The sequence below is a fragment of the Acinetobacter indicus CIP 110367 genome (assembly GCF_000488255.1).
GTDB lineage: Bacteria > Pseudomonadota > Gammaproteobacteria > Pseudomonadales > Moraxellaceae > Acinetobacter > Acinetobacter indicus.
The window spans coordinates 173,014-230,684 of record NZ_KI530756.1; the positions used below are offsets into that span (position 1 = coordinate 173,014).

The following is a 57,671-nucleotide window of genomic DNA, read 5'->3' on the forward strand; positions in this document are numbered from 1 at the left end:
ATGATTGCCGGGATCATTGACCATGAATCCGGCACCCGTGATTTACGCAAACTGAGTGGCTTATGGCAGCTGTTACCGTTTACCGGTACGCTGACCATGATTACGGCTGCGTCGATGGCAGGTGTACCACTGTTCAACGGCTTCCTGTCCAAAGAAATGTTCTTTACCGAACTGCTGGCCAATTTAAGCGGACCGGTGGTGGTGATCTCGGCAATTGTGGCGACACTGGCCGGTATTTTTGCCGTGGCCTATTCGGTGCGCTTAGTGCATGGCGTGTTCTTCGACGGCCCGATTGGCAAAGACGTACCCAATAAAGATGCGCATGAACCGCCAATGGGCATGCGCGCACCAGCCCTGATTCTAGCGATTTTATGTATTGCGGTCGGCCTGTTCCCTGCCCTGCTGGTTGAGCATCTGGTCAATAGCACCACCCGTGCCAGTACCCAGCTGATGAATTTTGAAGGCACCCATCTGGCCATCTGGCACGGCTTGAACCTGCCATTGCTAATGAGTGTGATTGCGCTGGTGGGCGGTCTGGTGATGTATTTTGCCCTGGCCAAAGGCGGCCGTATCCGCGAGATTGATCTCGATCCGGCATTGGGTCGCTTACAGGGACGGGTGTTATTTGACCTGTTCTTAAAAGGCCTATTGCTGAACTCGCGCCGCTTTAAACGCCTCACCGAAAACGGCTCCCTACAAAGTTATCTGTTCTGGATTCTGGTGTTTACCATTGCATTAGTTTCTGTGCCGCTGCTGAATCAGGGGATTGGTACCGGTACGCGTGAGCTGACTCAGGCACCTGCGATTGCCATTGTCTTGTGGCTATTATTATTCAGTGCCTGCTGGATGATGCTGTGGTTCCATCATGAACGGATTAAAGCCGTATTAATCAGTGGTGCTGTCGGTCTGGTGGTAACCATGATCTTTGTAACCCTGTCGGCTCCGGATCTGGCCCAAACCCAGATTACCGTCGATGTGGTGACCACCGTCTTGTTACTGATGAGCCTGTCACTGCTGCCACAATTAACCCCGTATGAATCGAGCAGCACCCGTCGCTGGCGCGATGCCGGGATTGCAATTCTGGCCGGTGCTGGCATCAGCTGGCTGGCCTGGTTAATCATGACCCGTGATCACAACTCGATTTCATGGTTCTTTAACCAGCAGTCAATTCCACTGGGCGGCGGCACCAACGTGGTCAACGTGATTCTGGTCGACTTCCGTGGCTTCGATACCTTCGGTGAAATTACCGTACTCGGTATTGCTGCCATTGGTGCCCTCTGCCTGATGGATGGTATGCGTGCCCACGGCACCACCATGACGCAGGGTCTGACCTATCGTTTTAATCCATCTCCACTGATGCTGCGCATGACTGCTTCCTGGATTTTACCGGTGGCCTTAGTGGTCAGCCTGTATATTTTCCTGCGCGGGCACAACCTGCCAGGCGGCGGCTTTATTGCCGGACTGGTCACGTCAATGGCATTGATCATTCAGTACATTGCCATTGGTCAGGACCAAACCGAGCAAATGTTGAAAGCCAAATCCGGACGTTTATATGAAATCTGGATTGGTTCCGGTCTGACCATTGCCGGCCTGACCGGGATTGCAGCCTGGTTCTGGGGTCGTCCATTCCTGACCAGCGCGCATATTTATGTCAATCCGCCGGTGATTGGTGAACTGCATTTGGCTTCAGCGGCACTGTTTGATGTCGGAGTTTACGTTACCGTTGTCGGGGCAACCATGTTGCTGATTTCCGTGCTGGGCGACTCGCGTCACTCCAGTATGTCTGGTCCAATTCCTCGGGGGTAAGCATGATTAGTATCGAATTTTTAGTCGCAACCTCTGTAGGTTTACTGGTCGCCACCGGCGTGTACCTGATCTTAAGGGCACGTACCTTTCCGGTGGTACTGGGCCTGGCCATGATTGGTTATGCAGTCAATATTTTCCTGTTCGCCATGGGCCGGATTCAGCTGAATGCACCGGCCATTTTAACCACGGCGGTGCAATCCACTGACCCTTTACCGCAAGCGCTGGTGCTGACTGCTATTGTAATTGGCTTTGCTACCACCGCCTTTGTGGTGCAACTGGCCTTACGCAGCCGTTATGAATCGGGAACCGACCATGTGGATGCCAAAGATGATCCTGCTTTACTTGACCCACGTGAGGATGAGCCATAATGCATGACTTTATCCAATTATGGGCGCAACACACTCCTATTCTCAGCATCCTGCTGCCGGCTTTTACCGGTTTTATTCTGGTGCTGCTGGGCAACCCGGGTTCGGGTTCGCTGTCGTATGACTGGCGCCAGCCGTGGCGTCGTGGCATCAGCCTGATTTCGACTATTCTCGGACTGGGCTTGGCGATCAGCTATCTGATGCTGGCCAAAACCGGCCAGATTACTGTCTACAACCTGTCAGAATGGTCGGCTCCATTCGGGATTGTACTGGTGCTGGATCAGCTGTCTGCACTAATGCTGGTACTGACCTACGGTCTGGCCTTGCCAGTGCTATGGTTCGCCTGCCAGCAATGGGATGAACGTGGTCGCTATTTTCATGCCATGTTCCATTTCCTGATGATGGGCTTGTGCGGGGCTTTCCTCACCGGCGATTTATTTAACCTGTTCGTATTTTTTGAAGTGCTGCTGCTGGCTTCATATGTACTCTTGCTGCACAGTCAGGGCAAACCGCGCTTTCAGCTTGGGGTGCATTATGTCACCATCAACCTGCTGGCTTCAGCACTGTTCCTGATTGGTCTGGGTATGATTTACGGCAGTGTCGGCAGCCTCAACATGGCCGATGTGGCCCGTTTAATACCGACGCTGGCAGAAGATCAGCATCGTCTGGCGGTGGTCGGCGGCTTGATCCTGTTTATTGTGTTCGGGATTAAAGCGGCGATGCTGCCGGTCGGCTTCTGGTTACCGAAAACCTATGCCGTAGCAGCTACCCCTGTGGCGGCGATTTTTACCATTATGACCAAGGTCGGGATTTATGCGATTTTAAGGGTCAATGGGACGGTCTTTGATGATGAACTGAGCCAGAAAATTCTCAGCAACTGGTTATTGCCAATTGGCCTGATTACCTCGCTGTATGGCGTCATCGGCGCAATTGGGGCAGAACGCTTACGCCGTTTTGTCGGTTTTATGATGCTGTCGTCGATTGGCACCATCCTGATTGCGATTGCCCTGTTTAGCACCCAGGCCTGGACGGCAGCGCTGTATTACTTGGTACACAGTACCTTAATTGCCGCGGCCTTCTATCTGTTCTGCGGCTGGGTCACGGCGCAGCGCGGTGAATTTAAGGATCACTTTAATATCGCCCCGCAAATGAAACAGCATAAAGTGATGTCTATTATCTATCTGCTGATTGCACTGATGATTGCCGGCCTGCCGCCTTTTAGTGGCTTCCTCGGTAAAGTGTTCTTGTTACAGGCCACCGCTGATGCGCCTTATCAGGGCATTATTATTGCGGTGGTGCTGCTAGTTGGTTTACTCAGTATTCTGGCCCTGACCCGGGTTGGCTTTATCCTGTTCTGGCGCGCATCGCGTCCGGAAGATGATCCGGACAATGACGCCTATCACAGCTACCAGGCCCTCCCAGCCAAGGCCCCGAAAGGCAATGACAAGGCCATTTACCTGTTATTGGCGGCACTGGTGGCTTATGTGGTTTTTGCCAATCCAATCCAGCGTTATGCCTTTAGCACGGCCCAGCAAATGCAGAACAACCGTCTGTATGAAATGGCGGTGTTAAAGCAGGATGAAACCGGCCAGGTGATTAGCGTCCAGCCTTATGATCCAAACTATTTGCCAGAAACCAAATACAGTGGTGAAAAACCGGACCCGAATGCCAAGCTGATTCCGTATGTAATCAGTCCAAATACACTGGAAGGTGAGCATATTTCGGACTATAAACAACGTCAGATCAATCAGCAGATTGAGCAGGACGCCGCCAGCGACGACCTGCCACAACTTAAACCTATGGAGCCATAACTATGCAAAAGACATCGTTTTGGGATATCTGGCTGCCACATCCCTTTGTTTCGGTGATTGTGGCCATTAGCTGGTTGTTACTGGCACATAGTGTTTCTGCCGGCAATCTGCTGATGGCATTGATCCTGAGTATCCTGATTCCACTGATGGTCAAACCGTTTATTGCCCGCACCCCGAATATCCACTGGGTGCCGGCCTTTAAACTGTTCTGGGTGGTGGTCTGGGATATTATCCTGTCCAATATCCGCGTCGCCAAACAGGTGCTGGGACCCACCGATGCGCTGCATCCGAAATGGTTCCGTGTACCGCTGGAGACCGAGCATGAACAGGTCAACACCTTGCTGGCGATGATCATTACCACCACGCCAGGGACGGTCACGGCCGGTATTGACCAGGACCGCGGCGATATTCTGGTGCATGCCTTAAGTACCGATGATGAAGAAGCTGAAATTGCTCTGATCAAGAGCCGTTATGAACAGCCGCTGATTGAAATCTTTAACGTCAAGACAGGAGCGGCCTCATGATGATATTGCCTTATGCGCTCGGCATCTGCCTGATTGCCATTGCCGGCTCGATGTTTATGTGCCTGATTCGCCTGATTATGGGACCGTCAATTGTCGATCGTCTGCTGGCGCTGGATACCCTGTTTTTAAATGCGACCTGTCTGATTGTGGTACTGGGCATTTACTGGACCAGCACTTCACTGTTTGAAGGTGCGTTACTGGTGGCAATGCTGGGCTTTGTTTCAACCGCTGCCCTGGCCCGTTACTTCACCTCTGGCCACGTGATTGATTAGGAGAACAGCATGCAACTGATGATGGAAATCCTGGTCTCAATTTTCCTGTTAATCGGCACCTTCTTTATGCTGGTTGGCGGGATTGGCATGATTCGTCTGCCGGACCTGTTTATGCGCCTGCATGCCCCGACCAAGTCCAGTACCTTAGGTCTGGGCAGCTTCCTGATTGCTGCCATTATTTATTCAGCTTATCTGGGTCGCTTCGGTTTTGCCGAAGTGCTGATTACCCTGTTTGCCTTTATTACCGCGCCGGTATCGGCCAACCTGATGGCACAGGCAGCCCTGCATTTACGTCTGCGCTCGATGAGTGGTGAAGTCCCAGAAACCCTGGAACGTCCGCTACCATGGCAGCGTAGCCGTCGCCGCGCCTTTACAGATCGTGAACCGCTGGGCAGAATCAAACCCTCTAAAGACGAATAAGTCTTCGCGTCATCTTCTAAAAAACCTGACCCGGATTGTTCCTGGTCAGGTTTTTTTATGTGCTGTCTCAACCCACTGCCCTTGCCTGATTGCAATCTTAAAGGGCTTGTTTCTGCTGGAAGATAAGCAAGTTAAGCAATTACGGATGACATAAAAAAAGCCACCCGAAGGTGGCTTTTTTGCATAGACCTGCTGGCCTACTTATTCTTCATCTTTTTTTGCATCGGCAGCTGGTAAATCTTTTACTGCTTCTGCAATCAGACCAAACATATAGTTACCGTAGGCATTGGTTTTGTCGTAATGGAAACGCAAACGCGGCGTAATCCGGGTCTTGATCCGACGGCTCAGCTCATGGCGCAGGAAACCGGAGGCTTTGTTAAGCACATCCAGGGTTTCCTTGTTTGCCGCTTCACTTTGCTCATCGCCAAGTTCACGACCCATTACGGTCACATACACTTCGGCATAGCCTAAATCTGGGCTGACTTTCACCGCCGAGATGGTCACCAGACCACCCAGACGTGGATCTTTCAGCTCCTGGCGGATCAGGTCGGACAACTCGCGTTGTACCGTATCTGCCATTCGCTTAAGACGCTGACTACCCGCCATTAAAGACTCCGTTTAATTAGTTGGACATCGTACACTTCAATCTTGTCTTGTACTTTGATGTCTTTATAGCCTTTGACTGCAAGACCACATTCCATACCAGCACGGACTTCTTCCACCACGTCTTTATAACGACGCAGAGATTCAAGTTCGCCCTGGAACACCACCACATCATCACGTAATACGCGAATCGGCTTGTTACGGTGTAAAGTACCTTCCAGTACCATACAGCCTGCTGCTGCACCGAACTTGCTTGAGTGGAATACTTCACGGACTTCCGCCACACCCAGAATCGTTTCACGGTGTTCTGGTGCCAGCTTGCCGCTCATCGCATCTTTCACGTCATCAATCAATTGATAGATGATCGAGTAGTAACGGATGTCGATACCGTCAGCATCGGCTTTTTGACGTGCAGTATTGTCGGCACGAACGTTAAAGCCCAGCAGTACCGCTTCTGAAGATTCAGCCAGCGTTACGTCAGATTCAGTGATCGCACCGACACCTGAACCAATCACACGGACTTTCACTTCATCCGTTGAAAGCTCGGCCAGTGCCACGTGTAATGCTTCCAGCGTACCACGTACGTCAGTTTTCAGTACCACATTCACAATCGGCACATCTTTCTTGCCCATAGACGCCATGATGTTCTCAAGACGCATTGCAGACTGACGCTCAAGACGTTTCTGACGTTCACGATCCATACGCGCATCAGCAACTTCACGCGCTTTCTTCTCGTCATTGACCACCAGTACTTCATCACCCGCCATTGGCGCTTCTGGCAGACCCAGAATTTCCACTGGAATTGATGGACCAGCAGACTTGATGCGTTTACCGTTTTCATCGGTCATGGCACGTACACGGCCATAAGATGAACCGGCAAGTACCAAGTCACCCACTTTCAGGGTACCGTTTTGAACCAGAATCGAGGTCACTGCACCACGGCCTTTATCAACACGTGCTTCAATCACCACACCTTGTGCTGCACCTTCTTCCGAGGCTTTCAATTCCATCATTTCTGCTTGAATTGAAATCAGGTCAAGTAATTCGTCAATGCCGGCACCGGTATGCGCGGAAACTTTCGCGACTGGAACATCACCGCCCCATTCTTCAGGCACGATTTCCTTGGTGGTTAATTCGTTCAGTACGCGGTCTGGATCAGCTGAATCTTTGTCCATCTTGTTGATGGCAACAATGATTGGCGTACCCGCTGCACGCGCATGGTCAATCGCTTCTGCAGTTTGTGGCATCACGCCATCATCTGCTGCAACCACCAACACCACGATATCAGTCGCTTTGGCACCACGTGAACGCATCGCGGTAAACGCGGCGTGACCCGGAGTATCTAGGAAGGTGATGATACCTTTGTCTGTTGTCACATGGTAAGCACCGATATGCTGGGTAATACCACCGGCTTCGCCTTGTGCCACTTTAGCACGGCGGATACGGTCAAGAAGCGAGGTTTTACCATGGTCAACGTGACCCATGATGGTAACAACAGGTGGACGCGTAGTTTGCTCACCACGTGCTTCTTCAGCCGCTTCCAGCAGGTTGTCTTCTGCCGCAGTTTCAGACACCAGCACCGGATTGTGGCCCATTTCTTCAACCACAAGCACCGCAGTATCCTGATCAATGGCCTGGTTTTGTGTGACCAGCTCACCCATCTTCATCAGGGTCTTGATTACTTCACGTACTTTAATTGCCATTTTCGCAGCCAAGTCAGCCACAATAATGGTTTCACCAATTTCTACATCATAAACCTGTTTTTTCACCGGTTTTTCAAAGCCATGCTTGTTGGCCTGACTGGTTTTTAAACCACGTTTATGCGAGTTGTCACGGAATGACTGTTCTTCACCACGACGGCCGCCTTTCTTCTGGCCACGGGTATCTTTGGTTCCGCCACCACGTTTGATTTCACGGTCTTCTTTGGCAAATGAATCTTCATACGCCTGACCCACCAGACCTGCGGCCAATGGTGAATCATCAATTACGCGAATGGTCGGTGCAGCATCATCAGATGAATACTTCGATGCCATTTTACGCATTTGCTCAAGGGTACGTTGCTGCGCTTCTTCAGCTGCCTTACGACGTGCAGCTTCTTCAGTCGCTTTCAACTGTGCTGCCTGTTCTTCACGGGCGCGTTTTTGCTCAGGCGTTTCAACCACTTTAACCTGGGCTTTCACCACTGGCTTGTTGGTTGATTTACGCTTCACCACCACAGCGGCTTTAGAAGTTTCCTGTTTGGCGGTTTCCTGTTTCGCAGCAGCACGCATTGCTTCTAAGGCCTGTTTGGCTTTAGATTCGCCTTTGCTGGCAGCTTCTGGCGCAGCTTTTGGCTTCGCCGGTTCACGGGCTTGCTGTTCAGCTGCTTTGGCTTCTGCTTCAGCCTGTGCTTTGGCCAAAGCTTCTGCTTTGATTTGCTCAGGGTCTGGCTTGACAAATGTATGCTTCTTGCGCACTTCTACATTAATTGTTTTCGCCTTACCTGACGTACTTGCCACTTTAGCAGTACTGGTAGTTTTACGTTTCAACGTGATTTGTCCTGCATTACCCGCATCTTGACCATGTACTTTTTTCAAGTGGGTCACGAGGGTATCTTGTTGTTCAGTGGAAATAATGTCGTCAGCTTTACGTTGCGGTAAACCTGCATCACGAACCTGCTCCAGGAGTTTCTCAACTGGACGTCCTACGCTGAGCGCTAACTCTTTAATCGTCTTGTCCGTCATACATTACCTCCTAGTTAAACCATGATTCGCGTGCTTTCATAATGAGTTGACCTGCTTTGTCAGCACCTAGACCTTCAATATCTGCGATATCGTCGGTGGCCTGGTCTGCCAAGTCATCAACGGTCACTACACCACGAGCAGCAAGCGCATAGGCGATCTCTTGTGTCATCCCTTCCATTGCCAGAAGTTCGTCACTCGGATCCTGAATATTTTCTTGCTGTTTTAACGCATCTGCCAAAGCCACTTCTTTGGCACGACTTTGCAATAATTCAACCAGCTCGGCATCAAGCTCAATTTCATCAAATGTTTCTGCTGGTACATAGGCAATCTCTTCCAGTGAAGTGAAGCCCATTTCAACCAGTGCCATCGCCAGGTCCTCTGCAATGTCCAAACGCGATACAAACATATCCAGATATTGCTGCGCTTCATTTTGCTGACGCGCGTAATATTCTTCTTCCAGCATCATGTCCAGTTTATAACCGGTCAGTTCAGATGCCAGACGTACGTTTTGACCTTGTGAACCAATGGCACGGGCCAATTGATCGCTGGTGGCAAAAATAATGTCAGCAGTACGTGCATCTTCATCAATCACGATACTCGATACATCAGCCGGCTCTAAAGCGCTGGCAATGTACTGTGCCGGATCATCTGACCACACCACCACATCAATACGTTCACCATTAAGTTCCTGCTGGACTGCCTGGATACGCGTACCACGCATACCAATACATGCACCAACCGGATCAATACGATGATCGTTGGTTTTCACTGCAATCTTAGCACGAACGCCTGGTTGACGCGCAGCCGCCTTGATTTCAATGATTTCTTCAGAAATTTCAGGAATTTCTTTTTTCATTAACGCCATCAGCATTTCAGGTTTCGCACGTGACAATAGTAATTGCGCACCACGACCTTCACGGTTGACGTTAAATAAAATGGCATTCACGCGCTGTTTTGGACGCAGAATTTCCTTTGGAATCATTTCTTCACGTGCCAGATACGCTTCGGCATTGTCACCTAAATCAATGATAAAGCCATCTTTGGTCTGCTTTTTCACTTCACCGTAAATCAGCTCGCCCACTTTGGCTTCATAAGCATCGGCAACGAGTGCACGTTCTGCTTCACGAATTTTCTGAACAATTACCTGTTTGGCAATTTGCGCCGCAATACGACCGAAATCAATTGATTCCACTTCAAGTTCGCGAATGTCACCAATTGACCACTGCGCCGGATCGACATCAGAAATCGCATCCTGACATGCTGGCATTTCATGATCTTCATCCGCCACCACTTCCCATTGACGGAAAGTACGGTAGTCACCTGTTTTACGGTCGATTTCTACACGTAAACGTGCTTCTTCCGCATTTGTGCCTTCGTAAAATTTCTTTTTCGTCGCAGCAACAAGAGCCTGCTCTAGCGCCTCAAAGATTGCTTCACGACTTACACCTTTTTCGTTACTAACCGTTTCAACGACGGTAAGAATTTCGCGTGCCATAAGTCACCTATTTTAGATTCTTATTTATTGAATTAATCTTGATAAACCAGATTGGCCTTATCGATATTGTGGCTGTCAATTTCCAGCACTTGCTGTTTTTCAACTTCAACCTGAATGGTTTCATTTTCAAGGTCAACTGCCACCAGTTTCGCCTGGAATTTACGACGGTTTTCTACCGCGCTAATCAAACGCAAGGCAATGGTCTGGCCAATATAGGCAGGAAGCTGTTCCAGCTGGAAAAACGGACGATCCCAACCTGGTGAAGACACTTCGAGTGCATATTCACCTGAGATCGGATCATGAACGTCCAAAATGGCGCCCACTTGCTGAGTCACGCGCACACAATCCTGTACGCCTACACCACGACCCTGCTCGAGTTCACCGTCTTCATTCAGGACCGGTGCGGCATTTTCATCAACCGCTTTGTCGATATAAATACGCAATAGTGAGCGTTTACCTTGTGGCAGGAATTCAATTCCCCACAAATCTACATCACAGGCTGCAACTGCGGGTGCAATCAAGTCCTGGAGTGCCTGGGTTTTATTTGATAGCTTCATTTACTCTCGTCATATGGGTGCGATTCAATGGCCTGATCTGACCACTACAGTCTCATTCAAGCTATAGTAGTAGTGAAACATGACACTTGAGTTTATGCCGTATCCGGCTCATATCGACACTACACGATAGCCAATAAAAAAGGGCGTAAATCGCCCCTATTATTACACAGAAAAACCAATGTCCACTGTGCAAAAAGGCCCACCTTGTTGTGAGCCTCTTAAGAAACTTGGTAGCGGGAGCTGGATTTGAACCAACGACCTTCGGGTTATGAGCCCGACGAGCTACCAGACTGCTCCATCCCGCATCAACGTGCAAAAATTATATACAAAATATGCGCAATTTTCAATGAAAATCGTATGTCCTGTATATGGCGTTATTTATCGCTGAAGAATGAGTAACAAGCGTCAGATTCAACCAACATGAAATATATTACTCAACCATTAAAAATGGTAGCGGGAGCTGGATTTGAACCAACGACCTTCGGGTTATGAGCCCGACGAGCTACCAGACTGCTCCATCCCGCATCAGCGTACAAATAACTCTTCTCAGCTCAAGAAACTTAAGCCGCCTTTTAAAGTTTGCATCTTTAAAAAGGATTGATTGGTAGCGGGAGCTGGATTTGAACCAACGACCTTCGGGTTATGAGCCCGACGAGCTACCAGACTGCTCCATCCCGCATCAACAGAAGTTTTGCTGCATACACCAAACTTATGTTCTGGATTATAAGTTTGGTGCGGAAGGGGGGACTTGAACCCCCACGCCCGAAAGCACTACCACCTCAAGGTAGCGTGTCTACCAATTCCACCACCACCGCAGCTGTGACGCATTCTAGTCGCATCACCGCGAAAAATAAAGGCCTAATTGCAATTATTCGCCAGTTTGAGGTGTAGTTGGTGAAGAATCAGGCAATGTTGCCGGCACGGTTGTGGTCGCCGGAATTGATTTTAAACTGTAGGCATCGGTGGTTTGCTGTTTGGCAAATACCGCCAGGGTCAGACTGGTGATAAAGAACAAAGCCGTTAAAATTCCAGTCAAACGGGTCATAAAATTACCCGAACCAGAGGCACCAAATACGGTCGCCGCACCGCCGCCACCAAAAGAAGCACCAGCATCTGCCCCTTTGCCGTGCTGAACCAGAATCAGCACAATCATCAAGACGGCTAAAATAATATGTACTACCAGCACAAAAGTTTGCATGCTGAACTCCTAATTATTGTGTATTGGCAAAGGCCTGCGCAATTTGATGGAACGATGCTGCATTTAAAGAAGCACCGCCGACCAGCGCGCCATTAATATCTGGGCAGGCTGCTAACTCTACTGCATTTTCCGGCTTAACACTACCACCGTACAGAATAGCCATTTGCGGACCATAGCTGGTCAGCTGGGTCAGACCTTCACGAATTTTGGCATGCATGGCCTGCGCATCTTCAGGCGAAGCGGTTTTACCAGTACCAATGGCCCAGATTGGCTCATAGGCAATTACAATATTCTGCCACTGCTCTGCCTCGACCACTGCCGCAATGTCACAAATCTGCTGTAACACCACCTGCTCGGCCTGGCCACTTTCACGCTGCTGCAGGCTTTCACCGACACAGTAAATTACGGTCAGACCGGCTGCCAGTGCATTTTGAATTTTTGCATTTAGAATTTGCACATTTTCAGCAAAAATTTCACGGCGTTCTGAATGACCGACCAGTACAAAGCCAATCTGGCTGTCTTTTAATAGCTCGGCACTCACCTCACCAGTATAAGCACCTAAACCAGCAATACGTGAAACATCTTGTGCCACGGTATACACCGGACGTACCGCAGTTTTCAGCTGTTCCTGAACACTGCCCAATGCGATTGCAACTGGCGCAACCCCTAAATGACACTGTGCGGCATCAATGGCCTGCTGTTCTAATAATGTTTTAAATTCTGAAACCAGCTGTTGCGCTTCTGCTTGCACTGGGTTCATTTTCCAATTGCCAATCACCCAAGGCGTAATCGCCGAACCCGACATACAATACCTATTCAAATACCTATGTTTCAATCGCGCACATTCTACACGTAAATCGATTCAGGACAGAACAATTTGTTGCGGCATTTTTAGATTTGCAGTCTAAATAGGCCCATCTGAACATCGGCTTAACAAAAATCTTTGCCGATTAATTGCGACTGGTTCATGCTTTTAGGGGATACTTAGGTGGTGACATCATTTTCAGATATGGTATTTTTATGCAACAAAAGTATAATTTTGTGATACCAATTATAAACAAACTTTTTTGATTTTTTTTAAGGACGTTGGGGAATGTCAGTACAACAAGCAATGCCTAGATTTACAGGTTTTATTCGGCGACTGGTCGAAGAAGGGCTTGTGACGGCTGAAAATATGCAGCAAGCCATTGTCGCGGCGAAAAAAGCCGAGACCGATATTGTGCCGTATTTAATTCAGCAGTTGCAGATTTCACCGCTGACCATTGCTGAAAAAATTTCCTATGAATTTGGTGAACCGATTTTTGACTTGGCGGTGTACGATTCGCGTCTGATTGTACGTGAAGGTCTAGATGAAAAACTGTTCACCAAATACCGAATTCTGCCCATTTTCCGACGTCACAATCAGCTTTATATTGCTACCAGTAACCCAACCAATATCGAAGCCATTGATGCGATCCGCTTTAACAGCAAGCTGAATATTGAAGTGGTGATTGTTGAGCATGACAAGCTGGAACGGCTGATTGAACAGAACTTTACCGAAGACAGCACCTTTGACTTTGATGAAGACTTTGATCTAGAAGTTGGCGACAATGCTCCCGAAACACAAGAAGATAACGATGAGCCACAAGGCGATGAAGCCCCAATCGTCAAATATATTAACAAGTTACTGGTCGATGCAATCCGTATGGGCGCCTCGGATTTACACTTCGAGCCTTATGAAAAAAGCTACCGGGTCCGTTACCGGATTGACGGCGTACTGCGCCAGATTGCCAATCCTCCGTTACAGCTGGCCACACGGCTCGCCTCACGTTTAAAAGTCATGTCACAAATGGACATCTCGGAAAAACGTATTCCGCAGGATGGCCGGATCAAGCTCAAGCTGTCAAAAAACAAAGCCATCGACTTCCGTGTCAACTCACTGCCCACCCTGTTCGGGGAAAAAATTGTACTGCGTATTCTCGATCCATCTAGTGCCATGCTGGGAATTGATGCACTCGGTTATGAACCGGAGCAAAAAGAGCTGTTTATGGAGGCGCTGGACAAACCACAAGGCATGTTGCTGATCACCGGCCCGACCGGTTCCGGTAAAACCGTATCTTTATATACCGGCTTAAACATTCTCAACCGCGAAGACACCAATATTTCTACCGCCGAAGATCCGGTGGAAATTAACCTGGAAGGCATCAATCAGGTCAACGTCAACCCGAAAGTGGGTCTGACCTTTGCCGCAGCACTAAAATCATTCCTGCGCCAGGATCCGGATATTGTCATGGTCGGTGAGATCCGTGATCTGGAAACTGCAGAGATTGCCATTAAAGCCGCACAAACCGGTCACATGGTCATGTCGACGCTGCACACCAACAGTGCACCCGAAACCCTGACCCGTTTACGCAACATGGGCGTCCCCTCATTTAACATCGCCACCTCGGTGAACCTGGTGATTGCCCAGCGTCTGGCACGTCGTCTCTGCCAGAAATGCAAGGCCCCGGTGGAGATTCCACGCCAGAGCCTCTTGGAACTCGGTTTTACCGAAGAAGATTTAAACCAGCCAGAGTTCCAGCTGTATCAGCCGGTTGGCTGCCCGGAATGTCGTGAAGGTTATAAAGGCCGTGTCGGGGTCTATGAAGTAATGAAAGTCACCCCGGAAATCTCACGCATTATTATGGAAGATGGTAATGCCTTGCAAATTGCAGCAGCCTCGGCAAAATCCGGGTTTAACAATTTACGCCGTTCAGGATTAATCAAGGTCATGCAGGGGGTCACTTCTTTACAGGAAGTGAATCGTGTGACCAGCGAATAGATGAAGCATTTAAAATAAGGATAAACACGCATGGCTGTCAAAAAAGCACAGATGATGCCCACCTTTATTTATGAAGGGATTGACCGCAAAGGGGCAAAACTTAAAGGGGAACTGCCAGCACGTAATATGGCGCTGGCCAAGGTCACGTTGCGCAAGCAAGGGATCACCATCAAAACCATCCGCCAGAAGAAGAAAAATATTCTTGAAGGCTTGATGAAGAAAAAAGTCTCGACCCTGGACATCACGATTTTTACCCGCCAGCTGGCGACCATGATGAAAGCCGGTGTACCGCTGGTGCAAAGCTTTGAAATTGTGGCTGAAGGTCTGGAAAACCCGGCCATGCGTGAAGTGGTATTGGGGATTAAAGGCGAAGTCGAAGGGGGCAATACCTTTGCTGGTGCACTGCGTAAATATCCGCAACATTTCGATAATCTGTTTTGCTCGCTGGTTGAATCGGGTGAACAGTCGGGTGCTCTAGAAACTATGCTGGACCGGGTAGCGATCTATAAAGAAAAGAGCGAATTACTCAAACAAAAAATCAAGAAAGCCATGAAATACCCGGCAACGGTGATTGTGGTGGCGGTGATTGTCACCATTATCCTGATGGTCAAAGTGGTACCGGTGTTTGAAGAACTCTTCACCTCTTTTGGTGCCGACTTACCAGCCTTCACCAAAATGGTGGTGAATATGTCGCAGTGGACCCAGAAATACTGGTTTGTGTTGATTATTGTGGTCGGCTTTGCGATTGCAGCTTTTCTGGAAGCCAAGAAACGCAGCAAGAAATTCCGTGACCTGCTGGACAAAGCCGCCCTGAGAGCACCAATTTTTGGTGATCTGGTGTATAAGGCGATTATCGCGCGTTATAGTCGTACCCTGGCCACCACCTTTGCTGCCGGTGTTCCCTTAATTGATGCACTGGAATCCACTGCCGGCGCCACCAACAACGTGGTTTATGAAGAAGCAGTAATGAAAATCCGTGAAGATGTCGCCACCGGTCAGCAGTTGCAGTTTGCCATGCGGGTCACGGATAAATTCCCATCCATGGCCGTGCAGATGGTTGCGATTGGTGAAGAATCCGGTGCGCTGGATGCGATGCTGGATAAAGTCGCTACTCACTACGAAAACGAAGTCGATAACGCCGTCGATGGCTTAACCTCGATGATGGAACCACTGATTATGGCCGTTCTCGGGATTCTGGTCGGCGGTCTGGTGGTCGCGATGTATCTCCCAATCTTCCAAATGGGCTCTGTGGTTTAATGCAAGAATTCATTCATTATCTGATTCAACACCCAACTGCGCTGTATTTCGTAGTTGGGATTTTTAGTTTATGTATTGGCAGTTTTCTGAATGTGGTGATTTACCGCACGCCAAAAATGATGGAACAGGAATGGCGCAATGACTGTCAAATGCTGCTGCATCCTGAACAGGCCATCATTGATGAAAGCAAAATCAGCCTCAGTCAGCCAGCCTCGACCTGTCCGAAATGCCACAGCCCGATTCGCTGGTATCAGAATATTCCAGTAATCAGCTGGCTGCTTCTACGTGGCAAATGTGGCCAATGCCAAAACCCGATCAGTATTCGTTATCCTTTTATTGAACTGCTGACCGCAGTGTGTGCCTTAACCGTAGTCGCGGTTTTTGGCCCGACCCTGCAAATGCTGTTTGGCCTGGTGTTGACCTATGTGTTAATTGCCCTGACCTTTATTGATTTTGACACCCAGCTGCTGCCTGACCGCTATACCCTCCCCCTGGCTGCACTCGGCTTGGGGGTGAACAGCTATGCCCTGTACACCTCCGCTAGCTCTGCCATTTGGGGATATATCATTGGCTTTTTATGTCTGTGGGTGGTGTATTACCTGTTTAAGCTGGTGACTGGCAAAGAAGGTATGGGCTATGGCGATTTTAAATTGCTGGCCGCCTTAGGTGCCTGGATGGGCCCGCTGATGCTGCCGCTGATTGTGTTGCTATCTTCTCTGGTTGGTGCAATCATTGGCATTATTTTGCTGAAAATCCGCAAAGAGAACCAGCCTTTTGCCTTTGGCCCTTATATTGCCATTGCCGGCTGGATCGCCTTTTTGTGGGGTGATGCAATCATGAAGCTTTATTTAGGTCAATAAGGACAACAGGATGACATTTGTTTTGGGTTTAACTGGCGGCATTGGCAGCGGTAAATCGGCAGCAAGTCACTGGTTTGAAACCCAAGGCATTGTGGTGGTCGATGCAGATGTGGTGGCACGTGAAGTGGTTGAGCCAGGCCAGCCGGCCCTGACCCAGATTCATCAGGCCTTTGGCGACTGGGTCCTGCTCAATGGCGAGCTCAACCGCCGTGCCTTACGCGAGCATATTTTTAAAGAACCGGCAGCACGCAAAACCCTGGAAGCGATTACCCATCCGGCCATTCGCCAGTCGATCATCCAGCAGTTACAGGCAGCCCGCAGTGCCTATGTGGTGCTGGTGTCTCCACTGTTATTTGAAAGCAACCAGCATGAACTGACCCAGCGCAACCTGTTAATTGATGCCTCTGAAGAACTGCAGATTCAACGCGCCTCACAACGCGATGGACAAAGTATCGAACAAATTCGCAAGATTATTCAGGTACAGATGTCACGCGCAGACAAACGCCAGCGGGCAGATGATATCGTGCTGAATGATGGTCATCTGGAGCATCTCTATGCCCAGCTTCAACCCTTACATCAACACTATCTGACTTTGGCGCAACAGCAGCAGTCGGTTTAAGACGGCTTGTTTTGTCGTTCGATTTGCTGGCTTAAGCTGTCTTTCCGGCCCCACCAGCGCCAAGGCTGTAATGCCCCAATGCCCATACCAAGCAGACCACAAACAATCGCCAGACTCAAAGGCTCATTCAGTAGCGGCACCGCCAGAATAGCAGCAATAAACGGTGCCAAGGTCACAATACTGCCAGCCTTAAAAGCACCTAAACGCTTAATCGCTTCGACATAGCTGAGCGTGGCAATAATCACCACAAAAATTCCATGAAACAGGGTCTGACCAATTAAATGCAGTGGTTCAGGACCACTCAGGTTTTTCGGAAAAAATAGCCAATAAATAGGTACATACACCAAAGCTGACCAGATGGCTACACTGGCCATAGAATGCCAGGCCGACAGCTTCCATTGCCGCAACAGCACCGTAAAGACGCCCCACCATAAGGCACTCAGGAAAAACAGCAGATCGCCAAAACCGAAAGCGACACCGGTTTCCTGATACATCAGCAGACTCATGGCAGCAATCGCCAGCAGCATGATCAATACGCTAATCCAGGTATGCCGGTCAAAGGGCTGTCGAAACAGCAACCAGGCTGCCAGCGCGGTACACAAGGGAATACAGCCATTTAAGAAAATCGCCGCATGCGCCGCTGGCACAAAATGAAATGCACTATAAGCCGTCAGGCAGTAACCGACCCCGCCAATCATCGCCAGGATAAAGGACTGTCTAGTCCATAAAAATGCCGTATCTTTGCGATACAGCAAAACCGGCATCAGCAAGCAAAAGGCCAGCATAAAACGCAAGGCCACCAGATCCCAAGCACTAATGCCCCACAGGGCACTTAAACGGGTACTCAGGGTAAAGCCACCCCAAATACACATGGTGATGGCCAGTAACAGATAGCCTTGCTGACGCGCGTTGATCATTAAGATGGAAAGAGCGCTTAAGCCGGTTGACGCTGACGGCAGGCTTCATACAGCGCCATGCCGGTGGCCACACTAACATTCAGACTTTGCAGATTGCCCATCATCGGGATATACACGGTTTGATCACACTGCGACTGGGTGATTGGGCGCAAACCGGTATCTTCGGCTCCCATCACCACACACACCGCCGTACCGGTGAAGTCAAACTTCTGGATCGGCAAGGCTTTTTCATCCAGCATGGTGCCGACCACGCGCACATTAAACTGCTCTTTGATTTGCCCCAAAGTACGGGCCAGATTGGTAACCTGAATAAATTTAACTTTCTCGGCGCCACCAGCAGCCACTTTACGCGCCGTTGGGGTCAGGCTGGCTGAACGGTCACGCGGTACAATCACCGCTTCTACACCCATGGCTGCTGCCGTACGGATACAGGCACCCAGATTATGCGGATCGGTGACCTGATCCAGAGCCAGTAACAGTGGCTGATTGGACTGCTGCAACAGCTGTTCCAAATCTTTTTCATTTAAGGTTGGATGCGGACGCACCGCAGCCACCACGCCCTGATGAAATGGCAAACCGGCCAGTTTTTCCAGGCTGTCACGACTGGCTTTTTGTACGCTAATACCAAACGGCTCTGCCAGTTCCAGAATACGCTGTAAACGCTGGTCATCACGACCTTTGAGGGTAAACAGGGTTAATACACGCTCCGGTTCAAGTTCTAACAATGACTCTACCGAATGAACGCCATAATAATATTCTGGTTTTGCCATGAATGACCTCAACGCTGTGCTGTAAATCCAAAAGAAAAATCCTGCAAAGGAAACTTTACAGGATTTCTGTGTCGGCCTAGTTTAACCGATTTGGGCTAAAAATGCTTAGCCTTCTAAATGACAAACGTAGTCCAGTACATCATCAGTTTCAATCTTAAAACGGCTGTTGCCCGGTACATAGAAGGACTGACCGGCGCGGAAAAGCTCACTTTCTTCGCTATCAGCGATTTGTACACGACATTCACCTGAAATAATTTCCATCCGTTCAGGAACATGCGTTTCGAAAGTTAAGGCTTGTTCAGTCGGTAAAATCACACCCAGCGTCTTTTTGGTGCCATCTTCAAATTGCACCGTATGACTAATGCAGAGCCCGCCAAAATAAACATTGGATTTTTTTACCACTGATACATGATCAAACTGAGCTGACATGCGTATTCTCCAGCTAACGCGTTTTTATATTTTATGATTGAGGTAGTGTAATGCTGCCTACTGAACTAATCAATCAATCTTCATCTAAGGTAAATCACTCTATTTCCTGTCGTTTCAGGCAAGTCATTTTGCCCGGCACGCGAATAAATTCACCTCATTTTTGCGAGAGTCTAAATCAACTTTCAGGCAAGTACAAATACCTTTTAATCGCAGATGAACTAAAGTTCAACGCCCCCATTGCACTCTCCGACCATCTGTATTTTCAGCCTGACAAATCCTGCGCCGAACTGGTTTAATTCGGGGTATGCATCTGACTGATTTTCATCTGAATCTCTAAATATAGTGAGCGCTTTTCTGCTCGTTTTCAGCTTATCTGATAATCACAAAAAATTTTGATGATTGGCAGATAAAGTTATGCAACATTCTGCCGGCGCTGTATTGCAAGCACATGAAACTGGACACAGTTTTCTGTTTCAGATGAAGATAACAGCTGATCTTTCGATTGCAACAGTAGCGACTTGATCTACATGGTGGATGTAGAACCTCTGCTCACAGCATGCCGCTGAATATTCTGTACCGAGAAGTTTTATTTTTCTGCAAAAATTAAGCTAGAATGATTGTGTTTTTTCAGTTGCTTAAAATAAAGGGCAATGCTTTGCACTGCCCAACCTGACATTCTTCAACTCAAACTTTTCGCAGCCTGGATGCGTTTATGCTGACACATTTAACCCTGATCAATTTTGCCTTAGCCGACCGTTTAGCCATTGATATTGAATCTGGTTTTAACGTCCTGACCGGGGAAACAGGTGCCGGAAAATCATTATTACTGGATGCGCTTTCGGCCTGTCTAGGCGAACGCACCGACACCAATTATGTTCGTTATGGCGCAGACAAGGCCGATGTCACTGCCACCTTCAGCTATCATGACGGTAGTCCAGAAGCCGAGTGGCTAAAACAGCAGGAACTGGATGATGAATCGGGCGAAATTCATTTACGCCGGGTAATTTTCGCCACCGGACGCAGCAAGGCCTGGATTAACGGCCGTCCGAGCAGTCTGTCTGAGCTCAAAGAAATTGGCCGTTTGCTGGTGCAGCTGTATAGCCAGCACAGCCAGCAGCAGCTGTTAGAACCGCCTTATCCAAAACACTGGCTGGATCGTTATAGCAATTTTTATGCGCCAGCCCAGGCCGTACGCGATGCCTATAGCCAGTGGCAAAAAGATATTCGCCAGCATCAGGCGGCTTTGGATGCCCAGGCGACGCGTAAACAGCGCATCGACACACTGGAATTGCAGCTGGAAGAATTAGAAGAAGTGGTCCAGGTCGATTATGCCGATATTGAACAGGAATTTGATCGCTTAAGCCATCATGAAGCGATTATGCAGGACTGTGCCTATAGCCTGAACGGGCTGGATGAAGCAGAGCCAAACCTGAGCCAGGAACTGTCCTCGATTTTACGCCGTCTGGAAAGCCATGCCGGCCGTAGTGAACAGCTGTCAGAAATTTATACTTCCCTGCTGAATGCGCAAAGTGAAATTGAAGATGCCACCGCCAGTTTGCGTCATTTTATTGACCGGCAGAGTTTCGATCCGGAGCGGATGGAAGAACTGAATTCCAAACTGGAAATTTTCCATCGTCTGGCCCGTAAATATCGTACCCAGCCAGAATCCCTAAAAGCTGAATATGACAGCTGGCAGGCCGAGCTGGAACAGCTGCATCAGCTGGAAGATCCGGAAACCTTGGCCGAACAGGTCGAAGTGTCCTATCAGGACTTTTTGGCCAAGGCCGAACATTTAGACCAGATTCGACGTGAAGCGGCCGGACCGCTGGCCAAACAGCTGACCGAACAGGTGAAACAACTGGCCTTACCGGAAGCACATTTTGAATTTAAATTTGAGCCTTTAGAGCAGCCATCGAGTGAAGGCTTAAGCTTTATCCAGCTGCTGTTTACAGCCAATAAAGGCATTCCAGCACAACCACTGGCGCGTGTCGCTTCGGGCGGTGAACTGTCGCGTATTGCGCTGGTGATGCAGGTCATGAATGCTGAAAAAACCGAAGCAGAAGTGCTGGTGTTTGACGAAATTGATGTCGGGATTAGTGGTGGTACTGCAGAAATTGTGGGGCGTTTACTGGCCGGTCTGGGGCAGCACGTACAAATTCTGTGTATTACCCATCAGGCGCAGGTTGCGGCTCAGTCTGACCAGCACCTGCTGGTGAAGAAACAGCAGACTGATCCGGCCAGTAGTACTATTTTAATGCTGCAAGAAGAAGAGCGGATTCTGGAACTGGCACGGATGACTGGTGGCGTCGAAATTAACGAAACCACCTTGCAGCATGCCAAGCAGTTACGTCAGCTCAAGTTTCAATCTGGCGCATAAAATCACTGAAAAACCACAAAAAATGTTTGGTGAAATAGCAATCCTCTTGTAACGTGATGATTAAGACCTATATCTATATCAGAACATACATTTTAGGAGAAAGGCTTAGGTGACCAAACAATATCTGACACATCGCTGTCTTATTGCGCCACCCGAGATAAATGATGACTTTTTTGCGAATACTGTCATTTATTTGGCGCGTCATGATGAAGACGGGGCGCAAGGCATTATTCTCAATCGTCCGGCAGGGATTCAAATTAAAGAATTACTGAATGATCTGGATATTGAAGCCGATCATGTCCATCCACATGAAGTGCTGCAAGGCGGGCCGCTGCGTCCGGAAGCTGGATTTGTGCTGCATACTGGCCAGCCAACCTGGCATTCATCCATTGCGGTTGGTGAAAATGTCTGTATTACCACCTCCAAAGATATTCTGGATGCCATTGCCCATAACGAAGGCGTAGGCCGTTACCAGATTGCCCTCGGCTATGCCAGCTGGAGCAAAAACCAGCTGGAAGAAGAAATTTCACGTGGTGACTGGCTGATCTGTGATTCAGATATGGACCTGATTTTTAATCTACCCTATAGCGACCGTTGGGATGCTGCCTACCGGAAAATTGGAATTGACCGCACCTGGCTTGCATCAGAGATTGGCCATGCCTGAGTCTACTGCACACCTGATTATGGCCTTCGATTTTGGCACCCAGAAAATGGGCATGGCGGTGGGTCAATCCCTGATAGAAAGCGCCACGCCGCTGGCCCTGTTTCCCATGAAAGATGGTATTCCAAACTGGGATGAACTGCTGAAACTGGTGAAACAGTATCAGCCAAATTTATTTCTGGTTGGCTTGCCACTGAACATGGATGATAGCGAGTCAGAGCTGTCGACCCGGGCGCGCAAGTTTGCCCGACGTTTACGTCATCAGACCAATATTGAAACCCTGATGGTAGATGAACGTTTGACCACGCGTGAAGCCCGTGATGAACTGGATCATTATCAGGCCCAGGGACGTGGTAAAAAAATTGCCGCCGACAGTATTGCGGCCGCCCTGTTCATTGAAAGCTGGTATCGTTATCCGCAAGGCGTCCAGCCTTAAAATCTCGCTGTTGACGTCCAAATCCCCTTTCTCTTGGTTTTCAGCTCAATCCGGTCTGTTATGATAGTCAGTACCGGATTTTTTCATTGATCTTTTTTCACGTTGTAGAGTAATCACTGATGGCAATATCGAGTTTTGGCAAAATTTTGATGGTTCTGAATTTATTTTCAGTGTCACGTCCGGTGATTAATGTCGATATGATCAGTGAAGAACTGGGCCTGTCCAAACCGACCAGCTACCGCTATTTAAAAGAACTGGTTTCGGCCGAATTATTGCAGCGTTTAAGTGGGACTTCGGGCGATTACACCCTCGGCTCGAAAATTGCAGTGCTGGATTATATTTCCCGCACCACCGATCCACTGGTGCAAATCAGCATTCCGTTTATGCAGGATATTGTGCAGCGTACCGAATTTTGCTGCGTACTGACCTATCTGAATCAGGATGCCTGTATCGACCTGCATGATGAAGTATTCCAGCATATGAATCTGCTGTCCTATGGCCGCGGCTGCCCACGTCCGGTGTATATGGGTTCGTCACCGAAAATCATGCTGGCGCATTTACCAAAACAGAAAATGCTGAATTATTATCAGCGTTTTGCCGTGCAGTTCCGTCAGTCCGGTTTTGCCCAGGATGAAGCCGAGTTCATCAGCAAAATGAAAAAGATCAAAAAACAGGGCTATTACTATTCTAGTGGTGAACTGGAACCGCAACTGGCCGGCTTGTCGGTGCCGATCAGACTCTCCAATAAAACAGCACCATTCACCCTGACCTTACTGGCCTCCAAAAACCGCTTTGAATTTGTCAATGTCGAAAAGCTGATTGCCATTTTGCAGGAAAATGCCGCGCTGATTGAACAGAAAGTTGAAAGTCTGAATCCACATACCTAGATTGATCTTTATCAAAATACAGCTGTTAAGATCAGCGTGGTGAGATAAATCTCTGCCCTGCCCGGCCTTTGGATCACAACCACCATTAGAGTGGATAAAAATAGCGAAAGGTTAAATTGATTCGCGGCGTCACCACACGGCTGGATTTGGGCAGGCTGTGCTTCCAGTAGCGCTGGGTCTGCCCACGCATCACAATTAATTGACCACTCTGTAGCAGCAGCTCGACTTTTGCTGCGCTGTGTTTGTGCTTAAAGCTAAATTTACGGGTTGCACCCAGACTTAAAGAAGCAATCACCGTTTCTGCACCCGGAGATGCGACCAGACTCGGTTCATCATCACTGTGCCAGCCCAGTCCCTGACTGCCATCTGCATATAAATTGGCTAAACAGGAATTAAATGGATGTCCCACGATCTGTTCAATCTGCTGTTTTAACTGCCACAAAGCCGGATGCCAACGCTGCGCCTGCTTCAAACTGCCCGAATAACGATACTGATAATACTCATCACCATACCAGGCAATTTTCCGCGCGGTGACATAATGTTTGCCAAATAAGGTGACTTCATCGGCTTGCCAGGCCAGCTGCTGTAAACATTGCTGCAAGTAAGCGTGACTGTCCTCAGCGGACAGAATCAGCCCATAATCCTGCACGATCCCCTCATAGGGCAACAGATTCTGCCGCGGCTCGGGCGGAAACAGTTCCAGATTCATTGTGGCGTTTTCCTGCGAAGCGGAACTTCAGTTTAAACCCAAAACGGCTTCACAAATCAAAACATTCTCTGTGCTTGTGAGCCACGCCAAATCGACATAGACTGAAAAACAGGTTTTAGAATAAAAAATAATTGCTTATGAACTTATGGCAGCTCTTTCAGAAGCTCAAGCCCTTTGTGCGGCCGTATCGGCTGCTGGTGATTGCCACGCTGATTCTGACTTTAATTGGTTCTCTGACCGCACAGGTCAATGCCCTGACCCTGCAATATGCCGTCGATAGCATTAACCGGCTGGTAGAAGCCGGTCAGGGGCTGGCTGAAGGCTGGCAGATTCTGATAACCATTAGCGCCATTTTACTGGGCAAGGAAATCATTAATGCCTTTGTCCAATTCGGGCAGAAATTTTATGGTGAAAAACTGCGGATTTTTGTGTCGCAGGATTTGGCTCAAGGCATTATTGAGAAGTTCCTGACTTACCGGCTGGCGTTTTTTAATCAGGATAACAATCAGGCCGGCAAGCTGCAAACCCGGATTGACCGCGGCATTGGCTCCCTCACCCGGCTGGTACAAATCTTTTTTATTGATATTTTACCGTTATTTACCAGCGCGATTATTGCCTTAGGGCTGATGTACTGGGCCAATTTCTATGTCGGACTGGTGGCCTCGGCCATTGTGCCCATTTACTTCTGGCTGACCTATAAACAGGCCCAGAAACTTGGCAGCTGGCGCCGCAATTTACGTGATGGCCGCGAACGGAAAAGCCAGGGTATTCTGAGTATTATCAACTCGATTACCGTGATCAAATCCTTTAACCGGGAAAATATCGAATCGGACAAACAGCTAAAACTGCAAAAGGAACTGACCGATAACCAGATGCATACCCGGCAGACCAGCTTCCTGTTTGACGGCCTGAAAACCTTTATTGAACAAATCGGAATTGTGCTGATTATTATCCTGACTGCCTATTTTGTGCTGGATGGCCAGATGAGTATCGGCATGATCATGTATCACGTGTTGCTGTTTAATAACGTGTCGGCACCAATCCGTTCACTGCACCGGATTTATGATGAAGTGAATGATGCCATGATCTACTCGGAAAGCTTTTTCCAGATTCTGGAAGCCGATGATGAAATTGAAGCCAGTGGTGCACAAAAACCGGCTATTCGCGGGCAATTTAATTTAAGCGGAGTCGAGTTTTATTATCCGAACGGGCATCATGCCTTAAAAAATATTGAGATGTGCATTCAGCCCAACAAGATTACCGCGCTGGTCGGCCTGTCCGGTGCCGGGAAATCGACCCTGATCAGCCTGCTGGATAAATTCTATGAACCGCAGCAGGGCAGCATTCAGTTAGATGGAGTGGATTTAAAAGACATCGACACCCAATACCTGCGTGATCATATCGGGCTGGTGCTGCAAAAAAACCATATTTTTCAGGGCAGTATTTTTGACAATATCCGCTATGGCAAAACCGATGCCACGCAGGAAGAAGTGATACAGGCGGCCCAGAAAGCCTCGATTCATGAGCAGATTTTGCAGCTCCCGCAAGGCTATGACAGTGATGCCCTGATGCTCTCGGGCGGTCAGCAGCAGCGGATTGCACTGGCGCGGATGTTCCTGAAAAATCCACCGATTATTTTTCTGGATGAACCAACCGCCAGTCTGGATGCCATTGCCACCGAGCAGATCAAGCAGAGTCTGGATGAAATTAAACAGGGCCGTACCGTGGTGATTATCTCACACAGTCTGTCGCAGATTATTGATGCCGATTACACCTATGTCATGAAAGAAGGTGCGATTGCCGAACACGGCGAACATGACACGCTCTACCATCAGGATGGTGTCTATAAAGAAATTTTTGATGCGATGGCCAAAAGCCTGAATATTGAAAAGATTGCCAGAACCTTTGAAGATGACGCAGAAGAAGAAACCCATAGTTAAACCGCAATCCGGTTAAAGATGAAGGAATGATTCTGTATTTTTTAATCCATAAAAAAAGCTCCTGTACAGGAGCTTTTTTGCCTTAAGGCTGTTTTAAATACGGCCAGGCGGCTTTTAAATAAATAAACATCGACCACAAGGTCAGCACCACCGCAGTATAGAGCAAGGCATAACCAAGCAATTCCAGTGGCTCCCAGTTCAGCAAGAATACGGAAATCGCAATCATCTGAAACGCAGTTTTATATTTCCCGACGGTAGAGACCGCCACGCTGGTACGCGCGCCGAGTTCTGCCATCCATTCACGCAAGGCCGATACGGTAATTTCACGTGAAATAATCACAATTGCAGCAAAGGCCATGGAAATGGTCGGCTGCCATTGCACCAAGACAATCAGGGCGGCTGCCACCATCAGTTTATCCGCCACCGGATCCAGGAAACGGCCAAAGGCTGAGGTCTGGTTTAAGGTTCGTGCCAGATAGCCATCAAACCAGTCAGTGACGGCAGCAATCACAAAAATAGCGGTCAGAATCAGATGCCGGGTCATCCCTGCATCATGATCATGGATTCCCATGGCAGGCGGCCAGTAGGCCACCAATAAAAATACGGGAATTAAGGCTATACGCGCTAAAGTTAAAATATTTGGAATGTTCAGGATTCGACCTGTTGTCATAGACACCGCCAATGCTTCCCCGTTATGCACGAGCTAAATGCACATATTTTTTGAGGGTTTATCCATCGTTAATAGGCTTCACTTTATACGAAATGGCAGAAAGTGTCACTAGGCAAAGACCGTTACGGTTTGCCGCGAAATGGCAATCAGCCGGTTTTCAGCATCCCAAAGATGCGCCGTTTCAGTAGAATAGCCATCTGCCGCATGCTCAGTAATCACTTTATATTTAAACCAATCATGCACTTGGTGGCGGATCGGATGCACATAAGTAATATGCCAGGTCAGCGAACTGGCCGGTGACAAGGTTTTAAATAAAGGCAGTACACCCGGTGGCCAAATGTCCATCAGTGTGACCAGATCGGCCACAGTAAAGTCGCGGTTGGCATGTTTTTCTGGCGTATAGCGGCACCAGCCACCAAAATCGGACTGCTGGCTGCCGGTACACGGATAATCGCCTTCGGCCCAGCACACCTCAAACTGCTGATAACATTCCGGCATCAGCTGATGCACCGGTAAATAGTTAAGCTGCGCTGGTGCAGGATAATCCGGCGCCACCGGTTCCTGCTGTACCTGAATAGTGGACTCACGCGCCGCGCCAAAGCTGGCCAGCAAGATGCTTTGTACCGCATCATCCTGCCATAAGCGCACTTCCAGCGTGGTCACCGACTTGCCCTGTCGCAAAATTTCTGCACTGATTCTGGCCCGGTCTTCCCGCACCGGCCCGACAAAGGTCACCGATGCACTGAGCAGACGTTTATCCGGGTCGGCAATCACCGAAAGGGCTTTCTGCATCATCAGTCCGGCCACCAGTCCGCCATAGATGGTTCGGCCCTGTAACCAGCCTGTTGGAATCTGAATCCATTCACCCTGCTCGATTGCGGCAAATACAGAACGCAGCGACATATATTTTCCTTTTTATTGAGTGCGCTTCATCTTGCAGCTTTTCAGTGTGGATGTGAATGGTCAATCGTATACTGGCCAGTGACTATTTTTGCCAATAGGTCAAATATGCCGGACTTATTCGTGCAGAATTTTATAGATGGTCCGCGCCATGACCTGCCCCAGTCCCGGTACCAGCATCAGGTCTTTTTCCGAGGCTTTTAGCACGCCCTGAATCCCGCCAAAATGGGTCAGCAAATCACGGCGGCGTTTTGGTCCCAGGCCGGGAATCACTTCCAGCACCGAACTGCCACGTTTTTTATCACGTTTGGCCCGATGCCGGGTAATGGCAAAACGGTGCGCTTCATCCCGTACCTGCTGAATCAGATGCAGAGCTTTATGGTCTTCCGGCAGCTGGATTTTGCTGCCATCGGTAAAATGCAAGGTTTCCAGTCCAGGTTTACGCCCCTCGCCTTTGGACACGCCGACCATAAAGGCTTCCAGTCCCAGTTCCTGCATCACTTCCATCGCCATATGCAGCTGGCCTTTACCGCCATCAATCAGCAGCAAATCCGGCAGCATGGCTTTTTTATAGCGTCGGGTCAGGGCCTGACGCATTGCGGCATAGTCATCGCCTTCGGTAATGTCATTGATGGAAAACTGGCGATAATCGCGTTTGCGCGCACCGCCCGAATCAAACACCACACAAGACGCTACGGTCGCTTCGCCCATGGTGTGGGAAATATCAAAACATTCAATCCGGTCAATAGGACGCCCCACCACCTGCTCCAGCTGATGAAAACGCTCATTCAGCTCGAAGTGATTGGCCAGCTTGCCTTTAATCGCGTGTTGCACGTTCATTTGTGCCAGTTCTTGCCATTCGGCCCGGGTTTCGCGGACTTTGTGCTTGATCTGGACTTTCTGCTGAAACTGCTGCTGTAGCGCCTGCTCCAGCTCTTTGGCATCTGGCAGTTCTACATTGACAATCAGCTCGGCCGGTACTTCATCGGCGACCTGAAAATAGAAGTTGGCGATAAAATCGGACAGCATCTGGCCCTGATCATCTCCGAGCATATCCGGAAAATAGCTTTTCCCGCCCAGCATCTTGCCATTGCGCACATGCATAATCTGCACACAGGTCACCCCGGCCTGATAGGCAATTGCCAGAATATCGGCTTCGCCTTTGACCTTATAAATTGCCTGCTGTGCCTGTACATCGCGCAGCAAGGCCATTCGGTCCCGATAAAACACCGCTTTTTCAAATTCCAGTGCTTCAGCCGCGGCTTCCATTTTGGCAATCAGTTCCTGATTCAGTTCACGGGTATCGCCCTGTAAAAAACGGATCGAGTTCTGCACATCTTCCTGGTAGGCTTCCGGTGAAATCAGCCCGACACAAGGCGCCGAACAGCGTTTGATCTGATATTGCAGGCAGGGACGTTTGCGCTGGGAAAAATAGCTGTTTTCGCACTGGCGCACATTAAATAGCTTTTGCAGCACAATTAAGGTATCACGGGCGTTGTAGGCACTTGGATAAGGCCCGAAAAATTTACCCACCTGATGCTTGCCTTTGCCACGGCCACTGGCAATCCGCGGATAAGGCTTGTCACTGGAGACAAAAATATAGACATAAGATTTGTCATCGCGCAGCATGATGTTATACGGCGGCCGATGCAGCTTGATCAGGTTCTGTTCCAGCAGCAAGGCTTCGGTTTCAGAGCGTACCACCAGCGTTTCAATATCATAAATCCGCGCCACCAGCGCCTGGGTTTTCGGATGTTCGATGGTTTTTACGAAATAGCTGGACACGCGATTTTTAAGATTCTTGGCCTTGCCCACATATAACAGTTCCCCATCTTTACCCAGCATGCGGTAAATACCGGGCAAGGTGGTCATATTGGCCAGAATTTTGACAATATGTTCGCGTGCGTTTTCGTTCACATTCAGCCTATTTATCGATCTCGTCTGCTCTAGCATGATGTGATGGTGATTCTGCTATTTTCAAGCATTGCCGCGCAAGCATGCCGGCAGAAATGACATGATTGCTACAAAGTCTTAGTGCCACAGACAAATTTTGCTATGCTGAACAGCTTGTCCCGCTCAGGATTCAGTTTATGCACACCGTCCACTCTGCCATGCATATTATTCAGCCGACCACCTCAACACATGCGACATCGGAAAAAGACCGCCTGATTGGCAAACCGCGCTTTCATTTTGAACCGCGTGAAGTGATGCAGCTGCTCAGAACCCGGATTATTGGACAGGACACAGCCTTAACTGAAATTGAAAAAATGCTGCATGTGGTCAAGGCAGATTTTTCCAGCCCGGAACGTCCGCTGTCGGTGACGCTAATGCTGGGGCCAACTGGCGTCGGTAAAACTGAAACTGTCCGGCTGATCAGTGAAGCGATTTATGGCCGCCCGGATGCTTTTTGCCGGATTGATATGAACACGCTGGCACAGGAACATTATGCAGCAGCACTCACTGGTGCACCGCCGGGCTATGTTGGCTCCAAAGAAGGCCATAGCCTGTTTGATGAAACCGCGATTGCAGGCAGTCACACCCGCCCCGGCATTGTGCTGTTTGATGAACTGGAAAAGGCCTCGACTGAAGTACTGCGCGGGCTAATGAATGTGCTGGACACCGGCAAACTGACCCTGACTTCTGGCACCAAAACCATCGACTTTCGCAATTGCATGATTTTCATGACCAGTAATGTCGGCGCTCAGGCCGCACAGCAATATCTGGACAAACTGAATCTGCTCCCGAAAAAAATGCAGGACCTCTGTCTAAAACGTCTGGCGGCCAGACAAATTATTGAAAAGGTGATGCAGCGCCGTTTTGATCCGGAATTTCTCAACCGGATTGACCGGACCCTGCATTATGCGCCGGTCCAGGAAAATGCCCTGCCGCAACTGGTCGAGATTGAACTGGAAAAACTGAACAAACGCCTGCAGCATCAGAAGCGTCAGGTACAGCTGACCGGTGCCGCCAAAGCCTACTTTTATCAGGGACATGATATTCGCTATGGCGCCCGGCATTTGGGCCGCCGCATGCGCACCGAACTGGAACCGATTCTGGCGCTGTATTTCCTCAGTCATCCAGAGCAGCTTAGTCTGTGTCTGGACTGTCAGGATCAGCAGCTGCTGATTCAGCCGGACCCAGCGACCAGCACTGAATCAGGACGATAAAGGCTGTTTAATCGCGGCGCAGAATTGCTCCGGATGCCGCGGCGACACCAGCACAAACTTGTTCACGCCATCTTGCTGATAGTCAATCTTTAAGCGTTTTAAGGACATGGCCGGAGATGCCACCGAGTTATTGGTCGGTGATACTTTTTGAATCTGCGCCAATGGGATGCGCCAGCTTAAAAACAGGCAGCGGATGGTCAGGCAGTCTTCGCTCACACGATAGCGGGTATTCCACACCGGCCACCAGATCACCACAATCGTCAGCAGATACACCGCGGTATGCACCGGATACGCTTGCATGGTGCCTTTGGCCTGCATGGTCAGTAACAATTGCACCAGCAGCCCGGTCATACAGATCAGAAAGGCCAGCACCCACCAGTCAATTTTGGAACGAAATTTCTGCATTATTTTCCCCTTTACTGTCTGTATCTTACACAAAATTTATGGGGGCTGCTGTATTGGGCCGTGCAGAAAAAAAACGCCCATGTGGGCGTTTTGGTTGGAGTGCAAAAGATCAGAATGTCATCTTAAAACAGATAAGGTCGGATAAAAATCAGGAAGAATAGCCCCAGCATCAGCACCCATTTTAAAATGTAATACAGGGTCCGGTTTCTGGCTTTCAGGGCCTTGGCCTGAATCCGGATCTGATAAACATAGGCAAAGACTTTATTCAGGCCGCCGGTACGATCGCCAACTTCATTGGGCGAGCTGGCTGCCGTCATCACCTTTTTACCAAACCAGTGATTAAACTTTTGCATCCAACGGGTAGTTAACGGCCGCTCGACATCGGCAAAGAAAATAATCCGGTTTTGCGTAGTACCATTTTCAGCATAGTGAATATAGGTTTCATCAAATACCACACTTTCACCATCACGCCATGAATAGCGCTGGCCATCGACATCAATAAAACAGCGCTCATCATTCGGGGTCATTAAGCCCAAATGATAACGCAGCGAACCGGCATAAGGATCGCGATGCCGGACCAGGCGGCTGTCCGGTGCCAGTTCGGTAAACATTGCCGCTTTGATACTTGGCAAGGTTTTTAATAAAGCCGTGGTTTTCGGGCACAGCTCGGCCGCAGAAGGATGCGCGGTGTCATACCATTTCAGGTAAAAGCGTTTCCAGCCAGTTTTAAAGAAAGAATTAAACCCCAGATCATCATATTTGCTGGAGGCCTTGATGCCGCCTTGTTCATACAGCGCTTTGGCCTCATCGCGAATGATCTCCCAATGTTCATCTAGCACTTTTAAATCCTGAAAATGCTGGGTGTCGATATAGGGCTGATTCGGTACGCGCGAAAAACGGTACATCAGAAAATTAATCGGGGCGAACAGGGTCGAATGGTCAAAGAACTGACGATAAAACGAATGCCGAACTTTGCCGCGTTGCTGGATATAAAACGCTGAAATGACAAAGATGGCCAGAATAATCCACTTAAGCATAGCAACATCCGGGAAATTGCCGCCCTGTACAGGGACAACAGACAAGCCAAAATATCTGCGAGTATAACAAATTTAGCCAGGCCAATCAGCCAGGCGTTTAAGACACAGCGTTGCAAAACTGGCGCTGTTCAGGTGCTTGCAATGCCCTGTCCATTCACACAAATTGACTTTTTTGACCAAAACACCACAACTCCGGCATGGGCAGTAGCAGCTTTTTCCGTTATAAACAGAAGGCAACCGCGCCAAAAAAGTAAAACTGAAACAAGTACTTCATCTGCTTTTAAGCGAAATAAGCAGGAGAAGAAAGGGAACAAGACCTTGATTGGGCATAGAAAAATTGATGACCCTTGCGTCACGGCTTGATACAACTTGTTATGTTCTTTTTCGATATAGTTATCGTAAGATTAGCGAGGCATAGAAGTGTGCGGGAAATGCACACTCGCTTCACAACATCAACTTAGAAATCCTCCAAAATAAAGGAGATCAGGCATGATCCACGCTGGCAATGCCATTACCGTCCAAATGCTTTCGGACGGAATTGCAGAATTCCGCTTTGACTTACAAGGTGAGTCGGTCAACAAATTTAACCGTGCAACGATTGAAGATTTTAAAGCTGCAATTGACGCTGTCAAAGCCAATAGTGAAATTAAAGGCTTGGTGGTCACTTCAGGCAAATCGACCTTCATCGTGGGTGCAGATATCACTGAGTTTGGTGAAAACTTCGCACAAGGTGAACAAGCAATTGTGGAATGGGCGTTGCCTGTTCACGACATCTTCAATGCTTTTGAAGATCTAGATATTCCTAAAGTCGCTGCCATTAATGGTATGGCGCTGGGTGGCGGTTTTGAAATGTGTCTGGTCTGTGACTACCGTGTCATGTCCGAACAGGCGCAAGTCGGCCTGCCAGAAATCAAGCTGGGAATCTTCCCAGGCTTTGGTGGTACAGTACGTTTAAGTCGTTTAATCGGGATCGACAATGCGGTGGAATGGATGGCAATGGCCAATCCGAAAAAACCAGCCGCAGCATTAAAAGATGGTGCAGTAGATGCCGTTGTTGCCGCGGACAAACTGACTGAAGCAGCGGTTGATCTAGCTAAACAGGCAGCAGCTGGCCGTCTGGACTGGAAAGCCAAGCGTCAGGAAAAACTCGATCCGGTGAAATTGAACCCGCTGGAACAGATGATGGCGTTCAACACGGCCAAAGGTGCGGTATTAGCCAAAGCGAATCCTGCACAATACCCAGCACCAAAACTCATGCTGGATTCTTTACAAGCAGGTGCAAGCTTGCCACGTAATGACGCGCTCAAAGCTGAAGCTGAAGGCTTTGCTAAAGCTGCTGTAACGCCTCAAGCAGGTGCGTTGATTGGTTTGTTTATCAACGACCAAGTGGTGAAAAAGACCTCGAAAAAATATGAAAAAGGTGCACATCCTGTGAACCAAGCGGCTGTACTCGGCGCGGGTATCATGGGCGGTGGTATTGCTTACCAAGCGGCAAGCAAAGGCACACCAATTATCATGAAAGACATCGGCAACCCACAATTAGCATTGGGGATGTCTGAAGCAAACAAATTGCTGACCAAGCAAGTTGAACGTAAAAAAATGACACCTGCCAAAATGGGTGAAACTTTGGCACGTATCCGCCCAACTTTAAGCTATGACGAGTTTAAAGAAGTGGATATCGTGATTGAAGCCGTGACTGAAAATCCAAAAGTCAAAGGCATTGTGTTGGCTGAAACTGAGAAAAATGTTCGTGACAACACGATCATTGCTTCAAATACTTCAACCATTTCAATCACACGTTTGGCTGAAAACCTACAACGTCCAGAAAACTTTGTCGGCATGCACTTCTTTAACCCAGTGCACATGATGCCATTGGTAGAAGTGATTCGTGGTGAAAAAACCTCACCTGAAGCGATTGCGACCACTGTCGTTCTTGCTCAGAAAATGGGTAAAACACCAATCGTAGTGAATGACTGCCCAGGCTTCTTGGTGAACCGCGTATTGTTCCCTTACTTTGGTGCATTCGACTTGTTACTGAAAGATGGTGCAGACTTCCAGCAAGTCGACAAAGTCATGGAAAAATTCGGCTGGCCAATGGGTCCTGCATACTTAATTGACGTTGTTGGTATCGACACGGGCGTTCACGGTGCAGAAGTTATGGCAGAAGGTTTCCCTGACCGCATGAAGCCTGACTATAAAGGCTCAATCCAAGTCATGTACGAAAACAAACGTCTTGGTCAAAAAAATGACGTTGGTTTCTACAAATATGAATTGGATCGCAAAGGCAAAAAAGCCAAAGTGGTTGATCCAACTGCATACGAGCTTGTAGCATCTGTGGCAACTACTGAAAAACGTGAATTTGATGCACAAGAAATCATTGACCGTATGATGCTGGCGTTCTGTAACGAAACTGTTCGTTGCTTAGAAGACAACATTGTGGCAACACCATCTGAAGCAGATATGGCGATGATTATGGGTGTAGGTTTCCCTCCATTCCGCGGTGGTCCATGCCGTTACATCGACCAAACAGGTGTTGCTGAATACGTTGCGCTTTGCGACAAATATGCACACTTAGGAAAAGCTTATGAAGCGCCACAAATGTTGCGTGACATGGCTGCTAACAACAAAAAATTCTACGGTTAAGGAGCAACGTGAATGGCTACTTTAAATCCACGTGACGTTGTCATCGTTGATGGCGTACGTTCTGCAATGGGTAAAACCAAAAACGGTATGTTCCGCAATGTACGTGCTGACAGTCTATCGGCTGAATTGGTTCGTGCTTTAGTTGCTCGTAACCAGTTTGATGTCAACGAAGTTGAAGATGTAATCTGGGGCTGTGTGAACCAAACCCTAGAACAAGGCATGAACATTGGTCGTAATATTGCATTACTGGCTGATCTTCCAAAAACAGTAGCGGGTCAAACCGTAAACCGTCTGTGTGGTTCTTCAATGCAAGCCATCCACACGGCTGCAGCACAAATTGCAACCAATCAGGGTGATATTTTCATCATTGGTGGTGTAGAGCACATGGGCCATGTGGGCATGATGCACGGTATCGACATCAACCCTGCTGCATCGAAGCACTATGCCAAAGCATCAAACATGATGGGCTTAACTGCTGAAATGTTGGGTCGCATGAACGGTATTTCGCGTGAAGAGCAAGATGCCTTTGGTGTGGAATCACATCGTCGTGCATGGGCTGCAACACAAGAAGGTCGTTTTAAAAACGAAATCATTGGCATTGAAGGTCATGACGCAAATGGCTTTAAACAGCTATGCGACATCGACGAAGTGATCCGTCCAGATGCCAACCTTGAGGCGTTCCAAGCTTTACGTCCTGTATTTGACCCGAAAGGCGGTACGGTCACTGCGGCAACATCTTCAGCATTGTCTGATGGTGCATCTGCGATGCTGCTTATGTCTGCTGAACGTGCACAAGCTTTAGGTTTAAAACCACGTGCGGTGATTCGCTCTATGGCAGTTGCAGGCTGCGATGCAGCAATCATGGGTTATGGCCCTGTACCTGCAACACAAAAAGCGCTTAAACGTGCTGGCTTGTCAATTGCAGACATTCAAACCTTTGAATTAAACGAAGCGTTTGCTGCACAAGGTTTGTCTGTTCTTAAAGGCTTAGGCATTTATGATCAGCAAGATCGTGTGAACTTGAACGGTGGTGCAATTGCACTAGGTCACCCATTGGGTTGTTCAGGTGCGCGTATCACAACCACATTATTGAACGTCATGGAACAACAAGATACCCAAATTGGTCTTGCGACCATGTGTATCGGTCTTGGTCAAGGTATCGCGACAATTATCGAACGCGTTTAATCTTTAAATACTTAGATAAAAAAATCCCCGTTTGATACGGGGATTTTTTATATTCGCGAAAATTATTCAAAACAAAACGCCCCATGTGCTACATCGGGCATTTTTAAATTGCATCTCAATCACGACTGAAGCAAGCTTCAGCTCATCGCCTTAATGTTCGGGCTTGGCCACTGTGGTTAACACTGGCTCAACCGTTGTCCTTTTACCAAAATGAAGATGGTTAAACAGGATATTCAGGAAAATCGCCATCACACAGGTCGAGCTAATGCCCGAATGGAACAGGGTTTTAAACCAGGTTGGAAACTGGGCATAGAAGGAATGATCAATAATTGGAATCATCCCGGCAGCCAGAGACGTCGCGACAATAATCAGGTTTTTCTGATCGGTATAGTCCAGTTTAGATAAAGTACGAATTCCGCTGGCCGCCACTGTACCAAATAGGACCAGACCAGCGCCGCCTAATACCGGCGTAGGAATGGAAGCAATAATACGGCCCATAATCGGTAGCAGGCCCAAGATCACCAGAATCAGGCCACCGGCAGCTACCACAAAGCGGCTTTTCACACCGGTAATCGCCACCAGTCCCACGTTCTGGGCAAAGGCACTTTGCATAAAGGTGCCAAAGAAGGGCGCTACTGCTGAGGAAATCATATCGGCGCGCAGGCCATTGGCAATACGCTTGTCATCTACTTTGGCACCGACTATATCTCCCACCGCAATAATATCAGCTGTGGTTTCAGTTAAAACCACCACCATCACAATGGTCATGGCCAGAATTGCGGACAGATGAAAAGTTGGTGCGCCAAAGGCTAAAAAGTCAGGAAAGGCAAACCAGGCGCCCTCACCCACTTTGGAAAAATCGCCAAAACCCAAAGCATAAGCCAGAATCGAACCGATCAGAATTGCCAGTAAAATTCCGGTACGGCGAATGGTTTCAGAACCAAAACGGCTTAGAAGCAGCAAAATCCCCAGGGTCATGGCGGCCAGACCAATATTTTGCATAGAACCCCAGTCGGGTGCATTGCTATTGCCGCCCATAATCCAGCGCACAGCCACCGGCAATAAAGACAGGCCGATGATGGTAATCACACAGCCGGTCACCACCGGTGGAAAGAAACGGATAATCTTGGCAAAAAACGGCGCCAGCAATAACCCGATTAAGGAGGAGGCAATCACCGCGCCCAGAATGGCATTAAAACCGCCACCCGTGGTGGCAATACCCACCATGGTGGCTACGCCGGCAAAGGACACGCCTTGTACCAGTGGCAAGCGTGCCCCGAAATATTTCACCCCCAAGGTTTGTAACAGGGTCGCCAGTCCGCCCATAAATAATGAAGCAGTAATCAAAATCCCGATTTGCGCAGCAGTTAAACCGGCCGCTGTGCCGACAATTAATGGCGGTGCCACAATACCGCCATACATGGTTAATACATGCTGTAAGCCATAAGTCAGGCTTTTTCCTGTCCCTAAAAATTCATCTTCGGGCGAAATATTCTGTTTGCTCGTTGTCATATGTAGCCCCACGCCGCAGCTTAGTGATGCTTTTCTCTGAAGCCATCCTTAAAAATATACTGGCCCTTGCCTGCATGTTGCAGACAAGCGCGATTCCTGCGGGATTGGAGCAATTACTATGCCATTTTAAAAAATCTGGCGGATTTTGCTGGTAAATCGGCACTAACATGAGGATGAGATGAACTAGTTAAAGACAGGAAAAAATAGAGAGATGCTTTCTAAAATTTTAGAATTTTATCAATTACTTAGACTAATTTTTTTCATTCATAATTTTATTTTTCTACTCTGTTTAAGTAGATCACGCACGATGCTGTCCATGTATATAACTTGTAGCCATCCACACCCTGAAAAAGCGCTAGAGACTGTACAGTCACAGTGCATTTTCATAGCCATCTCGGCCAGCAGCAGCACTAAAATATATCCTGAGCCCGTGACTCTATGATCGTTAAGGATACACCTTACATCTACCGATACTGCCTCATCACGGTATTGGGGCAGTATTAAGCTTTGGCTTAAAACAGGTGCAAGAAGTTGAGCTGTTGCTTATAGCTTTTCAGCCAATGCCTGCTGATGCGCCTGGGTAATGTCCTGCATTTGCTGATTCAGCTTGAGCATGTCCTGATAGGCCTGATTAAACTGTTTCAGGCCTGCATCTTCATAGAACATAAACAGGTTGTTTTTCATTTCCCAGCGATTATTTTTTAGAATCCCAAGCAGCACATAGGCCTGACTCAGGCTTTGTTTTTCCAGCTCAAACAGCACCGTGCCTTCATCATTCTGGCGGCTTTCCAGCAGAGATTCACTTAACTGACGGCGCAGGTGCGATTTAATCGGTAATTCTTCAATTTGGACCAGCGCCTGTGCTTCATGTTCAGTCAGATGCTCCTGATATAGCTCCATCATAGCCTTGACCTGTGACAGCATGGCTTCAGTTTCGGCATAGTCCTGTTTTTTATCTTCATTCAGGCGTTTAATATCCAGAAACTGATCCCATTGCAACGCTTTCAGTTCGCGTAAATAGCTATTACGCGCTTCGGCACTTTGCACCAGATGGCTAATCACAAATTCAGCCATCAGGGCATAATCACCGCTTAAACGCGGATCGGACGGATCAACCTGAATCGGGGTCGACCAATCCTGCGCCTGTACATAAATCTGCTCGGCCTTTTCATACAGTACGTTCTGATATTCGTGTAATTGGGTCAGTTCTTTTTGTTGTGCCTGATATTGATAAAACATCAATCCAAACACGGCACAGGTCACGAGGACGATGATCCACACTATACGTCGCATATCCTGTCCTCTTGTTGTAGTTCTCGTTATCATAACGCTTTGTTGTTGTATCGCCCGTTTTTTAGACAAAATTATTCAACAAAGCACACAAAAGATCAAACAATAAAAATGACTTAAGTGATTTATTTTATTAAGCTAATTTTTTATTGTTTAGCTCATTTTGGAAAAATATAAAGTGATGAGGATGAAAAATACGGTTTGCTGGCGGCAAAGTACCCATCTCGGCTTTAATTCAGGCAAATCATCCCCATCAATAGTTGAAAACAAGGCAAAGAGAATATTCATGCGTGTAGATATCTGGTCCGATGTGGTCTGCCCTTTCTGTTATATCGGCAAAAAACGTCTTGAAGCCGCGGCAGCACAGGTCGGCGTAGAACTTGAGGTGCACTGGCACAGTTTCCAGCTTGACCCCGACGCACCGGAACGTCAAGAAATTTCCAACTCTGAACGTCTGGCGCAAAAATATGGCCGTACCTTGGCAGAAGTAGAAGACATGCAGCGCAATATTGCCAGCATGGCTGCTGAAGAAGGTATCCAATTTAACTGGGAACAGGCCAATTCCGGCAATACCTTAAATGCCCACCGCCTGATTCATCTGGCGCAAAGCAAAGGCTTGGGCAATGAAGCCAAGGAAGCCTTTTTCTACAGCTATATGACCCAAGGTCTAGCCATTGGCGAACGCGAAACGCTGGAAGATGTCGCTGCGCGTATCGGTTTAAACCCGGTGGAAGTCGATGATGTGCTCGATTCTGATGCCTATGCCGATTTTGTGAAATTTGATCAGGATGTAGCGCGTGATCAGCTTAAAGTGACGGGCGTACCCTTTTTTGTATTTGACCAGCGCGTTGCTTTAGCCGGTGCCCAGCCACGGGAAGTGTTTGAACAGGTGCTGAAAAAAGCTTTGGAAACACCTACAGACAACGGCGCGCAATGTCAGGATGACCAGTGCGATGTACCGGAACAATAAGTAGTTACATCCTTAAGCATCGCTGCCATAAAAAATCCCCTTACTGATCTGCACCCCGAAAGTTGGACACTCTTAGTCCAATTTGAAGGGTGCTTTTCTATGGCTAAATATTCTCAACAGTTTAAACTTGAAGTTGTTCAAAATTATTTATCAAATAAAAATGATGATGGGTTTAGAAAAACAGCTAATAAATATAAATTAGACAGAGCTACTATTCGACAATGGGTTGCTATATACCAGACTCTTGGCGAAGACGGCTTGAAACCTCAATCTCATCGCATAACCTACTCTACAGAGTTCAAACTTAAAGTTGTTCTTAAAATATTGAATGATGGCTTGTCACTTATCGATGCTTTAAGATTTTTTAAATTAAAAGAAGTTGGAACTCTTTCTACATGGTTGCGCAAATATCAGGCACACGGTATAGATGGCTTAAAATCTAAGCCCAAAGGACGCCCCAAACAGATGCCAAAGCCACAGCGACCTAGAATTAAAACCTCACAAGAAGATCGAAATAAAACTCAAGAACAGCTACTTGAGGAATTGGCGTATCTACGGGCAGAGGTCGCTTATCTAAAAAAGCGGAGAGCCTTGATTCAGAAGCGCAAAGAACAGGAAAAAGCCGAACAGCAACGGCTGCAAGATTCATATCTGAATTAAGGCAAAGCTATCAATTAAGGCACTTGTTACGTACATCAGAAATGGCTCGAAGCACTTACTTTTATCATGAGCAGCAATCAAAGCGTGAAGATAAATATAGTGACCTTAAACAGCAAATTAAGGCGATATATCATAAACATAAGGGACGATACGGGTATCGCAGGATTACACTTGCCTTGAAGAATTTGGGGTTTACCATTAACCATAAGTGTGTTCAACGCTTGATGCAGTCCATGCAGCTCAGATCATGTATTAGAGCTGTAAAGTATCGCTCTTATAAGGGGCAAATTGGTAAAATTGCCAAGAATGTGTTGCAGCGTCAATTCAAGGCAGACAAGCCCAATCAGAAGTGGGTAACAGATGTAACTGAATTTAATGTACGCGGTGAAAAACTTTATCTGTCACCCATCATGGATTTGTTTAATGGTGAAATCATTGCGTTTCAGCTCCAACGTAGACCACTGTTTGGTTTAGTTAAAGATATGTTGAAAGATGCTATCGCCAAGCTCAGCTCGAATGATAAGCCAATTATTCATTCAGATCAGGGCTGGCAATATCAAATGAGATTTTATCAGCAACAGCTTCAACAGCACGGGCTTATTCAAAGTATGTCGCGTAAAGGTAACTGTCTGGACAACGCTTCAATGGAAAGCTTCTTTGGAATACTTAAATCAGAATGTTTCTATGGTGAGGAATTTAATTCAGTTGAAGAGTTGGAACAGACCGTGAAAGAATATATTCATTATTACAACCATGAACGAATCAAGGTTAAATTAAAAGGACTGAGTCCTGTAGAATACAGAACTCAGTCCTTAAAAGCTGCTTAATCAAACCGTCCAACTTATTGGGGTCAGATCATTACCGGGGATTTTTTTCTATGTACTTTATTCCACCAGGAAACTGATTTTTAAATTAACCCGATACTCGGTAATCTTATTGTCCTTAATCACCACTTTCTGTTCATTAATCCAGGCACCCTGCAGGTTTTTGACTGTTTCACCGACTTTGGCAATGCCGCTTTGAATGGCATCTTCAAAACTTTTATTACTGCTGGCATTCACTTCTACTACTTTTGCAATCGCCATGATTGATCCCTCAGTGTTGGTATAAACGTTCATCTTAGAATAAAAAATAGACAATAAAAGAGCGCTTAACCATACCGCGTCAAAAACTTACATCTCTATACAGATTAAGGGATTTGTACAGAGATGACGCATGGATGGGGCAAAAAATCTGGAGATTTTTTCATCTTAAAACAGGATGATCTCGTTCTTGTAAAAATCATCATTAATTTAAATCCTGTAGCTAAATGATTAGAGCAATTATTCTAATTTATTGTTTTTAAATGTTATTTTTTAACAAAAAGTCCTAAACTTGCCGATATGATCATTTTCTCTCAATCACAACGCGCTATCATAGCTGTTGTTTGAATACACTCTCCCACGATGACTTTTCTCCCAAGTCATCCTTTTTTTGTGAAGGTAAGATTGATGAACGTTTTCAAAGCGCTTGGCCTGTTTATGGTCACCCTGTATGCAGCCAATGTATCAGCAGAAATGGTTTATGTACCAAGCTTCCCGACTGAAAAAGCCCACACTGAGACCGTGAGCAATGATCAGCCTGCAAGCGCTGAACAGAACAAAGAAGCTTAAGCACTTCTTTAAATACAAGCAGACCTCAGGTCTGCTTTTTTTATTGCAGTTTGGGACCATTCTGTGCCTTGCACCTGATCCGACCGGACAATTTGAGACTGACATTTTTTTTCAATTCGGCAGCATGATCTGTTTATTCTCTGATTTAACTGAAATTTATCTAAAAAATTTTTTAATATTTCTTATATTGAAATCCCAATTTCTGTCATAAATGCCTAAAAATCCACAAAAGCTGACATTTTTTTTCATGTAATTTTTAGTGAAATACCTATAATCAAAGTGATCCAAAACAATTATTTAAGTACAGGTTGATGAGAGAGCAATGCACGAACTTCAAGCCCTGATTCAGAGAAAAATTTCTCCACAAGAGATTAATGTAGAAAATCTGGTGGCGCTGGCGGAACATTATTCACAGCCGCATTCTGCCGAATACAAATTGGTTGAACTGGCCCTGAATATTGTCCTGGCCAGTTATCTAGAAAAAGCACAACAACTGGTTTAAGTTTCCACCATGAATACTTTAGAAAAATCCCGGCTGATTAAAGAACTGCATGACCTGACGGGCGCACTGGAGCGTCGTTCCTTGAGTCTGTATGAAACCGCCAAGGCCAAAAGCCGGATTAAAAGTATTTTTGTTGAATGCGACCAGCCTCTGTTTAAAAAGCAGATTCTGGCCTATAAGACACAGGTGCAGCCGGAACGTTCTGCCGAAGAATTTGCGCGTGACACCATTTATGCACGTTCTTTTCGGGGCGTGTTTCAGCAGGTCGAGGCGCTAGAACAGGCCTTATATGCCCAGCCCGATTCAGGTTGGGCCATCTTGTATCAGCCCGCCTCCGGCTGGCAAATCTGGCTGATTCCGGCACCCGCACGTACTGCCCTGCTCAGTGACTGGGGCAATCTGGAACAGGTCTATCGCTGGATGTTGCAACAGCAGCATCAGTATCGCAGTCTGCACACCGATCTGGAATTACTTAACCAGCAAAACTATGCCGCAACGCAGGCCTTTCAGCATACCGTCGCAGCACGTTCATCTGTAGCGATAGAACCTGAAGAAGCAGCTCAGCAGTTCAAGCCTACCAAAGCCGCACCTGTTCAGCCTGAACAGCAAGCAGATTCCGTACCCGAAGCAGAGTCTAGCGCCCGTCATCTGCTGCTCAATCAGCTCAGCTGCCCGATTTCCGAATTACCCCTGGACCATCTGCCGGCGGAAAAACTGTGCCGGGTATTTTTACCAGCCCGGCCTGAAGTGATGCAGTATGCCGATGTGCTGGTTCATGATGCAGAGCAAGCGGCTCTGCTCAAGCGCCCCGGTTATGTGGCCGAGCAGATCAATGCCCAAGGTCGTTTTATTAAATATCTGGTCTTGTTTGGCGCCTTGGATGCCATGCAAGCCACCCGTTTTGCCCACGCCTTTAGCCAGCAGCATGAACATGAAATTGCCGCAATTCGTGAAATAGACAGCGCTGTACTGGAAAGCCAGCTGTTTGCGCTGGACAGTCTGTTTCAGTGCTATCAACATGCCGAGCAGATGATATGGCACAAAGAAGATTATTATCCGTTTATTCCGCTGCACCTGATTCATACCCAGAAATTTATCCAGTTTGAGGAAACAGCAGCCACGCTGGGCACCCCGCTGATTTTATTAAAAGAGCGACAAAAAATTCGCCTGATTCATGGCCAGCAGCGTTTACAACTGGCGCGTACCGAACCGGCCTATCCCTATATTCTGCTCGATCGTCAGCAGGGCGTGAGCTGGCAAATCATTCAAAAAGTCTTGAATCACCTGCCTGCGCCGGTCGACCCTTTACGTCTGGTTCAGGCCATTCAACAGCTCACCGCCAGTTAATGTTTATGTTTTTGTAGCTGTATCTTGCTTTTCGCCTGAAGATTTTCAACACTAGCAAAAAGAGCTTAAAGATCAGTAAATAATGCCAAGAAAAGTACATTTTATAGCGCCATCATTATTATTTTGCCTGTTAGGCAGTGGATATACGGTTGCAGACAACAATACCAACCTGGAGACAGAACCGCAGACCGCACCACCAGGTTATGAGGTGCCACTGGTGCCCGAAAGTGAGGCGGGTAATGGTTTTTTCTATACCCTGCCGCGGCTGATTGATGCCACCCCGACCATTTTGCCGGAACAGTCGAATGAACCGATTGTGCCGCCCACGCATGAAACCGAAGAACAAAGCTGGGTAGACCGGCGCCAGAAGCAGATTCGCCATTGGGCAGACAATACCGCACATAAAATTGATAACTGGTTTGGAGAAACCAGCCCGGAGGAACCGGCCTCTGCGACCTTGCGTATTCTGGTCGACAGTCGCTGGAACAAATATGATGACTACGATATTAAACCGCGGGTACGTGGCCGGATTAAACTGCCGACACTGGAACGCAAATTAAGTCTGGTCTTTGGTGATGACTCGCTGGATAACGAACTGCAAAACAGTGTTGCCATTACCAATGAAAACCCCAGTAACAGCCCGGACAAAACCCTGGATGGCCGACGGGCACGTGAAGACAACAGCTCGCTGGCCTTACGCTGGTCTGACTTCACTGAACGCTTACCCTTTGAAACTGATGCCGACCTCGGGGTGCGTTCTGGCGATGATATTTATGCCCGTTTAAAAATTGCCAAGGACTGGGAACTGGTCAATGACTTTTCCTTTCATGCCGAGCAGATTTACCGTTACGGCCTCGACAGTGAAAACTATTTAAGAACCAACCTGGAACTTATTCATGCCCGGCCCGATCATCCGTTTTTAAGCAACCAGTTTAGCCTGACCTATGCCGATGAACAGGATGATGACCTCAGATGGGACAACTACAGCTTTAGACAGCACCAGTTCTTCCACGGCAACCGTTTTAACTACGGGCTCTACACCGGCGGTTATTATCATAATGATGATTTACGCCTGAACAGCTGGGGGCCATTTGTGTCCTGGCGTCAGCCGTTCTTGCGCGAATGGTTTTTTGTGCAGGGCGACCTGAATTACTATAATGATGACCGTGAAGACCGCAGCCATTTCCCGAGTATCTTGCTGCGTTTAGAAGCCCTGTTCTAAAGCCGTCGACAATATAATCGTGCATTAAAAAAACCTCCCGCAGGAGGTTTTTTTAATGGGCTTATTTCAATAATAAGCTGTTGATGCGTTTCAGGTACTCTGCCGGATTTTCTGGCAGACCACCTTCTGCAATCAGCGCCTGATCAAAAATCACATTGGCCAGATCATCAAACTGGGCCGAACCTTGCAGTTTTTGCACCAACGGATGCTGCGGGTTAATTTCCAGAATCGGTTTCATTTCTGGCACCGGCTGACCGGCATCTTTCAGCATCCGGATCAGCTGTGGCGACAATTCCCCGTCAGCCGTAACCAGACAGGCCGGAGAATCAACCAATCGTGTGGTCACGCGCACTTCTTTGGTTTTATCTTTCAGCGATTCAGACAGCTGCTCCACCACTGGCTTAAACTGCTCTGCCGCCTGTTCCAGTGCCTTCTTCTCTTCAGCATCTTGCAGATCGCCCAAATCGACCGCACCTTTAGACACGTTTTGCAGCGGTGTACCATCAAACTCATGTACGAAGTTCATGGCCCATTCATCAACACGTTCAGTCATTAGCAGGACTTCAATGCCTTTTTTCTTGAACAGCTCCAGCTGCGGCGAGTTCTTGGCCGCGGTCAGGCTATCTGCGGTTACATAGTAAATGGCTTTCTGGCCGTCCTGCATCCGCGCTTTGTAATCTGCCAGTGAGGTGCTGACCTCATCCTGGGTGGAGGTCGCATAGCGTAATAATTTCAGGATACGCTCACGGTTACCAAAGTCTTCGCCCAGGCCTTCTTTTAAGACCGAACCAAATTCACGATAGAAAGTCTTGAAGTTGTTCTGGTCTTTTTCATCTTCAGATTTGGCCAGACCATCCAGCATGGTCAGCACACGACGTGCGTTACCTTCACGTATGGTTTTCACATCGCGGCTTTCCTGTAGCAGTTCACGGCTGACGTTCAGCGGTAAATCGGCGCTATCCACCACACCCTGTACAAAGCGCAAATAGTTTGGAATCAGGTTGTCAGCATCATCCATAATAAACACGCGTTTGACATACAGCTTGATGCCAGCTTTGGCTTCGCGGGTAAAAATATCATGTGGTGCTTTTGGTGGAATATACAGCAACTGGGTATATTCGGTGCTGCCTTCGACACGGTTATGCGACCAGGCCAGCGGCGCTTCAAAATCATGGCTCAGGTTTTTATAAAACTCGATATACTGTTCTTCGCTAATCTCGTTTTTACTGCGGGTCCATAAAGCACTGGCCGAGTTAATCGCTTCCCATTCATCAGTTTTCACATACTGGCCGCCTTTTGGCTGTTCACCTTCCGCTACTTCCTCTTCCTGCCAGACTTCTTTTTGCATTTGAATGGGCAGGCTGATGTGATCAGAATATTTATTGATAATCTGCTTCACTTTATAGCTTTGCAGATAGTCCAACGCATCTTCACGTAAATGCAGGATGATGTCGGTGCCACGACCTGCCTTGTTGATTTGCTCGACTTCAAATTCACCGGTGCCACCGCTGATCCAGCGTACACCTTCCGATGCGTCCAGACCGGCACGGCGTGATTCTACGGTAATTTTATCGGCCACAATAAAGCCAGAGTAGAAACCCACCCCAAACTGGCCAATCAGCTGGGCATCGGCTTTTTGATCACCGGTCAGCTTGGACATAAAGTCTTTGGTGCCGGATTTGGCAATGGTCCCCAGGTTATCAATCGCTTCCTGCTGACTTAAACCAATACCGTTATCGGAAATGGTCAGGGTATTGTTCTCTGCATCCAGACGCACACGCACGCGCAGGTCCGGATCATTTTCATAATATTCAGGATGGTTGATGCCTTCAAAACGCAATTTATCGCAGGCATCAGAGGCGTTAGAAATCAGTTCACGCAGAAAAATTTCAGGGTTGGAATAAAGAGAATGCGTCACCAAATGTAAAAGCTGAGCCACTTCAGCCTGGAAACTGTGTTTTTGTGCGCTTTGTTCGCTCATTCATCACTCCTTAAATTGACAGCATTGTTGTATTGGAATGCCTTATGAATTGGAGTGAGGCGACGATTTTTCAATAGGAAAACAAAAAAATATTAAAATGGGCCCTGCTGATAGACCCGCTGCATATACTGCTCCAGCTTTTGCTGACGCATCTGGTAAACCTGGGTCAGACATTCAACCGACTGGCCACAGCGGTCACGCAGGGCCAGCCAGCGCACCTGTTCATCCCGTATAGCCGAACGTGTCCCCATCGGTACCAGACGGTTAATAATTTTATAGGTGGTGGCCATCTTCACATCGGCATCATTAACATTACGATGTTCACAAATGGCATGTTCGGTTGGGGTTTGAGCACGTTCACAATTAAAGCTGGCTGCAGCGGCAGGCAGGCTGATCAAACTGGCGAAGACCAAGGCAAAGGTTGTATTTCTATTCATATTTGATCTTCTCACTTTTTCATTTCTTTTTCATTTCATTCACTACAAATTAAATGAAAACGAATACTTAACTCAATATTCTGATTTTGTTCTATTGTTATCATTTTGCAATAAAAAGGCCCCATCACCAGGATGGGGCTACGCTGAATTTTATTATTGGTACTTTTTTATAATTAGAATTTGTAGCTATAACCGATGGTGTACACCATTGGATCGATATCTAAATCGAATTGGGCTGCCACATCACCACTTAAAGTAACTTCAGGGCTAAGTTGCGCATAACGTGCATCAAAGAATACGCCCCAGTTTTTGGCATCTGCTGGCTGGAAGTTAAAACCAATCTGGCCGGCAAAACCAAAATCTTCTTTTACTTTCACATCGGTATCACCCAGACCTTTGGTACGCTCATCCCAAGCCACAAATGCGGTACCACCGACACCAATGTATGGGGTAAAACCGGTATTGTTTTTAAAATGGTATTTTGCCGTCAGCGTTGGTGGTAAATGTTTAATACGTACCACATCTGTACCGGCTAACTGAACATCATGGTTAATTGGTGCAGCTAAAAGCAGTTCTGTCGAAATATTGTCATTAAAGAAATATTCAACTGACGGGGTAAATGCATATTCATGATCAGCTTCAACAACACCTAACGCAGTCTGAGTATCCTGAGTAGGTGCTACAACCGAACCACCCAGCTTGACTTGCCATTGGCCTGCCATCGCAGAAGCAGAAAGACCCATTAATGCAACGAGTGTAATTTGCTTTAACATTTTAATACCCCACCGGAAGATTATTTATTCAAAAATTAAACATTAATTAATAATAAACACGTTAGAAATTAATATGCAATACTCACCCGATATAATAATTTTATATTATTTTCAAACCATTGATTTTTAAATTAATTTATTTTAACCAACCACACAACTTGGTTTTAAATACCAACCTGTTTTATCAAGATTAAATAATATTATTCAGATTAAAATACTCAGGTTTATTTTAAAAACTTTATAATATATATTTTAAATACATCTATTATTATATTATCAGAATGATTATAAATACATCTATGATTCAAAAAAATCCCGGGATTTTATTCCCGGGATATTTCAGGTTAAAGCACCATGGCGGCAATCCAGCCAAAAATCATCAGCGGGATATTAAAGTGAATAAAGGTCGGCACTACACTGTCTTTCATATGGTCATGCTGACCATCCATATTCAGGCCTGAGGTTGGCCCCAAGGTCGAATCCGAAGCAGGTGAACCGGCATCGCCCAGTGCAGCCGCAGTACCAATAATGGCGATGGTGGCAGCCGGACTAAAACCAAATTGAATACAGAGCGGTACATAAATAATCGCCAGAATCGGAATGGTAGAGAATGATGAACCAATACCCAGAGTAATCAGCAAACCAATCAACAGCATTAAAAAGGCTGCAAGTGCCTGGCTATTACCAATCCAGTCAACCGAGGCTTCAACCAGCGCAGGAACCTGTCCTGTTGCCTCAATCACGGCAGCAAAACCTTGCGCAGCAATCATAATAAAGCCAACCAGTGCCATCATCCGCATACCGGTAATAATGACATCGTCCGCTTCTTTCCACTTAAAGATCCCGGCACAGCTCAGAATCGCTACACCAACCAGACCGGCCAGAATCATCGAATCTGAATACAGCTGCACGCCAAGGGTTACCAGAATCGCAATGACTGCCATCCAGATGGTGAACGTCGCCACTTCAGGTTGACCTGATTTTTGCGCCACACCCATTTCAGCCGAAATGCTTTGCTGCTCTTCAATATGCACGTCTTTATATTCACGTGGCTTACGGTATGAGAAAAACACCGCGATCAGCAAACCGACAAACATCCCGAATACCGGAATGGCCATCGCTGTTGGAATCTGGTCATAGCTGATCTCAAATCCATACGGCTTGCCAAAGGTATTGATATTATGGCCCAGAATATCATTCAGGAAGATGGCGCCAAATCCGACCGGCACCAGCATATAGGTGGCCACCAGACCAAAGGTCAATAAACAGGCCACCAGACGACGGTCCAGTTTCAGGTGGTTAAATACCATCAACAATGGCGGAATCAATACCGGAATAAAGGCAATATGTACCGGAATCACGTTCTGGGAGAATACCGCGGCAATGGCCACCACCAGGAAAATAAAGTATTTGACCCGGTTTTGCGCTTTCAGATCGGCCTCACCCTTTAAGGTGTGAATCATTTTATAGGCCAATAAATCAGGTAAACCTGAACGCGCCAGAGCCAGTGCAAAAGCACCTAAAATACCGTAGGCCAAAGCAATTTTAGCACCACCGCCCAGGCCATTATTAAACGCCTCTAAAGTACCTTGCAGGCCCAAACCAGCCAGCAAACCACCCGTAACGGCACCAATGACCAGTGCAAAAACAACAGGAACACGTGCCAACGACAGCCCGAACATGACTGCGATGGCGGCAAGAATTGCAAACATAAGAAAAGACGGATCGAGAAAAAACGCTATTTTATCAGAGATTGATCGCTATTTAGCTGCTGTTGTTGCGCTGTCCGATATTTGTCTTAACCTTGCCAGTAACAGTCAAATTAACTGCCTGATTTTGAAAATGCAAAATCCCGAAGATGTTGAGCAATCCGCTCCGGCTGGCTTAAAATTGCCCAGTGATTGGCCGCAATCTCCACTCGCTGGAAGTCTGCTACCCAGTTCGGCACTTCATCAATCAGCTCCGGACTGACAAAGCGGTCTTCGGTCAGTACCACGGCCTGTACCGGACAAATCGCCACACGCTGACGTGGTTTGAGCAAACGCGGGATAAAATTGGCCCGATACAGATTGACGCCATATTGACCATCTTGCTGGATATTCGGGTTTAAGGCCAGACCCGGGCTTTGCTCCAGCTGCTGTAGCATTTTGCCCCAGCGCTCTGCACTCATGTATTGCCACACCGTCGGTGCCAGTAAGGGCAATTGAAACACAGCGATATACCAGGACTTGCCCAGCTGTTTTAAGAATTTGGCCTTACCCTGCTGTAACTGCGCACGCATCCAGAATGCAGCATGATCCAGACAAGGCCCGGAAATGCTGCTGTAAGAAAGAATCCGCTGGCGAAACCGGGCATCGGTCACCGACTCCCAGGACTGAATTGAACCCCAATCATGCGCGGCCAAATGAAATGGCCGGTTGGGTAGCACCGCATCCACCACGGTCAGTAAATCTTCAGACAGGCGTGCCAGCCGATAATCACGAATATGCTTCGGAATGGAAGACTGACCGGCCCCACGCACATCATAGGTCACAATATAAAAATCCTGAATCAGCTGGGCAATAACAGCTTCCCAGACTTCCTGATTGTCGGGATAACCATGAACCAGTACCAGCGCCGGATTGTCCGGCTTGCCCCAGCTTTTGACATACAGGCGCTGCTGGTCTGAGGTATTAATCCACTGCATATGAGCGTGCATGATGACATCCTGTTCTGTTTATGGGTGATTTCTTGTATTGGCTGTTTATTGGCAAGCGCAGTCAATCAAATCAATGCCACCTGCCGGTTTCTGTTCTAGTATGCAGATCAGTGCAATAAAAATAATTGACCCTTATGAGCCTTTTAAAAAAACTACAGACAATTCCGACCCTGTCCAAATTCCTGATCAATCGCTATGCCCCCTATCGCGGCGCCGGTATTGCGGTCGAGAAAATGGATCTGGCCAATTACCACATTCGTGTCAAAATGCCACTGACACGTAAAAACCAGAATATTGTCGGGGTACATTTTGGCGGTAGCCTGTATGCCATGGTCGATCCGTTTTATATGCTGCTGTTGATGCATCATCTTGGCTCAAAATATATTGTCTGGGATAAGGCCGCGACCATCCGCTTTCTAGCGCCCGGTCGCAGTATGGTCTATGCCGATATCCGCCTCAATGCCATGGAGGTCGCTACCATTCGGGAACTGGCCGAGAATTATGCACCGGTATATCGCAGCTACCGCCTGAATATTTTTGATGAAGCCGGCGTACGTATTGCCGAGGTAGAAAAGACGGTATACATCCGCCGCAAAAAGCCGCATGCTGCCGGCTAAATAAAAAAGCGCTTATCTTTAAGCGCTTTTTTTATGTGAGATCGTTTAAACCAGACTTAGCGGTTCTGCTCAATCGCGGCACCTGCACCGCCACCAATCGCACCACCAATCGCTGCACCAGTACTACCACCGAAGATGCTTTTACCTACCGCAGAACCAATTGCACCGCCGACACCACTATAGGTCGCGTTACGGTTTGAACCATCCTGGGTTTTACTACCGACCGCTGCACCGGCACCACCACCAATGGCTGCACCTGCAGTACCACCGACATTACCACCGACACCACCACCAATTGCACCACCTAAGGCCGCTGCACCAATACGCTGTTCATTTGGAGACATACTTTCACAACCGGCCAGCATAAAGGTAGATAAGGTGGCGGCTGCCATAACACCGATAACTTTTTTCATGATCGCTCTTCCCCTGTTTTGGTCATAGCTTTAGCTTATTCGATATTGATGGGTCGAATCTGAGCAATATGTTACCAACTTGGTAACCAATAGAGGATTTATGTAAAAACACCCGCTTTGCAGCAGCAACCCGGCCCATCTAACGCCAAAGTACAGCGCGATACCCTTTTTTCAGGCATAAAAAAAGACGCCCGAAGGCGTCTCTTGGTTGTCATTTCACCAGCTTAGAATTCCTGGTTAAATGCCTGACTTAATGCTTGGTCTACATCAGAGAAGTCATTTTGCAGTTCAAATTCTGCAGCTTCTGCTTCCTGACGACGACGCTCTAAGTGGTAAGCCAAACCTGTACCCGCTGGGATCAGACGACCAACAACGACGTTTTCTTTCAGACCACGTAGATCATCTTCTTTACCGGTTACAGCCGCTTCAGTTAACACACGTGTGGTTTCCTGGAACGATGCAGCAGAGATGAACGAATCCGTCGACAGCGATGCTTTGGTAATACCCATCAACTGGCGATCAAACTTCGCTGGGAACTTGTTCTGTGCAAGTACAGCCTGGTTTTCTTGAACCACGCGGATGTAATCCACCTGTTCGCCTTTGATGAAGCTGGTATCACCACCGTCAGTGATTTCAACTTTACGCAGCATTTGACGTACGATGACTTCAATATGCTTGTCGTTGATTTTTACACCTTGCAGACGGTAAACGTCCTGAACTTCGTTCACGATGTAGTTGGTCAACGCCACTTCACCTTTCAGACGTAAGATGTCATGCGGGTTTTGTGGACCATCAGAAATGGTTTCACCACGGTTCACATGCTCACCTTCGAACACGTTAATAGTACGCCATTTCGGAATCAGCTCTTCGTAGATCTCTGAACCATCATCCGGGGTAATCACCAGACGGTTCTTACCTTTGGTCTCTTTACCGAAGCTCACGATACCGGACACTTCTGCCAAAATCGCATGCTCTTTTGGTTTACGTGCTTCGAACAAGTCAGCAACACGCGGCAGACCACCGGTAATATCACGGGTACGTGAAGATTCTTGTGGTACACGACCAATAACGTCACCGACACCAATGGTTTCGCCATCGCGAACCGAAAGAATAGTGTTTTGTGGCAGGAAGTAGAACTGTTCACCACCGTCCACGGTGTCTAACACAACAGCAGGACGTAAATCTTTACCTGACGCAGGACGTGAAGTCACTGGCAAGATTTCGATTGTGGTCATACCGGTTGCATCATCTGTTTTCGAGGTTACGGTTACGCCATCAGCGATCTGGCTGAAACGTACTTTACCTGCAACTTCGGTTACCAGTGGATGGGTATGCGGATCCCAAGTCGCCACGATACCGCCTGCTTCTACCGCTTCGCCATCTTTCAGCAAGATTGACGCACCGTAAGGCAGTTTATAGCGCTCGCGTTCACGACCTAAGTCATCTGCAATACCAATTTCACCTGAACGAGAGGTCGATACCAGGTGACCTTTGGCATGTTGTACAGTTTTCACGTTGTGGAAACGTACGGTACCTTTGTTACGTACTTGAACGCTGTTGGCAGCAGAAGTTCGGCTTGCCGCACCACCCACGTGGAAGGTACGCATGGTTAACTGTGTACCTGGCTCACCAATTGATTGTGCCGCCATAACACCCACAGATTCACCTGGGTTCACCAAGTGACCGCGCGCAAGGTCACGACCATAACATTTCGCACACACACCGAAGGTCGATTCACATGATACTACTGAACGTACTTTCACTTCATCGACACCTTGCTCTTCCAGGAAGTTGGCAAGTTTTTCGTCAATTAAGGTGTTACGTGGCAGGATCACTTCATCTGAACCGGCTTTCTTCACGTCTTCAGCAACCACACGACCCAGTACTCGCGTACCCAGGTTCTCGATCACGTCACCGCCCTGAATGAATGGTGTCATCACCAGACCAGCCATGGTGCCACAATCTGGCTCAGTGATCACCAAGTCTTGCGCAACGTCAACCAGACGACGCGTCAGGTAACCCGAGTTCGCAGTTTTCAGTGCAGTATCGGCCAAACCTTTACGCGCACCGTGCGTTGAAATGAAGTACTGAAGTACGGTCAAACCTTCACGGAAGTTCGCCTTAATTGGTGTTTCAATGATCGAGCCATCCGGCTTCGCCATCAGACCACGCATACCTGCAAGCTGACGAATCTGAGCGGCCGAACCACGGGCACCAGAATCCGACATCATGTAGATCGAGTTGAATGATTTCTGCTTCTCGTCTTCACCCTGTTTGTTTTTCACAGTGGTGAAAGACAAGTTGTCCATCATCGCTTTCGCTACCTGGTCATTGGTACGTGCCCAGATATCGACGACTTTGTTATAACGTTCACCGGCCGTTACGAAACCTTGTTCGAACTGTTGTTCGATTTCACGAACTTCAGCTTCTGCCTTGTCAATAATCGCCTGTTTGCTTGGTGGAATAACCATGTCTTCCATACCAACCGATACACCTGAACGCGTCGCTTGACGGAAGCCCAAGTACATTAATTGGTCAGCAAAGATGACCGTGTCTTTCAGACCCAGTTTACGGTAGCAAGAGTTGATTAACTTAGAGATGTTTTTCTTGGTCATCTCAACGTTAATTTGCTCGAAGCTTAAACCTTCTGGCACAACTTCCCAAAGCAGACAGCGACCTGGTGTGGTGTCAACAACAATAGTTTGTTGCTCACGCTCACCGTTGTCATTGATCACAGTTTGGTATACACGCGCTTTTACGCGAGCGTGCAAATCAACCTGACCGGTTGCAAGGGCACGGTTAACTTCATGCGTATCTGCGAACACCATACCTTCACCTTTGGCATTTACCGCATCACGGGTGATGTAGTAAAGACCCAAGACCACGTCCTGAGACGGTACGATGATTGGCTCACCGTTGGCTGGAGACAGAATGTTGTTGGTCGACATCATTAACGCACGCGCTTCTAATTGCGCTTCAAGTGTTAATGGTACGTGTACCGCCATCTGGTCACCGTCGAAGTCGGCGTTGAACGCAGCACAAACGAGCGGGTGCAGACGGATCGCTTTACCTTCAATCAGGATCGGTTCAAACGCTTGCAGACCCAAACGGTGAAGGGTTGGCGCACGGTTCAACATCACTGGATGCTGACGAATCACAGATGCAAGAACGTCCCAAACTTCTGGCGTCTCGCGCTCAACCATTTTCTTCGCAGCTTTAATGGTAGTGGCTTGACCAGACGCTTGCAGTTTCGCAAAGATGAACGGCTTGAACAGTTCCAGCGCCATTTTCTTCGGAAGACCACATTGGTGCAAACGTAAAGTAGGACCTACGGTAATCACCGAACGGCCTGAATAGTCAACACGTTTACCCAACAAGTTCTGACGGAAACGACCTTGCTTACCTTTGATCATATCGGCTAAAGATTTCAGCGGACGTTTGTTCGAACCGGTAATTGCACGACCACGACGACCGTTATCAAGCAATGCATCTACAGACTCTTGTAACATACGTTTTTCGTTACGTACGATGATGTCTGGCGCTGCAAGGTCAAGAAGACGCTTCAAACGGTTGTTACGGTTAATCACACGACGGTAAAGGTCGTTCAGGTCAGACGTTGCGAAACGGCCACCTTCAAGCGGAACCAGCGGACGAAGGTCTGGTGGAAGTACTGGCAGTACATTCATTACCATCCATTCTGGCTTGTTGTTCGACTCTTTGAACGCTTCCATCAATTTCAAACGCTTAGACGCTTTTTTCAGTTTCGTCTCAGAGGTTGTTTGTGGAATTTCTTCACGCAGGCGTGAGATTTCATTTTCAAGATCGATGTCTTTTAACAGGTCCTGAACTGCTTCTGCACCCATTTTCGCTGTGAATTCATCACCGTGCTCTTCCAACGCATTGAAGTATTCTTCATCGTTCAGAAGCTGGTATTTCTCAAATGGAGTCATACCTGGGTCAGTCACTACATAAGATTCGAAATACAGAACACGTTCGATATCACGTAAGGTCATGTCTAATAACAGACCGATACGGCTCGGCAGTGATTTTAAGAACCAGATGTGTGCTACTGGAGATGCCAGCTCGATGTGACCCATACGTTCACGACGAACTTTTGCAGTTGTTACTTCAACGCCACATTTTTCACAGATGACGCCTTTGTATTTCATACGCTTGTATTTACCACACAAGCATTCGTAATCTTTGACTGGACCAAAGATTTTGGCACAGAACAAACCGTCACGTTCTGGTTTGAAGGTACGGTAGTTAATGGTTTCAGGCTTTTTAACTTCACCATGAGACCACGACTTAATCATTTCTGGTGACGCAAGACCAATACGGATGCGATCAAACTCTACAGGAGCATGACCGTCTGAGTCCGTCTTTTTGCGCATGATATCGAGCAAGTCTTTCAATTTTTTTCTCCGTGTGCCGGTAAGATTTTCACTTTCCGACTGGGTCACAAATATTGTTTTTTAACTGAATTTTAATCCCCCTTAATCCCCCTTTTTCAAAGGGAGAAAAGTCCCTCTTTTACAAAGAGGGATTTAGGGAGATTTAATGGAGATTCTTAGTCACCATTTTTCAGTTCAATGTTGATACCTAAAGAACGGATCTCTTTGGTCAATACGTTGAACGATTCAGGCATGCCCGGATCCATATAATGGTTGCCATCTACAATATTCTTATAGATGCGGGTACGGCCTTCAACGTCATCCGACTTCACAGTGAGCATTTCTTGAAGCGTATAAGCTGCACCGTATGCTTCCAGTGCCCAGACTTCCATCTCACCGAAACGCTGACCACCGAATTGTGCCTTACCACCCAGCGGCTGCTGTGTTACTAATGAGTAAGAACCTGTCGAACGCGCATGCATCTTGTCATCAACCAAGTGGTTCAGTTTCAGCATGTACATGTAACCAACAGTAACTGGACGGTCGAAACGCTCACCCGTACGGCCATCATACAATACGGTTTGACCGGTACGTGACAGACCCGCAAGTTCAAGCAAGTCTTTGATCTGACCTTCTTCAGCACCGTCAAATACAGGTGTTGCCAATGGAACACCAGCACGCAGGTTGCCAGAAAGCGCCAAGATTTCATCATCCGTCAGGCTGTCAAGATCTTCTTGCTCGCCGCCCACCTTGTTGTAAA

51 protein-coding genes, 4 tRNA genes and 1 pseudogene (2 of these 56 only partly in view) are annotated in these 57,671 nt (G+C 47.7%); 26 read left to right on the plus strand and 30 right to left on the minus strand.

What is annotated here, in order from left to right:
• The 6 genes in view from P253_RS12070 to P253_RS12095 are tightly spaced (at most 9 nt apart) and all read left to right on the plus strand, a layout consistent with a single transcriptional unit that may run on beyond the window.
• Window positions 1-1,806, plus strand: partial view of a monovalent cation/H+ antiporter subunit A gene (locus P253_RS12070; RefSeq protein ID WP_016659651.1) — the 3' portion only. 1,032 nt of this gene lie to the left of the window's left edge; 1,806 of the gene's 2,838 nt are visible here — the last part of the coding sequence; the start codon falls outside the window, past its left edge; its stop codon occupies window positions 1,804-1,806.
• A 2-nt stretch (window positions 1,807-1,808) separates the two neighbouring features.
• Window positions 1,809-2,174: a Na+/H+ antiporter subunit C gene (locus tag P253_RS12075; RefSeq protein ID WP_005181802.1), complete on the plus strand. Its 366-nt coding sequence runs from the start codon at window positions 1,809-1,811 to the stop codon at window positions 2,172-2,174.
• Entirely contained in the window at window positions 2,174-3,982 is a 1,809-nt protein-coding gene (locus P253_RS12080; protein WP_016659652.1) for a monovalent cation/H+ antiporter subunit D, read from the plus strand. Before P253_RS12075 ends, P253_RS12080 begins: the two co-directional genes overlap by 1 nt.
• Window positions 3,983-3,984: 2 nt before the next feature.
• Complete coding sequence (locus P253_RS12085; protein ID WP_005181800.1) at window positions 3,985-4,506, plus strand: Na+/H+ antiporter subunit E; 522 nt, start codon at window positions 3,985-3,987, stop codon at window positions 4,504-4,506.
• Complete coding sequence (locus P253_RS12090) at window positions 4,503-4,778, plus strand: monovalent cation/H+ antiporter subunit F (protein ID WP_005181799.1); 276 nt, start codon at window positions 4,503-4,505, stop codon at window positions 4,776-4,778. Before P253_RS12085 ends, P253_RS12090 begins: the two co-directional genes overlap by 4 nt.
• Window positions 4,779-4,787: 9 nt before the next feature.
• Window positions 4,788-5,198 carry a Na+/H+ antiporter subunit G gene (locus P253_RS12095; protein ID WP_016659653.1) on the plus strand — a complete coding sequence of 137 codons (411 nt, stop codon included), beginning with the start codon at window positions 4,788-4,790 and terminating at the stop codon, window positions 5,196-5,198.
• A 201-nt stretch (window positions 5,199-5,399) separates the two neighbouring features.
• Here the strand turns inward: P253_RS12095 and P253_RS12100 are convergent, their stop codons facing one another.
• The 10 genes from P253_RS12100 to tpiA all read right to left on the minus strand — a co-directional run bounded on the left by P253_RS12100 (window position 5,400) and on the right by tpiA (window position 12,579).
• Window positions 5,400-5,804, minus strand: a complete 405-nt coding sequence (locus P253_RS12100; protein ID WP_005181793.1) for a ribosome-binding factor A — start codon at window positions 5,802-5,804, stop codon at window positions 5,400-5,402.
• Window positions 5,804-8,524 carry a translation initiation factor IF-2 gene (gene infB, locus P253_RS12105; RefSeq protein ID WP_005181788.1) on the minus strand — a complete coding sequence of 907 codons (2,721 nt, stop codon included), beginning with the start codon at window positions 8,522-8,524 and terminating at the stop codon, window positions 5,804-5,806. Before infB ends, P253_RS12100 begins: the two co-directional genes overlap by 1 nt.
• 10 nt (window positions 8,525-8,534) lie before the next feature.
• Entirely contained in the window at window positions 8,535-10,019 is a 1,485-nt protein-coding gene (gene nusA / locus P253_RS12110; RefSeq protein ID WP_005181786.1) for a transcription termination factor NusA, read from the minus strand.
• Between the two features lie 32 nt (window positions 10,020-10,051).
• A complete protein-coding gene (gene rimP, locus P253_RS12115) occupies window positions 10,052-10,576 on the minus strand; it encodes a ribosome maturation factor RimP (RefSeq protein ID WP_005181784.1) in 525 nt (174 codons plus the stop codon).
• Window positions 10,577-10,804: 228 nt separating this feature from the next.
• Window positions 10,805-10,881, minus strand: a tRNA-Met gene (locus tag P253_RS12120).
• A gap of 143 nt (window positions 10,882-11,024) precedes the next feature.
• Window positions 11,025-11,101: transfer RNA gene (locus P253_RS12125), tRNA-Met, on the minus strand.
• A 77-nt stretch (window positions 11,102-11,178) separates the two neighbouring features.
• A tRNA-Met gene (locus P253_RS12130) sits at window positions 11,179-11,255 on the minus strand.
• 51 nt (window positions 11,256-11,306) lie between these two features.
• Window positions 11,307-11,391: transfer RNA gene (locus P253_RS12135), tRNA-Leu, on the minus strand.
• A 53-nt stretch (window positions 11,392-11,444) separates the two neighbouring features.
• The gene (gene secG, locus P253_RS12140; RefSeq protein WP_016659654.1) at window positions 11,445-11,774 is read right to left on the minus strand and encodes a preprotein translocase subunit SecG; all 330 of its coding nucleotides are present in this window, start codon (window positions 11,772-11,774) and stop codon (window positions 11,445-11,447) included.
• A 13-nt stretch (window positions 11,775-11,787) separates the two neighbouring features.
• On the minus strand, window positions 11,788-12,579 hold the full coding sequence (gene tpiA / locus P253_RS12145; RefSeq protein ID WP_005181780.1) for a triose-phosphate isomerase: 792 nt from the start codon (window positions 12,577-12,579) through the stop codon (window positions 11,788-11,790).
• A 288-nt stretch (window positions 12,580-12,867) separates the two neighbouring features.
• Between tpiA and pilB the strand changes: the two genes are divergently transcribed.
• The 4 genes from pilB to coaE are packed head-to-tail and all read left to right on the plus strand — an operon-like array spanning window position 12,868 to window position 17,310.
• Window positions 12,868-14,574 carry a type IV-A pilus assembly ATPase PilB gene (pilB, locus tag P253_RS12150; RefSeq protein ID WP_016659655.1) on the plus strand — a complete coding sequence of 569 codons (1,707 nt, stop codon included), beginning with the start codon at window positions 12,868-12,870 and terminating at the stop codon, window positions 14,572-14,574.
• A gap of 30 nt (window positions 14,575-14,604) precedes the next feature.
• A complete protein-coding gene (locus P253_RS12155; protein WP_016659656.1) occupies window positions 14,605-15,831 on the plus strand; it encodes a type II secretion system F family protein in 1,227 nt (408 codons plus the stop codon).
• Entirely contained in the window at window positions 15,831-16,691 is an 861-nt protein-coding gene (locus P253_RS12160) for a prepilin peptidase (RefSeq protein WP_005181774.1), read from the plus strand. The genes P253_RS12155 and P253_RS12160 overlap by 1 nt, the downstream gene beginning before the upstream one ends.
• Window positions 16,692-16,701: 10 nt before the next feature.
• Entirely contained in the window at window positions 16,702-17,310 is a 609-nt protein-coding gene (gene coaE / locus P253_RS12165; protein WP_005181773.1) for a dephospho-CoA kinase, read from the plus strand.
• On the opposite strand, the gene P253_RS12170 is transcribed toward coaE, so the two are convergent.
• From P253_RS12170 to ppnP, 3 genes are all read right to left on the minus strand, one after another.
• Window positions 17,307-18,227, minus strand: coding sequence for a DMT family transporter (locus tag P253_RS12170; protein WP_016659657.1), 921 nt, complete (start codon window positions 18,225-18,227; stop codon window positions 17,307-17,309). The two genes, coaE and P253_RS12170, sit on opposite strands and share 4 nt — an antisense overlap.
• Before the next feature lie 17 nt (window positions 18,228-18,244).
• The gene (rlmB, locus tag P253_RS12175; protein WP_005181769.1) at window positions 18,245-18,997 is read right to left on the minus strand and encodes a 23S rRNA (guanosine(2251)-2'-O)-methyltransferase RlmB; all 753 of its coding nucleotides are present in this window, start codon (window positions 18,995-18,997) and stop codon (window positions 18,245-18,247) included.
• Window positions 18,998-19,102: 105 nt separating this feature from the next.
• Entirely contained in the window at window positions 19,103-19,426 is a 324-nt protein-coding gene (gene ppnP / locus P253_RS12180) for a pyrimidine/purine nucleoside phosphorylase (protein ID WP_005181767.1), read from the minus strand.
• A 712-nt stretch (window positions 19,427-20,138) separates the two neighbouring features.
• Here ppnP and recN point away from each other — a divergent pair.
• The 4 genes from recN to P253_RS12200 all read left to right on the plus strand — a co-directional run bounded on the left by recN (window position 20,139) and on the right by P253_RS12200 (window position 23,787).
• Window positions 20,139-21,803, plus strand: a complete 1,665-nt coding sequence (gene recN, locus P253_RS12185) for a DNA repair protein RecN (RefSeq protein WP_016659658.1) — start codon at window positions 20,139-20,141, stop codon at window positions 21,801-21,803.
• A 109-nt stretch (window positions 21,804-21,912) separates the two neighbouring features.
• Window positions 21,913-22,467, plus strand: a complete 555-nt coding sequence (locus P253_RS12190) for a YqgE/AlgH family protein (RefSeq protein WP_005181761.1) — start codon at window positions 21,913-21,915, stop codon at window positions 22,465-22,467.
• The gene (ruvX, locus tag P253_RS12195; protein ID WP_016659659.1) at window positions 22,460-22,900 is read left to right on the plus strand and encodes a Holliday junction resolvase RuvX; all 441 of its coding nucleotides are present in this window, start codon (window positions 22,460-22,462) and stop codon (window positions 22,898-22,900) included. Before P253_RS12190 ends, ruvX begins: the two co-directional genes overlap by 8 nt.
• Window positions 22,901-23,019: 119 nt before the next feature.
• Window positions 23,020-23,787, plus strand: coding sequence for an IclR family transcriptional regulator (locus P253_RS12200; protein ID WP_016659660.1), 768 nt, complete (start codon window positions 23,020-23,022; stop codon window positions 23,785-23,787).
• A gap of 85 nt (window positions 23,788-23,872) precedes the next feature.
• Here P253_RS12200 and P253_RS12205 read toward each other — a convergent pair whose 3' ends face one another.
• Window positions 23,873-24,496: an alpha-ketoglutarate-dependent dioxygenase AlkB family protein gene (locus P253_RS12205; RefSeq protein ID WP_016659661.1), complete on the minus strand. Its 624-nt coding sequence runs from the start codon at window positions 24,494-24,496 to the stop codon at window positions 23,873-23,875.
• Window positions 24,497-24,633: 137 nt separating this feature from the next.
• On the opposite strand from P253_RS12205, the gene P253_RS12210 reads away from it, so the two are divergent.
• Entirely contained in the window at window positions 24,634-26,436 is a 1,803-nt protein-coding gene (locus P253_RS12210; protein ID WP_016659662.1) for an ABC transporter ATP-binding protein, read from the plus strand.
• A gap of 82 nt (window positions 26,437-26,518) precedes the next feature.
• Here P253_RS12210 and pgsA read toward each other — a convergent pair whose 3' ends face one another.
• The 3 genes from pgsA to uvrC all read right to left on the minus strand — a co-directional run bounded on the left by pgsA (window position 26,519) and on the right by uvrC (window position 29,923).
• On the minus strand, window positions 26,519-27,106 hold the full coding sequence (gene pgsA / locus P253_RS12215; RefSeq protein ID WP_034598126.1) for a CDP-diacylglycerol--glycerol-3-phosphate 3-phosphatidyltransferase: 588 nt from the start codon (window positions 27,104-27,106) through the stop codon (window positions 26,519-26,521).
• Window positions 27,107-27,214: 108 nt separating this feature from the next.
• A complete protein-coding gene (locus P253_RS12220) occupies window positions 27,215-28,009 on the minus strand; it encodes a thioesterase family protein (RefSeq protein ID WP_016659663.1) in 795 nt (264 codons plus the stop codon).
• A 114-nt stretch (window positions 28,010-28,123) separates the two neighbouring features.
• Window positions 28,124-29,923 carry an excinuclease ABC subunit UvrC gene (gene uvrC / locus P253_RS12225; protein ID WP_005181732.1) on the minus strand — a complete coding sequence of 600 codons (1,800 nt, stop codon included), beginning with the start codon at window positions 29,921-29,923 and terminating at the stop codon, window positions 28,124-28,126.
• A 173-nt stretch (window positions 29,924-30,096) separates the two neighbouring features.
• On the opposite strand from uvrC, the gene P253_RS12230 reads away from it, so the two are divergent.
• Window positions 30,097-31,173: an AAA family ATPase gene (locus tag P253_RS12230; RefSeq protein WP_016659664.1), complete on the plus strand. Its 1,077-nt coding sequence runs from the start codon at window positions 30,097-30,099 to the stop codon at window positions 31,171-31,173.
• Here P253_RS12230 and P253_RS12235 read toward each other — a convergent pair.
• Window positions 31,162-31,578, minus strand: coding sequence for a PH domain-containing protein (locus P253_RS12235; RefSeq protein WP_005181729.1), 417 nt, complete (start codon window positions 31,576-31,578; stop codon window positions 31,162-31,164). The genes P253_RS12230 and P253_RS12235 overlap by 12 nt on opposite strands.
• A gap of 122 nt (window positions 31,579-31,700) precedes the next feature.
• The gene (gene lpxO / locus P253_RS12240) at window positions 31,701-32,615 is read right to left on the minus strand and encodes a lipid A hydroxylase LpxO (RefSeq protein ID WP_016659665.1); all 915 of its coding nucleotides are present in this window, start codon (window positions 32,613-32,615) and stop codon (window positions 31,701-31,703) included.
• Window positions 32,616-32,756: 141 nt separating this feature from the next.
• Here lpxO and P253_RS15800 point away from each other — a divergent pair, with 141 nt between their 5' ends.
• From P253_RS15800 to fadA, 3 genes are all read left to right on the plus strand, one after another.
• Window positions 32,757-32,978 (plus strand): hypothetical protein, encoded by a 222-nt coding sequence (locus tag P253_RS15800; protein WP_034598125.1) that lies wholly within the window; start codon window positions 32,757-32,759, stop codon window positions 32,976-32,978.
• A 126-nt stretch (window positions 32,979-33,104) separates the two neighbouring features.
• Window positions 33,105-35,258 (plus strand): fatty acid oxidation complex subunit alpha FadB, encoded by a 2,154-nt coding sequence (gene fadB / locus P253_RS12250; protein ID WP_016659666.1) that lies wholly within the window; start codon window positions 33,105-33,107, stop codon window positions 35,256-35,258.
• Window positions 35,259-35,270: 12 nt separating this feature from the next.
• A complete protein-coding gene (gene fadA / locus P253_RS12255; RefSeq protein ID WP_004975824.1) occupies window positions 35,271-36,443 on the plus strand; it encodes an acetyl-CoA C-acyltransferase FadA in 1,173 nt (390 codons plus the stop codon).
• A 150-nt stretch (window positions 36,444-36,593) separates the two neighbouring features.
• Here fadA and P253_RS12260 read toward each other — a convergent pair whose 3' ends face one another.
• Together P253_RS12260 and P253_RS12265 are read right to left on the minus strand one after the other, a co-directional pair.
• Window positions 36,594-37,955 (minus strand): nucleobase:cation symporter-2 family protein, encoded by a 1,362-nt coding sequence (locus tag P253_RS12260; RefSeq protein ID WP_016659667.1) that lies wholly within the window; start codon window positions 37,953-37,955, stop codon window positions 36,594-36,596.
• Between the two features lie 543 nt (window positions 37,956-38,498).
• Window positions 38,499-39,248, minus strand: a complete 750-nt coding sequence (locus P253_RS12265; RefSeq protein WP_016659668.1) for a hypothetical protein — start codon at window positions 39,246-39,248, stop codon at window positions 38,499-38,501.
• A 283-nt stretch (window positions 39,249-39,531) separates the two neighbouring features.
• On the opposite strand from P253_RS12265, the gene P253_RS12270 reads away from it, so the two are divergent.
• Both P253_RS12270 and P253_RS15560 read left to right on the plus strand, forming a co-directional pair.
• Window positions 39,532-40,215, plus strand: a complete 684-nt coding sequence (locus P253_RS12270) for a DsbA family oxidoreductase (RefSeq protein ID WP_005181718.1) — start codon at window positions 39,532-39,534, stop codon at window positions 40,213-40,215.
• A gap of 99 nt (window positions 40,216-40,314) precedes the next feature.
• A protein-coding gene (locus P253_RS15560; RefSeq protein ID WP_394804336.1) for an IS3 family transposase occupies window positions 40,315-41,702 on the plus strand; the annotation gives its coding sequence in 2 pieces (ribosomal slippage) (window positions 40,315-40,809 and window positions 40,812-41,702; 1,386 coding nt in all).
• 57 nt (window positions 41,703-41,759) lie between these two features.
• Here P253_RS15560 and P253_RS12285 read toward each other — a convergent pair.
• The gene (locus tag P253_RS12285) at window positions 41,760-41,960 is read right to left on the minus strand and encodes a dodecin family protein (RefSeq protein WP_005181715.1); all 201 of its coding nucleotides are present in this window, start codon (window positions 41,958-41,960) and stop codon (window positions 41,760-41,762) included.
• A gap of 405 nt (window positions 41,961-42,365) precedes the next feature.
• On the opposite strand from P253_RS12285, the gene P253_RS15910 reads away from it, so the two are divergent.
• The 4 genes and pseudogenes from P253_RS15910 to P253_RS12300 form a co-directional block, all read left to right on the plus strand.
• The gene (locus P253_RS15910) at window positions 42,366-42,527 is read left to right on the plus strand and encodes a hypothetical protein (RefSeq protein ID WP_016659669.1); all 162 of its coding nucleotides are present in this window, start codon (window positions 42,366-42,368) and stop codon (window positions 42,525-42,527) included.
• A 322-nt stretch (window positions 42,528-42,849) separates the two neighbouring features.
• A complete protein-coding gene (locus P253_RS12290; RefSeq protein ID WP_005181710.1) occupies window positions 42,850-43,029 on the plus strand; it encodes a hypothetical protein in 180 nt (59 codons plus the stop codon).
• Window positions 43,030-43,038: 9 nt separating this feature from the next.
• Window positions 43,039-44,376, plus strand: coding sequence for a hypothetical protein (locus tag P253_RS12295; protein WP_016659671.1), 1,338 nt, complete (start codon window positions 43,039-43,041; stop codon window positions 44,374-44,376).
• A gap of 259 nt (window positions 44,377-44,635) precedes the next feature.
• Window positions 44,636-45,598 (plus strand): annotated as a pseudogene (locus P253_RS12300) (hypothetical protein); the annotation flags it as partial.
• Between the two features lie 61 nt (window positions 45,599-45,659).
• Here the strand turns inward: P253_RS12300 and htpG are convergent.
• The 5 genes from htpG to P253_RS12325 form a co-directional block, all read right to left on the minus strand.
• A complete protein-coding gene (gene htpG, locus P253_RS12305) occupies window positions 45,660-47,579 on the minus strand; it encodes a molecular chaperone HtpG (RefSeq protein WP_016659673.1) in 1,920 nt (639 codons plus the stop codon).
• Window positions 47,580-47,671: 92 nt separating this feature from the next.
• Window positions 47,672-48,016, minus strand: coding sequence for a lysozyme inhibitor LprI family protein (locus tag P253_RS12310; protein ID WP_016659674.1), 345 nt, complete (start codon window positions 48,014-48,016; stop codon window positions 47,672-47,674).
• 173 nt (window positions 48,017-48,189) lie between these two features.
• The gene (locus P253_RS12315; protein WP_016659675.1) at window positions 48,190-48,789 is read right to left on the minus strand and encodes an OmpW/AlkL family protein; all 600 of its coding nucleotides are present in this window, start codon (window positions 48,787-48,789) and stop codon (window positions 48,190-48,192) included.
• A 344-nt stretch (window positions 48,790-49,133) separates the two neighbouring features.
• A complete protein-coding gene (locus P253_RS12320) occupies window positions 49,134-50,501 on the minus strand; it encodes a Na+/H+ antiporter family protein (protein ID WP_016659676.1) in 1,368 nt (455 codons plus the stop codon).
• Between the two features lie 110 nt (window positions 50,502-50,611).
• Entirely contained in the window at window positions 50,612-51,487 is an 876-nt protein-coding gene (locus P253_RS12325; RefSeq protein WP_016659677.1) for an alpha/beta fold hydrolase, read from the minus strand.
• A gap of 134 nt (window positions 51,488-51,621) precedes the next feature.
• On the opposite strand from P253_RS12325, the gene P253_RS12330 reads away from it, so the two are divergent.
• Window positions 51,622-52,104 (plus strand): DUF4442 domain-containing protein, encoded by a 483-nt coding sequence (locus P253_RS12330; protein ID WP_016659678.1) that lies wholly within the window; start codon window positions 51,622-51,624, stop codon window positions 52,102-52,104.
• Window positions 52,105-52,160: 56 nt separating this feature from the next.
• Here P253_RS12330 and P253_RS12335 read toward each other — a convergent pair whose 3' ends face one another.
• The 3 genes from P253_RS12335 to rpoB all read right to left on the minus strand — a co-directional run.
• Window positions 52,161-52,517 carry a hypothetical protein gene (locus tag P253_RS12335; protein WP_005181692.1) on the minus strand — a complete coding sequence of 119 codons (357 nt, stop codon included), beginning with the start codon at window positions 52,515-52,517 and terminating at the stop codon, window positions 52,161-52,163.
• Window positions 52,518-52,741: 224 nt separating this feature from the next.
• A complete protein-coding gene (rpoC, locus tag P253_RS12340; protein WP_005181690.1) occupies window positions 52,742-56,932 on the minus strand; it encodes a DNA-directed RNA polymerase subunit beta' in 4,191 nt (1,396 codons plus the stop codon).
• A gap of 155 nt (window positions 56,933-57,087) precedes the next feature.
• Window positions 57,088-57,671: the final stretch of a DNA-directed RNA polymerase subunit beta gene (rpoB, locus tag P253_RS12345; RefSeq protein ID WP_016659679.1), read on the minus strand. Its footprint extends 3,505 nt past the window's final position; 584 of the gene's 4,089 nt are visible here — the last part of the coding sequence; the start codon falls outside the window, past its right edge — the gene reads right to left on this strand; the stop codon is at window positions 57,088-57,090.

Excerpts from the sequence above, each read along its gene's own strand:
- recN (WP_016659658.1), top strand. The coding sequence starts at position 20,139 with ATGCTGACACATTTAACCCTGATCAATTTTGCCTTAGCCGACCGTTTA.
- P253_RS12265 (WP_016659668.1), bottom strand. The coding sequence starts at position 39,248 with ATGCGACGTATAGTGTGGATCATCGTCCTCGTGACCTGTGCCGTGTTT.
- pgsA (WP_034598126.1), bottom strand. The coding sequence starts at position 27,106 with ATGACAACAGGTCGAATCCTGAACATTCCAAATATTTTAACTTTAGCG.
- P253_RS12155 (WP_016659656.1), top strand. The coding sequence starts at position 14,605 with ATGGCTGTCAAAAAAGCACAGATGATGCCCACCTTTATTTATGAAGGG.
- ruvX (WP_016659659.1), top strand. The coding sequence starts at position 22,460 with ATGCCTGAGTCTACTGCACACCTGATTATGGCCTTCGATTTTGGCACC.
- P253_RS12160 (WP_005181774.1), top strand. The coding sequence starts at position 15,831 with ATGCAAGAATTCATTCATTATCTGATTCAACACCCAACTGCGCTGTAT.
- P253_RS12270 (WP_005181718.1), top strand. The coding sequence starts at position 39,532 with ATGCGTGTAGATATCTGGTCCGATGTGGTCTGCCCTTTCTGTTATATC.
- P253_RS12090 (WP_005181799.1), top strand. The coding sequence starts at position 4,503 with ATGATGATATTGCCTTATGCGCTCGGCATCTGCCTGATTGCCATTGCC.
- infB (WP_005181788.1), bottom strand. The coding sequence starts at position 8,524 with ATGACGGACAAGACGATTAAAGAGTTAGCGCTCAGCGTAGGACGTCCA.
- P253_RS12260 (WP_016659667.1), bottom strand. The coding sequence starts at position 37,955 with ATGACAACGAGCAAACAGAATATTTCGCCCGAAGATGAATTTTTAGGG.
- P253_RS12235 (WP_005181729.1), bottom strand. The coding sequence starts at position 31,578 with ATGCAGAAATTTCGTTCCAAAATTGACTGGTGGGTGCTGGCCTTTCTG.
- P253_RS12075 (WP_005181802.1), top strand. The coding sequence starts at position 1,809 with ATGATTAGTATCGAATTTTTAGTCGCAACCTCTGTAGGTTTACTGGTC.
- P253_RS12295 (WP_016659671.1), top strand. The coding sequence starts at position 43,039 with ATGAATACTTTAGAAAAATCCCGGCTGATTAAAGAACTGCATGACCTG.
- pilB (WP_016659655.1), top strand. The coding sequence starts at position 12,868 with ATGTCAGTACAACAAGCAATGCCTAGATTTACAGGTTTTATTCGGCGA.
- P253_RS12315 (WP_016659675.1), bottom strand. The coding sequence starts at position 48,789 with ATGTTAAAGCAAATTACACTCGTTGCATTAATGGGTCTTTCTGCTTCT.
- tpiA (WP_005181780.1), bottom strand. The coding sequence starts at position 12,579 with ATGTCGGGTTCGGCGATTACGCCTTGGGTGATTGGCAATTGGAAAATG.
- P253_RS12100 (WP_005181793.1), bottom strand. The coding sequence starts at position 5,804 with ATGGCGGGTAGTCAGCGTCTTAAGCGAATGGCAGATACGGTACAACGC.
- P253_RS12290 (WP_005181710.1), top strand. The coding sequence starts at position 42,850 with ATGCACGAACTTCAAGCCCTGATTCAGAGAAAAATTTCTCCACAAGAG.
- nusA (WP_005181786.1), bottom strand. The coding sequence starts at position 10,019 with ATGGCACGCGAAATTCTTACCGTCGTTGAAACGGTTAGTAACGAAAAA.
- P253_RS12285 (WP_005181715.1), bottom strand. The coding sequence starts at position 41,960 with ATGGCGATTGCAAAAGTAGTAGAAGTGAATGCCAGCAGTAATAAAAGT.
- P253_RS12310 (WP_016659674.1), bottom strand. The coding sequence starts at position 48,016 with ATGAATAGAAATACAACCTTTGCCTTGGTCTTCGCCAGTTTGATCAGC.
- ppnP (WP_005181767.1), bottom strand. The coding sequence starts at position 19,426 with ATGTCAGCTCAGTTTGATCATGTATCAGTGGTAAAAAAATCCAATGTT.
- fadB (WP_016659666.1), top strand. The coding sequence starts at position 33,105 with ATGATCCACGCTGGCAATGCCATTACCGTCCAAATGCTTTCGGACGGA.
- P253_RS15800 (WP_034598125.1), top strand. The coding sequence starts at position 32,757 with ATGCCCTGTCCATTCACACAAATTGACTTTTTTGACCAAAACACCACA.
- htpG (WP_016659673.1), bottom strand. The coding sequence starts at position 47,579 with ATGAGCGAACAAAGCGCACAAAAACACAGTTTCCAGGCTGAAGTGGCT.
- P253_RS15910 (WP_016659669.1), top strand. The coding sequence starts at position 42,366 with ATGAACGTTTTCAAAGCGCTTGGCCTGTTTATGGTCACCCTGTATGCA.
- rimP (WP_005181784.1), bottom strand. The coding sequence starts at position 10,576 with ATGAAGCTATCAAATAAAACCCAGGCACTCCAGGACTTGATTGCACCC.
- rlmB (WP_005181769.1), bottom strand. The coding sequence starts at position 18,997 with ATGGCAAAACCAGAATATTATTATGGCGTTCATTCGGTAGAGTCATTG.
- P253_RS12205 (WP_016659661.1), bottom strand. The coding sequence starts at position 24,496 with ATGAATCTGGAACTGTTTCCGCCCGAGCCGCGGCAGAATCTGTTGCCC.
- coaE (WP_005181773.1), top strand. The coding sequence starts at position 16,702 with ATGACATTTGTTTTGGGTTTAACTGGCGGCATTGGCAGCGGTAAATCG.
- P253_RS12320 (WP_016659676.1), bottom strand. The coding sequence starts at position 50,501 with ATGTTTGCAATTCTTGCCGCCATCGCAGTCATGTTCGGGCTGTCGTTG.
- P253_RS12325 (WP_016659677.1), bottom strand. The coding sequence starts at position 51,487 with ATGCACGCTCATATGCAGTGGATTAATACCTCAGACCAGCAGCGCCTG.
- P253_RS12080 (WP_016659652.1), top strand. The coding sequence starts at position 2,174 with ATGCATGACTTTATCCAATTATGGGCGCAACACACTCCTATTCTCAGC.
- P253_RS12210 (WP_016659662.1), top strand. The coding sequence starts at position 24,634 with ATGAACTTATGGCAGCTCTTTCAGAAGCTCAAGCCCTTTGTGCGGCCG.
- lpxO (WP_016659665.1), bottom strand. The coding sequence starts at position 32,615 with ATGCTTAAGTGGATTATTCTGGCCATCTTTGTCATTTCAGCGTTTTAT.
- P253_RS12170 (WP_016659657.1), bottom strand. The coding sequence starts at position 18,227 with ATGATCAACGCGCGTCAGCAAGGCTATCTGTTACTGGCCATCACCATG.
- P253_RS12095 (WP_016659653.1), top strand. The coding sequence starts at position 4,788 with ATGCAACTGATGATGGAAATCCTGGTCTCAATTTTCCTGTTAATCGGC.
- P253_RS12200 (WP_016659660.1), top strand. The coding sequence starts at position 23,020 with ATGGCAATATCGAGTTTTGGCAAAATTTTGATGGTTCTGAATTTATTT.
- P253_RS12220 (WP_016659663.1), bottom strand. The coding sequence starts at position 28,009 with ATGTCGCTGCGTTCTGTATTTGCCGCAATCGAGCAGGGTGAATGGATT.
- P253_RS12330 (WP_016659678.1), top strand. The coding sequence starts at position 51,622 with ATGAGCCTTTTAAAAAAACTACAGACAATTCCGACCCTGTCCAAATTC.
- P253_RS12085 (WP_005181800.1), top strand. The coding sequence starts at position 3,985 with ATGCAAAAGACATCGTTTTGGGATATCTGGCTGCCACATCCCTTTGTT.
- P253_RS12230 (WP_016659664.1), top strand. The coding sequence starts at position 30,097 with ATGCACACCGTCCACTCTGCCATGCATATTATTCAGCCGACCACCTCA.
- secG (WP_016659654.1), bottom strand. The coding sequence starts at position 11,774 with ATGCAAACTTTTGTGCTGGTAGTACATATTATTTTAGCCGTCTTGATG.
- fadA (WP_004975824.1), top strand. The coding sequence starts at position 35,271 with ATGGCTACTTTAAATCCACGTGACGTTGTCATCGTTGATGGCGTACGT.
- P253_RS12335 (WP_005181692.1), bottom strand. The coding sequence starts at position 52,517 with ATGAAAAAAGTTATCGGTGTTATGGCAGCCGCCACCTTATCTACCTTT.